Origin of the sequence: Paenibacillus ferrarius (genome assembly GCF_002027705.1) — a bacterium.
In the GTDB taxonomy this organism is placed as follows: Bacteria; Bacillota; Bacilli; order Paenibacillales; family NBRC-103111; genus Paenibacillus_E; species Paenibacillus_E ferrarius.
Genome location: NZ_MBTG01000072.1, coordinates 115,343 through 173,013, shown reverse-complemented (window position 1 = coordinate 173,013; position 57,671 = coordinate 115,343). Strand labels below are relative to the sequence as shown.

The following is a 57,671-nucleotide window of genomic DNA, read 5'->3' as shown; positions in this document are numbered from 1 at the left end:
GCCACGTTAGCGGCTCCTAAGGCTGTGGTTCCATCGACGCTTGTTCTGAACTGGTTCGCAGAACCTGAGCATGGTGGCAACTTTGCAGCTTTGGCCAAAGGATATTACAAGGATGCAGGATTTGATATGACGCTAATGCCTGGTGGCCCTTCGGTTTCTTCTACACAAATTGTCGCTTCAGGCAAAGCTCAATTCGGTATGGCCAATGGCGATGATATCTTGGTAGCCAGACAAGAAGGAATTCCAGTTGTTGCTATCGCAACTTCCATGCAGAAAAGTCCGCAAGCGTTGTTCTATCACAAAGATTCAGGGATCAAAGATTTCTCGGATTTAAATGGGCATAAGGTGTATGTGGCTTCAACGGCAAGCTTCTGGCAGTTTATGAAAAAGAAATATAAATTAGACAATGCTCAAGAAATGAAATATACAGGTCAATTAGTCAACTTTGTCAATGATAAAAATGCTTTAACACAAGGCTATGTGACAAGCGAGCCATTCACGTTGGAACAGCAAAAAGTTGAATTCGGAACCTTGCTCAATGCAGACTCGGGTTACAACATCTATGCGGGTGTGTATTTTACAACGGAGAAAATGATTGCTGAGCACCCTGACCAAGTGAAAGCGTTCGTTGAAGCTACCGTCAAAGGCTGGGATTACTACAAGGACCACTCCGAAGAGATCAATCCAAGCATTAAAGAGAAGAATCCGGATATGGGCTTGGATATGATGAAATTCAGTGCTGCCAAAGAAATGGATTTTGTTTTCGGTGGAGATGCAGCGACCAAAGGAACTGGCATTATGACCAAAGAACGCTGGGAAGAAGTGCAAAAGCAGCTCGTAGATGTGGGCATACTTAAATCCGCAGAAAGCATTGATAAAGTGTTCACCACACAATTTATGCCTAAGAAATAAGGAGAAACCTAGGAGGTGGCCGTATTGGCTTCTGTAACGAATCTGGATATCGTCAATGTTCGATTACCTATGGAGGATGAAGAGTGCTTTTATCGCCTAGCGATTCGAGATGGCAGCTGGACGCAGATTCAGAAGCAAGAAGCGGATACTGCCCAGCCTGGTGCAGTTTCACTGGAAAGGTGGGCATCTGCTCTAGGGGCAGGCGAGTCAGGCATACCGGTTATTGATTTGGAAGGTAAAATCCTGCTGCCTGGCTTTGTCGATGCCCACATGCATCTGGACAAATCATTTTCGTTAACCTCAGTGGACAATCTAAGCGGAACGTTGGAAGAGGCCGTGCGGAATTATTCGCTGGCATCCCCGTCCTTCAGCAAGGATGAGATCAAATCAAGAATCATGCGTTCCTCGTTGCAAGCTTTGTCCTTTGGCACAACGCACATTCGAACTCATCTGGATTTCAACTTAAGAGCCTCGCGCGAGGTAGCCTTACGTACAATAGAAGCGGCTTTGGAGGCGAAAGAAGCGCTGGCGCCTTACATCCGCTTGCAGCTATTCCCGATGTGTCCTTACAACTTCATGGCGCTGGATGTTGAAGCGATTGAGGAAGCTTTGCGAATGGGCGTAGATGGGATTGGCGGCGCACCGCATTTGTCATCAACGGCGAAGGAAGACATTGATTATATGTTCCAATTGGCGGAGAAATACGATGTGCCGATTGATCTTCATTGTGATGAAACCGATAATCCGAACATGCGGACGATTGAACATATTTCATGGAAAACGAAGTCTGAAGGCTATTCGGGAAGAGTGACGGTTGACCATCTATGCGCACTTGCTTCCATGACCGATCACGATGCCCATGGCATTATTGAGCGCATGGCAGAAGCTGGTTTGAAAGCCGTATCCTTGCCTGCTGTGAATCTGTATTTGCAAGGCAGACACGATAGCTTCCCTGTTCGTCGGGGAGTAACCAGATTGAAGCAAATCTGGGAAGCCGGCATTCCGATTGCTGTCGCTTCGGATAATATTCATGATCCTTTTCACCCGTTTGGCAGGGGGGATCTAATGCAAATCGCGCTTATTGGTTCCTATGCGGCCCATATGGGGCGGCCTGCTGATCTCCGCACACTGCTGCGTATGATTACAGATGTTCCCGCAGAGGTATTGGGACTTCAAGCGCATAGCATCAAGTCAGGGAATGAAGCGAATTTTGTTGTCGTTGACGCCAATACGCCGGAAGAGCTTTTCACCTTGCTGCCTGAACGGCGCTGGGTGTATAGCCAAGGAAGCTGGGTTCGAATGGCAGCTAGTAAAGCGGAGTGGCAGGAGCCAGCATTAGCGCAGTTTTGGAAGGAAGCAAGCGAACAAGTATCCTTTCATAAGCATGAATTCGCGAAAGGGTGAAGATTTCTCTATGGCGAACCTATTAGTCATTTATTACAGCGCATTCGGCCATGTCTTTCAAATGGCGCAGGCGGTTGCCGATGGTGCCAGTCAATTCGGAACTCATGACGTGCGAATCGTTCGAATTCCAGAAATGATTGCGCAGCAAAACCGGGTGATTCAGCAGGATAAAGAACGACCGCAAGCCGAAGATGAGAAGCTGGCAAGCGCCAAGGTGTTATCCCATCAATTCCGTCTGACAGATCGCTATAGTAAATATGAAGCAGCACAAACCTTGCAGCAGGCAATTCCGTTTGCAACGAATGATGATTTGCGCTGGGCAGATGGCATTCTATGGGGATTTCCAACCTACTACGGAACCATGCCTTCCCAAGTGAAGTTATTTCTTGAAATGGCGGGGGAGCTTTGCATCGAAGGCGCGTTAGAAGGAAAGCCGACAGGGATATTCAACAGCACGGCTTCGATTCACACGGGACATGAAGCAGCTATATTGACGTCGATGGTGCCGTTGTTTCATTTTGGCATGATTTTCGTGGGATTGCCCTATTCGGAAAATCCAGAATATTTGACAGCCGATGCCATTGGATGTTCACCTTATGGCGCTTCAACTTTGGCTGGACCCGACAGTTCGTTATCTCCAGATCCGCGGGAACTCTTGATGGCTGCCAGGTTGGGCGAAAGAGTTGCGGATGTGGCCGCTGCTTTGCAATTGTTTCAAGCACACAAGCAGGATCGCAATGAATGTAACTTTGAAAGCTTAAGATCCACTACTCACTTATGAGGCGGGATCTTTTTTCATACGAAGATGTGCACACCTAGCACACAGAAGGAGGTAGTCACCTTGGCATACAGTCGTTATACAGGGAAAGCATGGGATCGTCACTTTTTTCCTCGCCTAAGTAAACTGGAGGTTGCAGAGGTTCCAAAGGAAGATGCTCTGATTGTGCTGCCAGTAGGCGCTGTGGAACAGCACGGACCTCACATGCCTGTCTTTACAGATACTTTAATTTCCGAGGTGCTATTAACAGAAGCTTTCGAGCAGCTGCCGGACGAAGCGAATATTTGGCTGCTGCCTGCGATTCCTTATGGGAAAAGCACAGAGCACTTAGGACATCCAGGCACAATTACGTTGTCGGCGATGACGCTGATGGCTGTCGTGATGGACATTGCCAAAAGCCTCAGCAGAAGCGGTTTCCGCAAATTAGTACTCGTGAACACGCATGGGGGCAACACGGATTTATTGAATATGATGGGGCGGGAAATTCGCATCGAAACGGGCTTGGCTGTATTTCGCCTAGATCCTGGCGGGCTTGGAGGCGCAGATGAATGGCTTACCCCACTTGAGAAACAAGCTGGTATTCATGCCGGTGACATGGAAACCTCGTTGGTGATGTCCGCCTTGCCGCATTGGGTTCATATGGAAGTGGCTCCAACCGAATATCCGAATTATCCCGAATCACGTTATTTGGGACTCCGCAATCGCGCCTTTGCTTGGGTCATGGATGATTTGTCTGAATCCGGCATTTCGGGTGATGCCACGACAGCTACGATAGCCAAAGGTCAGGCCATGACCATAAGGTATGGAGCCATGATCGCAGAGGCGCTCCTTGAATTTCAAGCTTTTGATATGAAGACATTAAGATTGGACCGATAGAGGCGAGGGCTACAACCAAAAGCATGATAAGGAGATGAAGGCAATGTCCATGAGTTCTTCGCTGATCCATACATCTGGCAAAGATGCATCCAATGCCAAATTTGTAACGATGGAGAATCTGTCCAAGACGTACCCGAACGGGACGATTGCTTTGCGGGACGTTAACCTGACGATTAAAGAAGGCGAGTTTCTATGCTTTGTAGGCCCGTCCGGCTGTGGGAAATCAACCATTTTCAAAATGATTACAGGGCTGGCTAAGCCAAGCAAAGGCACCTTGGATGTGTTTGGCACAACGCCCAAAGAAGCACGTAAGCAAAGCGATATCGCTTTCGTTTTCCAAGACCATACGCTCCTGCCATGGTCAACGGTGGAAGCGAATGTGAAATTGCCGCTGGCCTTGCGAGGCATGGATAAAAAAACACAACACGAAGAAGCGCAGCGAGTTCTCGAGCTTGTGGGCTTGAAAGATTACATGAAAGTACTGCCCCGAGAGCTATCCGGCGGTATGAAGATGCGTGTATCGATCGCGCGAGCGCTCATTTCTCGACCCAAGCTGCTGCTTATGGATGAGCCGTTTGGCGCTTTGGATGAAATAACACGCCAAACGCTGCAAATGGAGCTGCTGAATATTTGGCAGCAGGATAAATCAATGACGGTGCTGTTCGTTACGCATAATGTATTTGAATCTGTCTTCCTATCGACAAGTGTCGTCGTCATGACGCCGCGTCCGGGTAAAATATCAGCAACGATCGACATTCCGGTCCCTTTTCCAAGAGATGAAAGCTACCGGACAACAGCACAGTTCAGCGATTTGGTAAGAGATGTGAATGCGGCTTTGGAACATGAATAGGAGAGGGTGACCATACGAATGGCGATGTATACAGGCTGGGAAAAAGCGCTGAAAGAGCAGTTCAGTGAAGAAATCGTTCATGTCGATGACGCGACAAGAGAGAAGCTATCCAAAGATTATTATTGGTACTCCCCGGTACTTAATCGCCAGTTGGAGCATATCCAAGCAGCCGATGCTGTACTCATTCCTCGAAATGCAGACGAGGTGGCACGGATACTGGCTTTTGGCTATCAGCATCACATTCCGGTAACGGTTCGTGGAGCTGGCACTGGCAATTACGGTCAAGCGGTTCCCCTGCAGGGCGGTATTGTCATGGACTTAAGCCGGATGGATGAAATTCTAGAAATCGGCCCTGGATTTGCTCGCCTGCAATGCGGAGTCAGGCTCAGTATCATTGACAAGAAAGCCCGTGAAGCAGGGCAAGAAATCCGCATTTATCCAAGCACCTATGTGAAAGCAACTGTCGGTGGATTCGTCAGCGGAGGCTCCGGCGGCATCGGGTCAATCACGCATGGGAACTTATGGGATGGCAATGTATTGGAAGCTGTCGTCTATACAATGGAAGAAACACCGCAGCGACTGGTTATCCGTGGGGATGAATTAGTTAACTATATTCACAATTATGGGACGACGGGCATTATGACGGAAGTGACGATTCCTTTGTCCCCGCGAACGGATTGGGCTCAAGCTATTGCGCATTTTGATACCTTTGAGAACTCCATGCTCTTCGGAGAAGCATTAGCAAGAGAAGACGCAATTCCCAAGCGACTCGTCGCTCCTATGGAATGGCCGATACCCTCATATTTCGTTCCGTTTGCGAAAGTGATTAAAGCTGAACTGGCAGCTGTTATGCTTGAATTTGCTGAAGACAGCCTGCCGCTTGTTGAAGCTCTTGCTGCTCGTTATGGCGGCTGCATTGGTCATTATATGGAAGCTAAACAATACCGCAAAACGATTGGCGTGTCGGATTTTACATGGAATCACACAACACTGTGGGCTATGAAGACGGATGCTTCGATGACCTATCTGCAAGCCGGCTTTAAGCTGGATAGCTATATTGAGCAAATCCGTGAACTTAAAGCCAAATTCGGCGATGAAGTGTATCTTCATTTCGAGTGGGTACGAAGCGGTGGCGCGATTACCCCAACCGCCCTTCCGGTTGTCCGTTTTCGGAGCGAAGAACGGTTGTATGAAATCATCGCCTTCTGCGAATCCATTGGCGTGAAGATCTTCGATCCGCATACATGGGTACTTGATCATGGCGGGCGTGGAGAAGTTGGCAGCATGGAACGCAAGAAACGGGAGAATGACCCTAGAGGGCTGCTCAACCCGGGGAAAATCATGGTTGAAACGTAAATAAGGGGGGGATGAACATGGCTGTAGATTCGAAATACCTGCAAATATTACCCGATGAAATATTTCCTGCCCGCGAGCGAGCAGCTTGGGCAAACCGCCTCGAAGACGGGGCGTCCCCCGGACTTCGGCTGCTGCTCCTTTTTAAACATTTACTGCCACCGTTGGTCGCCTTTGTTGTGTTTATTGGCGGCTGGGAGCTTATTGCCTATCTCATGAAAGCCCCGGTGTATCTCGTGCCTAAGCCTTCCGATATTGTGGCGGCAGCTATCGAAAACAAGTCATCCCTGTGGGTATCCGTCAGGACGACTACGCTGGAAGCGGTGCTTGGCTTTTTCCTCAGTATCATTTTGGGGGTAGCGGGTGCTATTCTTCTGGCAAGCTCCAAATGGATTGAAAAAAGCGTGTACCCGTATGCCATCATTTTGCAAACCATACCGATTGTTGCCGTTGCGCCTTTGATCGTTATTTGGTTTGATGCGGGTGTGAATGCGATCGTCATCATTACGTTTTTGATCGGGTTTTTCCCGATGTTGTCGAACACGCTAATTGGTTTGAATTCTACGGATCAAAATATGAGCAATTTATTTTATCTCTACAATGCCAATGCCTTTCAAACGATGTGGAAGCTTCGCATTCCCGCTGCACTGCCCTACATTGTAGCTGGTTTGAAAATATCTTGTACCTTGTCTGTTGTCGGCGCTATTGTCGGCGAATATATTGCCGGCATTGGCGGAGGGCAGGGCGGGCTTGGATATGCGATTACTTACGCAGCCGCCCGTTTGAAAACACCCTATCTGTTCGCTTGTGGGCTTTCAGCTTCTGCGTTAGGCATTTGCTTTTTCCTCCTTATTAATGCTTTTGCCAAATGGCTGCTAAGTTCATGGCATGAATCCGAAATGAAGAAGGACAATTAATCAGATATAAGATGAAGGAGGCGACTTCACTGTTGGATCTAGTCATTCGTCATATACGGCTGCTGGGTGACTCTGACAATCAGGGGCCGATAGATATCGGAATCAAAGATGGCTTGATTGCCATAATGGGAAGCTTTGATGGTCAGGCTGAACGAGAGATTGATGGCAGCGGGCATCTGGCGCTTCCTCCTTTTGTAGAGTCTCACATTCATCTAGACACTGTGCTGACAGCGGGGGAGCCCTCATGGAATGAGAGCGGCACACTATTTGAAGGCATTCGGCTATGGCAGAAGCGCAAAGAGACACTTACTTATGAGGATGTTAGAAGCCGAGCGGAAAAAGTGCTGAGGATGCAGCTTGCGGCAGGGAACCTCCATGTGCGGACGCAGGCGGACATCTCTGATCCTCATCTTACAGCGCTGCGGGCACTTCTCGAATTGCGCGAGCGCGTCAAGCCTTATATGAATTTGCAGGTCATCGCCTTCCCGCAAGACGGAATTCGCGCATGTCCGGATAATGCGCAGCGGCTTGAAGAGGCGCTTCAGCTTGGCGCGGATGGCATTGGAGCGATTCCGCATCTGGAGCCTACGCGTGAGGAAGGACTGGCTTCGCTTGATTTCGTCTTCCGCCTCGCGGAGAAGCACGGATGTTTCGTTCATGTTTTTTGTGACGAAACGGATGATGCGAACTCCACCTTCCTGGAGAGTACAGCACATCTGGCTATGCGTTCAGGGCTGCGCGAACGTGTGACTGCCGCCCATGCCAGTGCTTCAGCGTACTATAGTGAAGCCTATTTTCAGAAAGTGCTTGGCCTATTGGCTCGTTCAGGTGTGAACGTGGTGTGCTGTCCGCTTATTAACAGCGCCATGCAGGGGAGATTTGACGGATATCCCAAAGGGCGAGGCATTACTCGCATCAAGGACCTATGGTCAGCAGGCGTGAATGTCAGTCTTGCACACGATGATATTCAGACACCTTTCTATCCGATGGGCACGGGAAGTATGCTCCAAGCTGCTCACATGGCGGCGCATTTGGGACATATGATGGGACGTGAGGAGGTAGCCGAGCTCGTGCGGATGATTACTATTCGTGCGGCAGCTACGCTGAAGCTTGAGGATTATGGCATTGGAGAAGGAAAGCCCGCTAATTTGATTGTGCTGCCGGGCCAAGATGCGATGGATCTTGTTCGAAGGCAGCCGGACTGTCGATATGTGATAAGCCGTGGTCGGATCGTTGCTGAAACGCAGCCTGCGAATAGCCGTCTATTTATAGCAACTTAAACCGATTTCATAGAGAAGGGTTGTCCCAATGGTCACAGGACCTAGTGGACAGCCCTTCTCTGTTTTGCAAATAAGAGGCTCTATGAGCTTCTATTTGCACAGAAAGGGATGATTTTTCGTGGATAGAAGTCTCTGGAGGCTGTTATCGATGAAATTGATCGTTACATCCCGTTATACAACAACCACAGGTAACAATGGAGATTAAAAAAGATGACTCCTGTTCAAAACGTTCATAACAGGAATCATCTCTTCTTCTGCGGATATTCATTTGTGTCTACTTGCTAATTCAAGTGCTTTATCCACTTGAATTAGGCCACGACCATATTTGAAGGTATCGCCTAAACGGAGAGCAGATTTTTCGACATATTTTTCAATTTCTTTATCTTTCATTTCGGGGAACATGCTTCGCATCAAAGCAATACTGCCAGTTACATGTGCTGTAGCCATCGATGTACCACCCGAGGTAACATAATCATCAGCAAATATGCTGATGATGTCCTGACCAGGGGCAACTATATCTAGTTGTTTACCCACGTTCGAAAATGAAGCCAGTTGATGCTCCTGATCGGTTGCTCCGACGGCAAACGCCTTCTCATATGCAGCAGGGTAAGCTACATTTCCTTTTGAGTTGTAGCCGGAATTGCCGGAGGATGCTACTACCATGGTCCCATTCTTAATAGCATGATCTACTGCCTTTCGTAATGCTTTAGATTCTTCGGTACCTTCAAGGCTAATATTAATTACGTCCAAGTCCTGTTTTACTGCCCATTCGATTCCTTTGATAAGGCTGCTATAACTTCCGTTACCCAAAAAATTCACTACTTTGATGGCGTAAATGTCCGCATCGGGGGCTACACCAATGAGCCCATAATTATTGTTTAATGATGCTATGATTCCAGTCACAAATGTTCCGTGGCCATTGTCGTCCATGTAATCGGATTTCCCATCTACGAAGGAGATCCCTCCACTAATTCTTAAATCCTTATGCTTATAATCGATGCCACTATCTAAGATGCCGATTTTAACCCCTTTTCCTGTAATACCTTGCATATGTGCTTTATCTGCACCAATATCCGCGACTCCCCATGGAATCATTTGCTCAGCGGTTGTTTCCGCATCAGACAAAAGTGTATTACTGGATATAGATTGAAAGGGGATAATTGATATTGTTGCATCAATCTCAATAGTTTCGATTAACGTATTATTGGTAAGGGATTTAAGTGCCTCCGGAGTTAAGTTTGCGGAAACCACAGATATCTCGGAATAAGCATCGATATCAGATACACCTTGGGTCTCCTCCAAGAGTTTAAGATCCGGTGTCTGTTTGAAATTAATAAGGTATTTATCGGACTTATCATTTCTCTTTTCCTCAGCGGCTGTTAAAGATTCCGTTGCAATAAATAAAGTCAAAGAGAGTGAGGCTAGGCACAGTGCTTTAAAGATTTTACTCAATGAGCTGTTCTCCTTTAAATTAGACTTGAGACAGTAAATGATTGCACAAGGTAGGGCATAGTTCTTGACTTAGTGCACTCATTAGTAAATGTTTTGGATTTATATCCGATGGCAAGTATGCAGCTATGATCGATTGAAATTCCTTAAAGGTTGGAATGGACTCAGAAAAAAGCTCGATCTGGTTTTCATCTATCTGTAGTTTTGTAAGTCTGGATTGAATCATTTCTTTTTTAGCCTCGAAGAATTTTTTGCTAGTTGGATCATCTTTTTGTGAGAGTCTGTGATTCATAACAATGAGTATATCCATTATTAACCCGTGCTGATCTTGGGTAATGTTATGATCCAACATATACATATGAAATGGGTGACTGTCTCCACCAATTACCGTCTTTAACAGCTGAATCTGGTACTTTAGCAATTCAATTTCCTTCTCAATATTCATTTGATTAACATTTCCTTTCTAATATGTTGTTTGGTAGCCAGTGGACGTTTAAATTACTTAAACAATGAAGAAGATGATTGCTTCGGCAATTACACGTGCAGCCCCCTGAGGGATACCAAGTTCGAATATCATGAAATCAACAAGTTCACTTGTCAGAACATTTTCAGCATGTTCCAGCCAGTCAGCAATGGAGTATCGGTGCTCTCTAATGATGTCTGCGTATTCTTTTTTTCCAAGCCACTCGAGGAATTCCTCAAATAGGGCACCGCCCTTTTTTAATGCAAAAATAAAGATACTTTTCTTCCAACCAGAAATTACTACGGTGCCATCTGCGTAAGTTTGTTGTTGATTTTGCTGGTTGATAGTGACTGCGGTAGAGACCTTATTCTGTTCCGCAGGCTTAGCAGCAAGTGCAAAGGTAGGGGAGAATACCGAAAACGCGATAGCAAACGAAAGAATGAATGGTACAGTTTTTAATTTTTTTAACATTCTCATTAATACCTCCATATTTTATCATTAATTTCCACTGTCTACCATTTTACATTCTACAATAACTATATTAAATTTTAAATATTTGGATTTTTTTGTAATATATAGATTTTATTAATTATATAACCCAATTCAACGTGTTAGGGCTCTAAACATTGTCTTAATGCCAATAGCGTTTGGGATACAGTTTATTTAGCTCAAGTGACAGAATATAAGAAGAAAAGGACGCGATAAAGAAGCAACGATTGGCATTGGTCGTAAGGTCATGTTAGCTTGGAACGGCCCCTTTAGTAATGTTTTCCATTGTTTACATGGCTATAAAGCAGGAAAGCATCAAAACCCGTCGAATCTATGCTATTGTAAATTAATGTAAGATGTCCTCGGGGAGGTGCATGAATGAAGCTAATCTTTCAGATGGTTATGAAGTATTTACTGGTTGCAATGATCAGTTTTGGAATCGTGGCACCTCAAGTGTATGCGGAAACTCCTAAAGAGAAGTTAACAATTCCGGATTGGAGCATCATGTGGGGGGATCCGCAAGGAGGAATTCAAGAGGTAAGGACCGCTCCCTCCAAGGATTGGATTACCGTTAAAAATGGCAAAACGTCCCCAGAGAAACCGGCAGAAGTAAATTCGGCATGGATTAAATTTCAGCTTCCAGCTCAAATTCCAATAGATTTTGGCATTTATATTCAAGGCATTCATGCGCAGAACATCCGGATATACATGGACGATCGCTTGATTCAAGAAATCAGGTTTGATTTTGCATTCGATAAACAAAGAGTATTATTTCCTATTGGCAATGAGGACGTAGGGAAAGTCGTTTATATAAAGCTGGAGACATCCATAGGTCGCTTGGATTTACATTCAGCTATTATGTTAGATAACTTTACGGTTTTGACGCGAGCATTTTTACTTTATGATTTGTTGAATATTATTTTAGGCTGTGTCTTTCTGTTCATAGCTTTGATCATACCCATAGCTTCTTTCTGCCTGAGAAAAGGTCGAGATACAAGTTGGGTTTTAATTAGTGTACTGAATCTAACACTTGGCATTATTTTTATTACGTATTCTTCTTTCATATACATAAATTTCACGAACTTTGGTGGTTTATATAGTGTCTTGTTTGATCTATCGCTGGCTGTGTTTTTGCCGACACTCACGTATTATTTTGAAAAAACGTTCGCTGACGGCAAATATAAGCTGATATGCTGGTTTAGGAAATTTCAGGTTATGTATTCGGTTTTTTTAATTCTTATTATGCTGGTTAATCAGTTTAATGGTTCTCGATTCAGCGAAGTATATTTTTTTGCTTCGGTTACTGTTTTGGGATATATAATGATTAGTCAGTTCATCCTCATGATTGGCTTCTCCATTCTTTTTGTAAAAAGGGGGAATAAGGAAGCGATCATTTTCTCAGCCGGATTTGCCTCGTTAGCTTTTATGAGTGCGCTAGACCTGATATATTTCTATGCGAGTTCTCAAAGCTATCAATTTAGCCTATGGAGATGGGGAGTAGTCGGATTTATTATTGCTACTATTGTCGTCTTAGGCAGGCGCTTCGCCATCAATCAGGAACAAATAATTAACTACTCCAAAGAACTCGAATTTTACAATCATCAACTCCAGCTGTCTGAAAAAATGGAAATCATAAGTGCCCTGGCAGCTTCAGTCGCTCATGAGGTGAGAAATCCTTTGCAGGTAACACGAGGCTTCTTGCAGCTTGTTGCAGCTAGAACCGATGATAAGAACAAAGAATATATGGGAATTGCGATTGAGGAATTGGATCGAGCCTCGGTGATTATCACGGAATTTCTAACATTTGCCAAACCGCAGCTTGATGAGGTCGTGGATTTAAATGTGTTCAAAGAGATTAGCCAAATTGAAGGGATTATTGTGCCTTTGGCTACTTTGCACGGGGGACGAATTATCGTTGATGTACCCAATGACCTAAATATACGAGGAAACTCTTCGAAATTAAAACAAGTGCTGATCAATATTATCAAAAACAGCATTGAGGCTTTCCAAGTAGATGGTCAAATTCATATATGGGCGTATGCGAAACACGAGAAAGTGTATATTCATATCAAAGATAATGGGGAAGGAATTGAGCCTACGCAGTTGATCAAATTAGGGGAGCCTTACTATTCAACAAAAACAAAGGGGACAGGACTTGGGCTCATGATTACTTTTCGAATCGTTGAGGCGATGCAAGGACATCTTGAGTTTCAAAGTCAGAAATATATCGGGACGGAAGCGATCATTTGTTTTCCTTCCATTGCTGTAAAATAAAAAAGGTCTGAGCTAACAAAGCGCAGCACCTTTTTCGTTTGTTATATGTTCCTGAAACAGCTCACTCCGTAATCTCCATAATACGAAATGAGTTATTCCAGTTAATTAAACGGTTTTGAATAGATTTAAGGCCACACATACTCAACAGCATTCGTAGTAACTAAAACCTTGGCAGGATTCGTGGGGATCACGAGAACAAACTCTGTAGAAGTTTCTTCAATGGCTTTAACTTTAATGTCATCTGGAAGTGTGATGTTAAAGGCTTGCTTCAATGCTGCTTTGGGGTTAGCGATTAGTTGGTTCTTGAATGCTTCGTCTTCCCAGGCCTTTTGAATAATTTGAGATTTCAATTCATTGGATGTCATTAGGAAATCCCCTCCCATAATTAATTGGTTAATTTTACCTGCAAAAAAATTATAACACGAATATTCTGAATAAACTAGTAAAATTATCTAGATTCAGACAAAAAATAGTAGAATCCGCCTGAAGCTAACTTCTTTCGTTTTTCTTTGATCTCTTGATTGACGGTTTGAATGTTCTTTACTAGCAATTCGTGGAATCTCGTCATTTGGGACAAGGAGGTCTGTAAACCAAGTAGATGATCATGATGTGCTGTTGCAATTTGTCCATATGTATCTAAGAAATCCTTAACATATAGTTGATCTTTAATCATATCTACAGTAAGTGTGTTTTCTTCTGAAAGATGCATGTGCTTCCGCATGGAGGCTAACAAACAATTATAAGAGCCATCCTCCAGATTTTCCTCCCAATCAGCCCAATCATCCAGCATTTGCAATGTGACTAACACTTGTTCGACGGCAGCTGTCACAGCAGGAATTTGATCAGCTTGTTTCGTAAGCAGAAGCGCAGCGGTGCTGGCGTTTTTGATAGGACTTGCCTTTCTCGCGAGCTGCTTCCGATCGGTGTGGAAATAATCGGCATGCTGCTCGTTGGTGACGGCTTCCGACCATTCGTGGATATAGGTATCGTAATAGTGCCAAAAAGGGGAGTGCGAAGGAAACATACTTCTATAAATGGCTAAGAATTGTACGTGGAATAGATTCGCGAGCGGCAACTTCTCCCTATGCTCACTTTTGGCTGAATCCATAATATCGTCCTGAATGAAATAATAAAGCATGACAAATACGTTCGCCAAAGAGAGCTTCTTCGTGGTTTCTGGCGGCAGCTCCGCAATGTCTTTCATCCAGAAAGGAAGTAGGTAGCAGATGTAATTGTTGGCTCCTTCTTCTTTACGGGCATCGAATTTAGCCAAATAAGCAAGCCCAAGTTGATCTAGAGGTGCCGGAAACGTGCTGACAATCTGCTTCGTTTGTGCGAATACGTCATGAAGATCTTGTTTATGCGCATCGAGCCAATCCATAGGCATATTCCCCTTTATTGGTATATTCTTGAAACTAGACTAGCACGAATTCTCGCCGGATACAATTCCTATTTTACTTCGCAATCCGCGCTGTTCATCCATTCCTTGCAACCCAGTTCACGGAAGTACATATTGTTCATAGTTCTTTTCACCGATTAGTTCACTTACCTCAAGAGGCTTCACTATCCGGTTTCTGCAGGGCGATTTATGATCATCTCATGACATATCGCTTGAGGGGGATCGTATCAACGATGATGAAACGACGAGGTTTTATTTATGAAATCATGACCAACAAAATCATGTTTCTCATGCTGCTGCCCACACTGATCTTCTTCCTTATTAACTCGTATATGCCGATGGTCGGCATCTATTACGCGTTTACGAGATTTGATTTCAATGACGGGTTGTTTGGCAGTCCATTTGTGGGATTGGATAACTTTTCTTTCTTATGGAAGTCTGGGATTCTCATGAAATTGACGCTGAATACACTCGGCTACAACTTAGCTTTCATTGTATTTGGCAATGTATTCGCCATCCTCTGTGCTGTGCTTTTGAGTGAAATTCGCAGCGTGTGGTTTAAGAAGATCGCCCAGTCCGTCATGTTTCTGCCTTATTTCATTTCGTTCGTTATCTTAAGCGTCATCGTGTACAACTTATTTAATTATGAAAGCGGGTTCCTGAACACGACACTGAAGGAGTTTAGCTCGAGTCCGGTAGACGTGTACAATACGCCTTGGGCGTGGGTGTTTCTGATCATTTTGTTTTATCTATGGAAAAATCTCGGGTACAGCATGGTTATTTATTTGGCTGCAATTACGGGGATCAGTGAGGAATATTACGAAGCCGCCAAAATGGATGGAGCTAATATTTTCGAGCGTGTATGGCATATAACCATTCCGATGCTGAAGCCAACCTTTGTGATTCTTCTTCTGTTTGCGCTTGGCAGTATTATGAAGGGTCAATTTGATTTGTTTTACCAGTTAATTGGAAATAACGGAGTTCTCTTCAATGCGACAGACATTATTGATACGTATGTGTATCGTTCGCTGAAGGTTACGTTCGATGTTGGCATGGCAACGGCCGCTGGTCTTTATCAGTCGCTGTTTGGGTTTATTTTAATCATTAGTGTGAACTACATCATTCGCAAAATGAATGATGACTACGCCTTGTTTTAGGCGGGGAGGAGCTGTAGGCGTGAGAATTAAGGATGAGAAATATATGTTTCTGTTTCAAACGATGGCGTATGCCGTTATTGTGGTTTCTTTTGTGGTTTGTTTATTTCCTTTTTTGATGATTATATCGGCATCGCTGACGCAAAATGAGTCGATTATCCGCAGCGGCTATCATTTCATTCCGCAGGTCTTCTCAATTGAAGGCTATAGGACCGTGTTTCGATTTCCCGAGCAGGTTCTTAAGGCGTACGGGGTAACGCTGTTCGTAACGATTGTGGGAACCGTCACTGGGCTGTTCTTGATGACGATGGCAGGATATGTTCTCCAGCGCAAAGATTTCAAATACCGAAATCATTTTTCTTTCTATATTTACTTCACCACGCTGTTCGGCGGCGGATTGGTGCCTTGGTATATACTGCTTGCCAATTATTTGAAGCTGACGGATACGTATTTGGTCCTCATTTTGCCCGGACTGATGAGCCCTTTCCTGATCATTCTGATGCGTAGCTTCATTAAATCGGCAATCCCTGAAGAATTGATTGAATCTGCCAAAATTGACGGCGCAAATGATTTCAAAATCTATTACAGCGTCGTGCTGCCATTGTCGATGCCGGGCATTGCGACGGTCGGTTTGTTCCTGGCGCTTCATTATTGGAACGGCTGGCTGCTTTCTTCCTTATTTATTAATGACCCCAACAAATATGAACTGCAATACTACTTGTACAACGTCATCAACACGATGCGGTTTGTGGCCCAAATGGGCGCAGGCACAGGCGTAGTTATGACGGGAGAAATGCCGACGGAGTCGACCAAGATGGCGATGGCGATTGTCGTAACCGGTCCGATTCTCTTCTTGTATCCCTTCGTTCAACGTTATTTCGTGAAAGGATTGACAATCGGTGCTGTCAAAGGTTAGAACCGAAGAAGGATCACACAAGCCATCCTTCACGGCTGACATAGATGTTCTCAATAAAGGGAGGATTCCAATGACAATGATCGCTACACCTCGATTCTCAGCCCTGCTTGCCGGGGCGCTATTCATCACAGCTCTGAGCGGCTGCAGCAGCGCAGATCAGCCGAAGAAGGAGACTGCGGCACCTGCTTCGAGCGCAGCTGCAACAGCAGCTGCGGCGAAGGCGGAAGCTCCTAAGAGAGACAAGGTAGAGCTTCAATTCTACATGCTTGGCAACGCTCCCAAAGACCTGCAAATCATTCAAGATGAAGTGAATAAGCTGTCTTCCAAAGAGTTGAATACAACCGTAAAATTCAATTACACCACATGGACCGATTGGGATCAAAAGTATAAACTGCTGCTTTCTTCCGGTCAGCAAGTGGATTTGATCTTCACGGCTGATTGGACGCAGTACCAATCCTACGCCAAAAAAGGCGCGTTCTTGCCGCTCGATGACATACTGCCTAAAGCTGCGCCGGCCTTGACGAAATATGTCCCTAAGGATATGTGGGAAGCTGTGAAGGTAGACGGTAAAATCTACACCGTGCCGGCGACATTCAAGGAATATGTCACGAATGGTTTTGTTTGGCGCGAGGATTTGAGAGTTAAGTACAATTTGCCGAAGCCGAATTCGGTTGAAACGTTCGAAGCTTACATGGATGGCATTAAGAAAAATGAGCCAAACATGCTGCCTTTCGCAAGCGGTGCAGACGGCAACCTCATCGTGAACGGCCTTCGGGATATCGTGCATAACAGTGTAGGCTCACCGTTGTATGGCATAGGCATTAACTACAATAAGCCTAGCGAGGTTTACTCGTATTGGGGATCCGACGAACACCTTGGTGATATTAAGATTGCCAAACGCTGGATGGATAAAGGCTTTATCCCGAAAAACGTGCTGAATGTGAAAGACTCTACCTGGGATCAGTTGGTGAGCGGTAAAGCTGCGAGCGAATTTGGCGATAATCCGGCGCGGTTCAACGATTCATTGAATAAAATGAAATCCACGCATGCGGACTGGAATCTGGACTATTTCCCATTCCCGGTTGCCAAAGGGTACGCGCAGCCTGTACATCCTATTCATAATGGCTTTGCAATTCCGAAAAGCAGTAAGAATACTGAACGTGCTCTGGAGTTCTATGAGAAGATGGTAACGGACAAAACTTATAATTGGCTCACTTCCTATGGCATTCAAGGTAAAAACTTCGATGTTGATAATGGCTATTACAAAATGATAGGCGATAACAACTCGAACGGCTTCCCACGGGAGGCGATGAACAGCTGGGCATGGCGGAATCCCGATCTGATGTTGTTCGAGAAAAGCTTTGACGGTGTCAAAGCGATCTATAAAGAGCTGGACAAAATTCAAAAACCGGATATTTTCACAGGTTTTGCTGAGGATTACAGCGCATATCAGGCTGAGAAGGCTGCTCTGGAGCAAGTGGAGAAGCAGTACTTATGGCCGCTGCAAATGGGGCTTGTAGCTGATGTAGATGCAGGATTAAAGACGTTCATGGAGAAAGCGAAGCAAGCCGGACTTGATAAGGTGCAAGCGGAGTATAAGAAGCAATGGCTTCAATATTTGAACGAAAAAGGCATTAAATAAAACACAAACAGCCGCCTTGCATATTTTGCAGGGCGGCTGTTTGTTAGGTTAAGGCTTGATTCTCAGATTCGATGACATCCGTTTTTCGGTAGTCGGTGGGAGTTACGCCAAAGTTTTTCTTGAACATGCGATAGAAGTAGGAGCTGTTCGTATACCCAATACGTTCAGCGATGTCGGCAATGGAGAGATCGGATTGCTTAAGCAATCCCTTGGCTCGTTCCATGCGCATCGTATTGATGACATCCACAACGGCCTTCAGCGTATTTTGTTTATACACGCGACTGATGTAAATAGGTGACATATCGAGCTCATCTGCAATCCAATTCAAGCATAAGTTGGGATCCCCGCAATTCAGCTCAATCATCTCATTGATTCTACGAATCAGATCGTCTTGCTTCATGCTTCGTTTGTCATCGAGCCTTCTCTTCATTTCATCGAACGCTTCGAAAAAGACGGCCTCGATTTCTTCAATGGTTTCAAACTGCGCTAGCGTCTGCCTAGAGATCGGCAAAATTGGGGGCAGGTCGAGGGAATTGTTTTTGAAGATGGTGTATAGGACGCCGCTCAGGGTTATGGTTAATCGTGAGAGAGTAGCTTGGAATACACGGATTGGATAAGGGTGGGTTTCTTCCATAATGACGGCATACAGCTTCTTGGCTTCGCCAACCTTGCCGGCCATTAAGGCATCGACCAGCTTTTTCTCCTTTTCAACGGTGAACAGGTAGTCATCTGTTTCCGTGTAAGGATGTTCCTGTGAAGCAATTAAGCAGCCAGATCCCAAGAAGACGCGATGCTCGGATGCCTCGACGACTTGGCGGTACAGCGGTACGAGGTTCTGAGGCTGAGAGCTTTGCGGGCTGTATGTGATGGACAAGCTAATTTTGAGCAGATCGTTAACGGCCTTTTGAATTTGCTTCAGCAGGGTTTGCAGCATACTCTGATCCCCGTCGCTTGGCGCATTACGGTCATTAATGAGCAGCACCGTGCGATCATCGCCCATATCAACGGTTTCCACTTGGAAGGCTTGTGAAGCGATTTCTGAGCTTATATTCATAATGGCATATTTATAAACATGAAGATCATCTTGGTGATTTTGCCAAAAAGGTTGAAATCGATCAATACGAAGCAAGATAAGTCGATAATCGTCCTGAAAGTCAAACGAAATACCAAGCTCGCTGCGTTTATCCCGCATCATTTTGGTCGTAACAGGTTCATGCCCTTGGAGCAGCTTGCGCAGAACATCCTGTTTGAGAGTGAACAATGAATTGCGTTTATCGGACTCCAACGATTTCATTTTATTCACAATGCGGTTAATCGGAATGTAAAGCTTGCGAGATAACAACCAAGAAATGAACAAGCCTACAGCTAGAATCGAAATGCCAATATAGATCGTTGTCGTTCGAATCGCATTTAACTTTCTGGTAATGATCTCATAGGGCGTAAATCGGATATAGCGCCATTCCAGCGAGTCTGGAGCGGTATAGGAAATTAAGGATTTCGTGCCGCCCACGGTTCCAATAAAGTATCCGGCAAGCTTAGTACTCATGATCTGCTGTGTTATTGCGGATTCAGGGGCAAGCGTTATGGAAGGATTCAAGTTATCCCCAGCAAGCATATTTCCCTTATCGTCGAGTATAAAGGAGCTGCTGGCCTCATCTCCCCTTTGCTTGCCGATGTCTTTATTAATCCAATCCGTTGTAATGTTGACAATAATGGCTGAATTCAACGCATTATCGTTTCCAATCGCATCATAACAAAGATAAGTGTAGACATTGCTTTTTTGGGTCGCTGAAGCATTTTTCAAATAGGTTCGCGGGATAGGAACAAAAGGTTTAAATTCCTGAAAATGATCAAGAATAGTTAAGATATCCTGATCAACAAGCTCATCTTTCTTCATTAAACCATTTTGTCCTGTATTTGAAGAAACGTACACATAGGGAGCTTTTGGGTTGTAGACATAGATGGAGGCGATATAGGGCATTGAATTCAAGTAATTGTTCAGCTCTCTCATAGCGGCGGTCGTGTCATAAATATCGGGATTTTCATAAAACATTAACTTGGTAATATTGCCGTTCCGATACATTTGGAATGTAAGCGATTGCGCGCTTTCCGTCATCGAAATGACCTCTCGGCTAGTTTGCGTTAAATTCTCTAGGTCGGTTTGATACACTTGATTCAAATTGATGTTCCGATAATTGACGAAATAAATCGTGGAGGATACCAGCAAGGTAAGGACTGTACAAAGAATTGTGCTAAGCAGAAGCTTGACGTACAGGTTGCGATTGTCTCCCGAAGTCTTTATGTTCACCGGCATTCCTCCCCTTAAAAACCTACGGATACAATGATTCCAATTATTTCTACCATATCACTCAAATGGAAACAGACACAAGATGAAATGATTCAACATTTATGAACTAATCAAACTATTCGCATTGACAGTGCGGTTTTTTTTAGATACATTTGAAACAAAACGATTGTTCACAATATGAACGGAACGAAAGGAAATGAATGCGATGAGCAGCAGTGAATTTTTAAAATTGGAAAACCAACTGTGCTTTAGTCTATATGCAACCTCTAGAGCGGTTACACGAATGTACCGTCCATTTCTGGAGGAGCTGGGCATCACTTACCCGCAATATTTAGTATTGTTGGTCCTATGGGATCAGAAGGAAAGCACAGTGAAAGAGCTGAGTGAGAAGCTTGACCTGGATTCAGGCACGCTGACGCCAATGTTGAAGCGAATGGAAGCACAGAAGCTGGTTCAACGAAAACGATCCGTAGAAGATGAACGAGTTGTGAATATTCAAATCACAGAAGAAGGACTTGCCTTATACGAGAAGGCGTTATGCATACCACAAGCCCTGCTTGTCTCAAGCGGACTTTCTCCGGAAGAAATCTTCCAATTCAATGAACAGCTGAAACATATTATCAGCAGTGTAAATACGTTTAAATAAAGGGGCGATGAAGCATGCCTAGAATTACGATTAGGGGCTTATCCGTGGAACAAGTTTGCCAAATCAGCACCCGTGTAGTGGATCAACTAGCCGAGATATGTGAATGTGAACGGGATTATTTTACATTGGAGTGTGTCCAGCACGCGGCCATCTTCGATGGCCAGATCGTTCCCGCCTATCCCTTCATTGAGGTGGCATGGTTTGAAAGAGGCGAAGAAGTTCGCGAACAGGTTGCAAAGGCGCTAACGAACCATGTGCTTGGACTAGGTATTCCGGAAGTTGAGGTTGCTTTTACGACCTATGCCCAAGATGCTTACTTCAACAATGGCATTTCATTTAAGTGAGGATCAGCAATGAGTTACTTCTTTTACATCCTGGTTAACAACATCGTTCCTATCAGTATTATGATTGCCATTGGCGTGGCGATGTACCGCGCGTTCAAGATTGATATCAAGACGCTTTCGAAGCTTAACTTCTATGTGTTTTCACCTGCGTTAGTGTTTGTTAAGCTGTATGAATCCGAAATGAACTTGCATGTTTTGATGCAGGTTCTCTTGTTTTTTGTCCTTTTCTTCAGCCTGCTTTTTGCTGTCATCGAAATCTATATTCGGTTGAAGAAAATGCACCGCGGCATGCGGATTGCCATGCGCAACAGCGTTATTTTCTACAATAGCGCCAATTATGCGCTGCCGCTGAATCAAACTGTTTTTGGCGGAAATGCTTATACGTTATCCGTTCAAATCGTTATCATGATCATGCAAACCCTAATTCCAAACACCTACGGGATCTACACGTTAAATGCGCATAAATCAAGCTGGAAGGCCACGCTGAAAACCATTCTGTCCTTGCCGGTGATATACGCCATTCCGGTTGCGCTGTTGCTGCGCTATTTCCATTTGCCGGTTCCGTCACCGATTCATATCCCGCTCGATTATATATCCAATGCCTTTATGGCGACAGCGCTGCTGACACTTGGTGTCCAGCTGGGCGGCATGAAATGGGAGTTTCACTTCTCCAATGTGCTCGTTTCCAACATTTTAAGACTGGCTGTAGGGCCGCTGCTTGGGTTCTTGGTCGTCTGGATGCTTGGCATTGAAGGACTCACGGCTAAGGCGTTGGTTCTTTCTTGCGCTGTACCCACATCCCTCAGCAGTGTGCTGCTGGCTATAGAATATGAGAATGAGCCGGAGTTTTCCTCTCAAGCCGTGTTTGCTTCTACGCTATTTAGTATGTTTACGATCCCAGTCGTCATTTATTTTTTGGGTTTTATGTGAACATTGTGGGGAATCATGAAATAAGCAGGAGTTTCGACATTTTTCGGCGAACAGGTTACATACTTGTTTAACTACGAATAGAGGGGGCATTTAATATGCGTTATCAATTCTGCCAGTATGTAACGATCGTCGACATGAATGAAGAAATTTTATCCGAAGTTTTATTTGAACATGGGGAATTCGAATCGAATGCGCTGGCCATCGGCTCATCAGTTGTCATCTATGAGCTGGGTCTCAAACAATTCGAAGTCGTTTACGACAAAAGAGAAGGTAAAACTGCGCGCAACAAGGTTGTAGACATCGAGCTTGATCTTATTAAGCAGCCAACGGTAACACGTGTTTATTTGGAGCCTGTTCGTCTCATTGTCGGGCAGCATGATATTGGTGAAGTGGAATAAACGAGACCTCGTCATTGAAAGGAAAGAAGAAAACCTATGATGAAAATTTTCTTATTGCTGGGCAGCTTGAATGCGTTTCTTTCGGTTGCTTTAGGAGCTTTCGGAGCGCACGCTTTGAAGGCCAAGCTGACTCCTGACAAGCTGGATGTGTATCAAACAGGTGTGCATTACCATATGATTCACGCAATTGCGCTTATCCTGATTGCTGTGCTGTCAGATAAATTAACGAACAGCAGCGCTTTAGTCAATGCGTCCGGCTGGGCAATCTTTATCGGTATTATCCTGTTCTCGGGCAGCCTTTATGCTTTGAGCTTGACAGGGCTCAAAATTTTCGGTCCCATTACACCGCTTGGCGGCGTAAGCTTTCTGGTAGGCTGGATTCTGCTGGCAATTGCCGCTATGAAATAAGACAAGAAGAGTCGGGATAATCCGACTCTTTTTTCTTCGATTTGTGCCTTCTTGCAGGAAAAAGCACGTATCATGTAGAAAGTAGTCATTGACGGATACTCATTCTTCCTTAATTGAAAGGATGTGACGCATGGCTGATTTCAACAGCAACCAATCAGAAACGGATAAGCCACTCACTTCGGAATTCAAGCTGCTCACAAGCCATGAGTTGTTTCAACATTCATTTGATTGTGCTGTTATTGCTATGTCCATTGTCACATTGACTGGCAAACTACTCACCGTAAATTCATCATTGTGCCGATTATTAGGATATGCCAAAGAAGAACTGATAGGTTTACATTACCAGACATTTTTCTATGCCGATGATGTGGATGCCGTTGCCCAATTATGGAAGCAGATGCTTCAGGGAGAGTGTCAGTCTTTTCAGGTGGAGAAGCGATTTCTTCATAAAGACGGTTCGGTCATTTGGGTCAGCCTGTCGGTTTCCTTCGTACATCATGAGGACGCTAGTCCGATATGTCTATTGGCTCAAATTCAAGACATCTCGGAGCGAAAGGGTTACGAGCACAAACTAGAGGAAAGTAGAAGCAACTATCAATCCCTAGTCAAATACAATCCAGATATGATCTTTATGCTAGATGAGGCGGGAAAACTGGTGGATGCCAATCCTGCTGTAGAAGCCATCTCGGGTTATTCGAAGCAAGAGCTTTTTGGGAAGTCCATCCAATTTCTCATTGTACCCGAATATTTGCCTCTGTTAAAAGGCATGTTTGAACAAGCGAAGCTAGGGGTTACCGGAAGTGCAGAGGGGAAGATCCTGCATAAGCAAGGTCATCAGATCACGCTGGAGATTAATTTTATTCCCAAAATTAAACAAGATCATGTGGAGGGCAGTTACCTCATCGCGAAAGATGTTACCAAGCGTAAACAGAATGAAGCGATGATTGACCAGCTGCATACCAAAAATCAGCTTATTTTAAATGCTGTGACTGATGGTATCTTCGGGATTGATGAGCATTTGGGCACTATTTTCTGGAACCAGGCCGCTGAGCGTTTAACGGGCTATACGTATGAGGATATGTTTGGCAGCAATGCTTATCATATTTTGACACGTACGAGTGAATCCGACGCAGCTTTGCAGAGCGATATTCCCTCCGCGTTATATCGAACCATCCGAGATGGCGTCTACGATTGCAATGCAAATGAAATATTTTATAAAAAAAATGGGGATTCCTTTCCTGTTGAATACATGACATCTCCGATCTTTGATGAAAATCAAATCATTGGTGTCGTCATGACCTTCAAAAATATTGCCGAGCGTCAACACACGGAAGAGATGCTTCGCAAATCCGAGAAGCTGTCTGTTGTGGGTCAATTGGCAGCCGGTGTTGCCCATGAAATTCGGAATCCTTTGACCTCACTCAAAGGATTCATCCAATTTCTGCAGCAAGGCGCAGTAAACAAGCAAGAATATTATGACATCATGATGTCTGAATTAACCCGGATTGAGTTGATAATTACGGAAATGCTTGTGCTGGCTAAGCCTCAGCTCATACGCTACCAGCCCAAACGTATCGAAACGATTGTTCAAAGTGTCATCACCTTGCTGGAAACGCAGGCGCACATGAATAATATTCAATTCGTTGTCGTCATGGAGCAACAACTGCCGCTCGTTCACTGCGAGGAAAACCAGTTAAAGCAGTCTTTTATCAATTTGATCAAAAATGCAATGGAAGCGATGCCAGATGGCGGACAAATTGATATCCATATGCAGATGGCGGATGATACAACGGTGCGCGTCATCTTCAAAGACAGAGGCTCCGGCATTCCGGATCATGTCCTTGCCAGACTGGGTGAGCCGTTCTACTCCACGAAAGACAAAGGAGCGGGACTCGGCCTTATGACGACAAGCAAGATTATTGAAGATCATCATGGTCAGTTAATGTTGGAAAGCAAAGTGGGAGAAGGAACGGTTGTCAGTGTGACGCTTCCTATCACCTAGAGTGAGCAGTAAGAGGAGGCTAATTTGTGAAAAACCGGCTCTATATTGGCGGATATATGTTCATTGTCATATTCGTTAGCCTTTACGTAAAGCCGTATGCTGCGTGGATTTGTGTACTTGCTTCACTTTTGCTGCTTATTATGCTGTTTAAAAAAAGTGAAAGATCAGCTACATTGATTAATGGAATACCGCAGGATCATACTTACCTGAATGTGCTCGATTCCTTATTCGAACACAATCCGAATGCGATTGGCATCTTCGATCAAGAAGGAAAATTCATCAGAATCAACGTGGCGGCAGAAACCATCCTTGGCTATTCGGCATCAGAGCTGCTTCATCAGTCATTTATCAGCTTTGTGACTCAAGAGCAATATGAGCCCACATCCAGTCAACTGGAGCATGTAAAGGCCGGCACGCCTGTTACCTTCGAAACCGCTGTGTTCCATAAGAGCGGCTATCGGGTAGATTTGAACGTTACCGCTGTTCCTGTTGATTTGAAGCCCAATGCTAAAGGCAATATTCTGATATGCCAGGATATCACAGAGCGCAAGCGCGGCGATGAACAAGTGCGCTATATGGCCTATTATGACGATATGACGGGACTTCCGAACAGACGAGTGTTTAGAGATCATTTGAATGAACGGCTTCATCTGACGAAAGCTTCGGGTCAAAAGGTAGCCGTCTTCTATTTGGATATCGATCGTTTCAAACTTGTCAATGACAGCTTCGGTCATGATTATGGCAATATGCTGCTGCTGCAGTTAGCCGAGCGATTCACTCGCGCTGTGACAGAGAACGACTATCTGGCTCGGACGGAAGGCGACGAATTCGCCTTTTTCTTTACGAATGTGGCGAATGCCAATGATGCGATAGCGGTAATCGCTGAGATCAATCGAGTGCTCGAAAAGCCCTTTCTTCTTGAGCAATATGAGCTGCATATTACAGCGAGCATCGGAATCGCCATATCTTCAGAAGATACTGAAAATGTCGAAGATGCGGATATGCTTATGAAGTATGCGGATATTGCGCTGGCTAGAGCGAAGGAAAAGGGCCGCAACGATTTCCAAATCTTTAATACCGATATGAAATCCGTGTCCATTAACCGGCTTAAGCTGGAGAATGAGCTGCGAAGAGCGATCGCTGGGGATGAGTTTATGTTATTCTATCAACCCCAAGTCGATATTGAGACAGGCCGGATTGTTGGTGTCGAGGCTCTAATTCGCTGGAATCATCCTGAGAGGGGGATTGTATCCCCTAACCATTTCATTCCTTTTGCAGAGGAATCCGGGTTAATCGTGCCGATTGGCGAATGGGTGCTGCGAGCCGCTTGCAAACAGAATAAAGCATGGCAGAAACAAGGATATCCGTTGATGCCGATCTCCGTCAATTTGTCGATGCGGCAGTTCTTCCAGCATAATCTCAAAGGCAAAATCCGTCATGTGCTTGAGCAAACGGGACTTGAACCGCAATATTTGGAGCTGGAAATTACGGAGAGTATGACGATGGACGTGGATCACGCCATTCAGTCCTTGCTGGAGCTCAAAGAGCTTGGCGTTCATGTCAGCATCGATGATTTCGGGACAGGTTACAGCTCCCTGTACTATCTGAAGAAATTCCCAATTGATAAGCTGAAAATTGATCGTTCCTTCGTTCGCGATATTATGGTCGATCCCAATGACGCGGCGATCGTTGCCACCATTATTGCTATGACCCATCACTTGAACTTGAAGGTCATTGCGGAAGGTGTAGAAACTGAAGAACAGCTGCATTTCTTGCATCAGAATCGCTGTAATGAAGTGCAAGGCTATTGGTTTAGTCCGCCTGTGAGTGCGGATGATTTAGAGGGCATGCTGAGGAACGGCGTTACAACCGCATAAAAAAGAAGAGGGTGTTCCTTGAGTTCAAGGGCACCCTCTTCTTTTTTATGATGTAGCGACGTAATCGTCGATCTCGTTTAATTTGAACAAATACACTTTTTTCTCATCGACATGGTACACCGTTACATTCTGATTGCTGTCATCATAATTCAAAATCCGGCAAGGAAGATTCAGCTTAATGCCTTTACCTTTGATCACCGTCAACCGGATCAGTGTATTATTGGCCTTAAATTTCTCCAATTGCTGGACGATAGCTGCTGCTGCTTCACTGATGGCTGCTTTCGCTTCTGGTACTGTTGCAGCTAGCGGCGCCTCAACCGCCTTTTTACTTGTTTGCAAGGAGGGCGCGCTGTCTTTTTTCTTGTTTACTTCAATCAACTTGCCGAGGTCGATGCCTTTGAGAATTTGATAATCTTTCACAGTGTTGGTATTTAAAAGATGAAGGAGCTTTTCCATGGCAAGGCCATTGGTAGTCTCTTCAATTAGAATCTCTACAGTGAATAAATGTCCATTCGGACTGATGTTTCCTTTTCCCTGACTCATATGGCCTCCTAGCTGTCCAAAACTGCTCATGCTTTAACTATATCATGATCTTCTGCCCAAACATAGCTCGCTTTTTGCAGGAATAGGGGAAAGTGGACGAAGAATGGGATTGGAATAGGAACTCAAATTAGGGTGAAACCAGATTTTTAATGCTATTATAAAAGAAAATTAATTATGAGAAGGAAGCGAGAAATATGAGGACTCAAGATCAAATTAAACGTATGGTTAATCAGCTGGAACAGAAGTTGAAACAGCTTAACGAAGCAGAAAACATGGGCGAAATCAATGAAATTCGAGCGCAAATTGAGATCCTTGAATGGGTTTTGGATGCTCCCGTAGGGAAGTATCATGCTTAGTGAATGGGTTATATTAATCCTGATTTGGATATTTTTCAATTTAATAATTAGGTTGCTAATTCACTATAAGTTTAAACACATGTCCACTCGCGTTGAGAATACCTTAGTTGTAATCGGGATGCTGCTTATATTTTATTTTTATGTGTGTCAATTTTAATAAACGAAAAATATAAAAAAGCCCCCTCACTGCTTCGCCATGAGGAGACTTAATCTTGAGATTTTAAACGAATTAATTAATTAGAGTTATTTAACACCAAAATATAGTTTTGCAGCGGCAATATCAGCTTCGTATTGGGCATTTTGTGCGTCGAGCTCCCATTGATCATGAGCATTGCTTCCATCAATCCAATATTGCTGCGTCAGCGCTGTTAGATAGGAACTATAACTATTGTAATTTTGAATGTTTACAAGTGGGTGGGCATACACAGATGAGGCACTCAACATTGAAATAGCCACGACAGAAGATAATAAGATAGATTTAATAAGTTTCACTATAATCCCTCCGAATGGTATATTTTGTATACACAGGTATCATATAGCATGGAGAAGCAGCCTTCAAGCGATTTACATATATATAACAATTATGGGATATCCAAGCGTTGAAAACGGACGAACAACAAAACCTTTTTCACACCGTACTAGCCGCGCTCGCATATACTTCTGTAAGACTGCGAAGAGGAGCTGTGCAGAGCATGATGCGCGTTGAACCCATTCTCCTTGAAGGACATACAGCCATTGCCATCGAGGTAAAGCTGCCCAAAACCACACTGCTGGTTGTAACGACGGATAAAGGTTATATTATGTGTGGCGCACTTGACGTGGGGCTGCTCAATGAACGCTTGCGGGACCGAAATATTGTAGCAGCGAGAGCAACAGGGGTTCGAACGATTGAGGAGCTTCTGGATGCACCGCTTGAGTCGGTGACGTATACGGCTGAGGACCTGGGGATTGTAGCTGGCATGACCGGTAGGGAAGCAATTCTGAAAATGATGTAACCATGTAACGTCAGAAATAGGACGCTAAGATCGAGAGATCTTGGCGTTTTTTTATGTTTCCGACCGGAGACGAGCTGTGAATCACAACGAGCCACTATGTAGGATCGTTGCTGATGTCGTTTGCTGAAAGCCTGCAAAAGTACAGGCATTTTCCGCGAAATCGTGTGAAAAAGGGAAATGCCTGCGATTGTGCAGGAATTTTCATGCTTTTATTCCTATATTCAAGAAAAGGCCGGAAAAAGATGCATAATCGCAGGAATTTGCCAAATTGGACCATTCCAAGCGATAAAAAGATGCACAATTGCAGGTTTTCAAAGGTGTAGACGGACAAGTCGGTACTGTTGGCGTTTGTTGCCAGCCTTTCAGCCCTCAAACTGAGGCGTTCTAGTCTTTTCGGCTTGTTGAACACCCCTATTTGGCATCTGCCAAGCAGGGGTGGGCGAATTAAGGTGGCCACTCGGGCCGAATCAAAGATGGCACATAGGTGAAATCAAGATGGCACACAGGTGGAAACGGGATGCAATAGGGTGAAATCAAGATGGCACACAGGCGGAAACGGGATGCAATAGGGGTGAAATCAAGATGGCACACAGGTGGAAACGGGATGCAATAGGGGGAAAATCAAAATGGCGCACAGGCGGAATCGTGATGGCATATGGGCGTAATCAGGTTGGCGCACGAGCGAAATCAAGATGGAGCAAGCGCAGAATGGTCATTTTGAACAAAAAGCCCTCTCGCTTTTGTGCAAAAAAATAAAAATAATTGCGATGTGTCAATTTCCTGTATTTTCCTGCAAAATTACGCCATGAAGGCGTTGTTATTTTATTGACCAAGTGTTAAAATATGATTCGTCCAATATATAGTACGGGGGGAAACATGTTGAAAAAGCTAATGATGATAGTTTTGGCTGTGAGTTTAGCGGCAGCAATATCGGGTTGCGGCTCCAAAGATAGCGGTGGCACGAAGTACAAATTTGCGACAGATGCAGCTTACTCGCCAATGGAATTTATGGATAAAGATAAGATGACTGGCTTCGATATCGATTTTCTTGCAGAAGTAATGAAGGAAGCAGGTCTGCCCTATGAAGTAAATAACATAGGCTGGGATACGATGCTGACAAGCGTGAAGCAAGGGAAAGAATATCAAGGCGGAATTTCCAGTGTTTCTATTACAGATGAACGTAAACAAAGCTATGACTATTCCATTCCGTATTTTGAATCTAAGAATATGATTCTTGTCAAAGAAGGCAGTCCGGTCAAAAGTGCGGCAGACTTGAAAGACAAGAAAGTAGCTGTGCAAATTTCGACTACAGCAGATACGCTTATGACGAAAATCATGGGTGATACGAATAAATCGTTGAAACGTCTGGACAACAATACACTTGCTTTGATGGAGCTGGAAAATAACGGCGTTGACGCGGTTGTAGCCGATATTGCGATCGTTCGTGAATATGTGAAAAACAACCCCAATAAAAAATTAGTAATCATCGCGGATCCTACCAATTTTGAGTCTGAATACTATGGTATTCTTCTTCCAAAAGGCAGCGAATTGAAAGCCAAACTGGATCCAGCTATTAAAAAAATGATCGAGAACGGCGCCTACGCGAAAGTGTACAAAAAGTGGTTTGGCGAAGAGCCGGATACCAAAAAATTACTTGAACAAAAATAATAAGGTCAACAGCATGCGTGACTTCAACCTTACGCATGCTGTTGTTCTGTTACTGGCATAATAGTCAACGAAAGGAAGTGTGGAATGGATTTCCGTTTTGATATCATTGTTGAATATATCCCTTTATTACTCAAAGGGACTCTTTGGACGATAGGCATTTCCATTCTGTCCATCATGTTTGGCTCTGTCTTGGGCTTGGGCGTTGGCTTAAGCAAAATGTCGCCTCGAGGCTATCTGAGATGGCCGGCAAGCATTTATGTAAACTTTTTCCGCGGCACACCGCTGCTGGTCCAAATCTTGCTTGTCCACTTCGGAGTCGTTCCCTTATTCCTTGGCACAACGAACGCAATTATTGCTTCTATTGTTGCTTTATCTTTGAATTCAGCGGGTTATATGGCTGAGATTTTTAGAGCGGGTATTCAGTCTATTGATAAAGGGCAAACCGAAGCGGCGCACTCGCTGGGAATGACACATTTTCAGACGATGAAGTCGGTCATTTTGCCGCAAGCGATCAAGCGGATGATTCCTCCTTTCGGGAATGAGTTTATCGTACTGGTCAAAGATTCATCCTTGTTTGCAGTCATTGCTGCTCCGGAGTTAATGTACTGGTCCAATGCGATGCGCAGCCAGTATTTTAAAGTATGGGAGCCTTATTTGACAGCCGCGCTTATTTATTTCATTCTCACTTACTCTTTAAGCAAACTGCTTAACTATGTGGAAAGGAAAGTGTAGCGTGATGGGTGCAATGATTGAAGTTAGGAATCTAAAAAAATCGTTCGGGGATAACGTTGTGCTCCGAGATATTAGTGCGGATATTCAAAGCCAAGAGGTTCTTGTTGTGATTGGTCCTTCCGGATCAGGCAAATCGACGTTTCTGCGTTGTCTGAATCTGTTGGAACAGCCGGATGGCGGAAGTATCTTGATTCAAGGGAAGTCCATTATGGATCCGCTTAACAAAATCAATGAGATTCGCATGGAGCTCGGCATGGTTTTCCAACGGTTTCATTTGTTTCCACATAAGAAAGTTATTGATAATATCACACTAGCACCGATGCAAGTGAGAAAATGGCCGGAAGACAAAGCGCGCAAGAAAGCGCTGGAATTGCTTGAAAAGGTTGGGCTGGCGGACAAAGCGAATGCCCTTCCTGATTCGCTTTCAGGCGGCCAAGCACAGCGCGTAGCGATAGCCCGTGCGCTTGCGATGGAGCCGAAGATTATGCTCTTCGACGAGCCTACGTCAGCCCTTGACCCAGAAATGGTCGGCGAAGTACTGGCGGTTATGAAGCAGCTAGCCAAAGAAGGCATGACGATGGTTGTTGTTACCCATGAGATGGGCTTTGCCCGCGAAGTAGGCGACCGCGTCATGTTCATGGAGCAAGGGGTTATCGTTGAGGCGGGAAAACCTGAGCAAATTTTCGAGCATGCCCAGCAGGAGCGGACGAAATCATTTTTGTCCAAAGTACTCTAGCTAGCAGATAATAGAATTAAGAGAGAGGGTCGCAGGTCGATCCTCTCTTTTTATTTTGTATCTTTTTTCCAAAAGATAGTTTTATAATAAGGTTACTACCCACTTATGAATGCAAAGGTGATTTATGCCATCGCTATATTCAGATCTATTTAAGCGCTTCCAATTTCGCGTGTTTCTGTATTTGCTGCCGGTAACGGCGCTTCCGCTTGTCCTCGTCCTCTCAATATTTAGCCATCAGTTCGCTGCATACAGTGAGAAAACGCAAATGTCTCAAGTGGACCAAACGCATGACCAACTGTTGTTGAAAATGACACAGGAACTGCGTTATACAGCTGATACCACGCACCGCAGCGCAGTGGATTATGGCATAATCCGTTATGCGAAACTGACAGATTCTGCTGCAAATATGAAAGAAATCAAAGAATTGAATATCTACGCCAATACCCTGCTCTCTGAACAAATGCAGAAAAACCGCTACGTGGAACAGGTCTGCTTGACGTTACATGCAACGAACCGCACAATTTGCGCCCAAAGCTCGGAAGGGACGGAAGGTCTCGCTGCGCGCCTCAATGGCCCCTACAAAAGCTTTGAGCCTTTGGCAGCGGAAAACAGCAAATTTAAAGGTTATTTATTGACCTATACCGAGCCAATAACAGATAAGATTAGCATGCAAGAACTCGGCAAGGTAACAAGCTGGTTCAATATGAGTAAGTTGTGGAATGAGATGCTGGTGAAAACCTCCAATCAAGGCTATGCTCTGATCGATCCGCAGCAGCGAGTGGTGTATCGGGACGGTGTGTATCGCGGAGATGAATTTCAGGGGGAAAAGCCTGGCGATGATGTCCTGCAAACCGATCACAACGTTATTTATTCCATGAAGCATGTGGATGTAGGCGAAGGATTTTTGTGGAAGTCTTATTATGAAGCACCTCAATCGACAGCATCATTTTCCTATTATCGCACTGGGATCTTCTTGTCAGTAACATTGCTTATCCTTTTGTGCTTGGGCAGTTCTTTTCTTTTTGGGACCTATGTATCCAAGCCTTTGAATGTTTTGAAAACGCTGATGAGTCGAGCGGAGCTGGGTGATTTGAGAGCCTACTGGACAAGCAAAAGCTCCAAGGAATGGATGCAGCTGGGTGACAGCTACAATCAGATGTTGAACCGGTTGGAGGATTTGATTAAGCAGGTGAAAAGGGAAGAGTCTCTGAAGAAGGAAGCGGAGATGGAGGCTCTCCATTATCAATTGAATCCGCATTTTCTATACAATACGCTGAATACGATTAAATGGGTGGCGAAAATCCATAAAACGCCGCAGATTTCTGAGGTGGTCAGTGCGCTGGTTCGCTTGCTGCAAGCAAGCCTTGGCAAAAAGGGAGAGTTTATTCCTCTTCGGGAAGAACTAAGTCTCATCCATGATTACATGGCCATTCAGAAGTTTCGATATGGGGATCGAATTCAAGTGGAAACGGAAGCCGATGCGTTGACTCTGGGGTGTTTCGTTCCGCGAATGCTGCTTCAGCCGCTAGTCGAAAACGCGATTATTCATGGGATTGAACCAGCGAAACGAGAGGGCGTAATCAGGATTCGGACGTGGCTGGACCGTGATCTTTTGTTCTGCCAAGTGGAAGATAACGGGATCGGGATGCAGGTGAACGAGGGCAGCTCAGGCTGGAACGCGATCCATGACTTGAGTGAATCACAAGCTGGCAAGATGCGGAGAGAACGGATGAGCGGAATTGGCCTTTCTCATATTCGCGAGAAAATTAAATTGTATTATGGACCCCAATTCAAAATGCATATTGCAAGCAATCTGGGGGAAGGGACTACGATCCGCATGTCGCTCCCCATCCATCAAGAAGAGGAGTGAAGCTTAGATGAATGTGCTGGTGGTGGATGACGAACCGATTATTCGTCTAGGTTTACGTACGTTGGTGGACTGGGAGGCGAACGGATTTACGTATGCAGGAGATGCCGAGGATGGTTTGGAAGCTTGTGAGCTGCTGGATGCCTTGAATATTGATATCGTCATCACGGATCTGATCATGCCGCGAATGGACGGATTAGCTCTCATCCGAACATTAAAAGAGCGGAATCGGCCGATCAGTGCTGTTGTACTTAGCTGTATGGATGACTTTACTTATGTGAAGGAAGCGATGAAGCTGGGAGCCAAAGATTATATGCTCAAACCAACGATGGAGCCGGAGTCGCTGCTTGAAATCCTGCGTGTAGTTAAGCAGGATTTGGAACTGCTGCATAAGGAAAGAAAGGAGCTCCTGAGCAGGCAGCAGGAGCTGGAATCCTCAAAGCTCATGCAGCTGTCGGCGAAGCTGCAGGCTTATATACATACCGAACAAGGGGAGCCGGAGCTCCAGACGGCCTTGTTCGGTGCAGAAGAAGCCAGCAGCCTGGTCAGTCTGCTGCTGGATACAGGCTCCAGCGCGGCCGAGGCCGACTGGCGCTGGACCGGCTGCTTGGCTGCGCTGCCGCTGGCCACCGGCTGTGTGCTGCTGCTCGTTCCTGCAGCAGCGCAGCAACCAGGCGACGACGCAGACGCCGTCGTCTATGCCGCAGCCGCGGCGCTGGAGCGCGCCGCGAAGGTCCGGCTGCCGCAGGCGCCGGACTGGTTCATCGGAGCCGGCGTCATCGTCCGCCGGCTCGCGCAAGTGAAGCCAGCCGCGGCGCTGCACGCGCGGCAGCGGCAGGAGCGATTCTACAGCAATGGCTGGAATCGCCTGATCTTGCAAGCGCCGGATGCCGCGAGCCGGCCAGCTTCGCTGCCGTATGACATCCGCAGCGACTTGCTGCGCTGTATCGTTCACGATAACAGCGAGGGATATTTGCATCATGCGGAAGAGCTGTGCCGCAGATTGAAGGAGCAGCGCCCGGATAAGGAGAAAGTAGTCTCCTTTATCCAGGAGCTGCTTGCCCTTGCCGCTGGCTACGCGCGCGAGCGCGGCTGTGCGGAGATCGAACGTTATGAAGAAACGTTCGTTTACAGCAATGCGCTGAACGCTTGCAGCCGTTTTGAACAAGTGAAGGAACTGCTGCTCCAAGCGATGACAATGCTGATGGACAGCCGCTGGGCAGCAGGCAAAGAGCACCAGCATCGCTCCAACAATCCATTTATCCGCAAAGTGACGACCTATATGAGGGACAACTATGCCTCTCCGATCAGTACTTCCGATATGGCTGACCATGTCAGGCTGAGCCGCAGTTATCTTAGTGATTTATACAGCAAAGAGGTAGGGGAGTCGCTCAGTGAAACCTTGACCCGAATCCGCATGGAAGAAGCTAAGCAAAGATTGCGAACAGGTGAGATGAAAGTATATGAAGTAGCAGAGGCCGTTGGTTTCCCGGATGCCAAAACATTTGCCAAGACATTTAAGCGGGTGGTCGGCTGCTCGCCGAAAGAGTTTGAAAAGCCGATATAGGCACCTAACAAATAGACACCATATCCAACATGGACTGTCTATTTTTTTATCGCCTTTGGGTTTACATTTAGAAATAGGTTCATCAGAGCAGGAACAGTAGGCTGATAAAAGAGGTGCTGACATTGAAAGAGCATGAAGATCAAGTGCCGATGGTGCAGGCCATCGGGGTTACGCGTGTTTTTGGGAAAGGAGCTGGCGCCGTTCATGCGTTGAAGGGAGCAAATTTAAGCATTCCTAGAGGCAGACTTGTCGCGCTGCGCGGAAGATCAGGCTCCGGCAAAACTACGCTGCTGAATATATTAGGGGCACTCGACCATCCTTCGGAGGGTGCTGTTTATTTAGAAGGGCTTGAGATCAGCAGCTTGCCCGAATCTAAGCGCAATGAAGTCAGGCGCGAGCAGATTGGACTGATCTTTCAATCCTTTGCCCTTGTGCCTTATATGTCGGCTTATGAGAATGTGGAATTTGGCTTGCGCATATCCGGAATCCACCCCAATCAATACAAAAAGCTGGCGGAAGAAGCGCTTGATTTCGTGGGGCTGAAAGCCCGCATGAAGCATCGTCCTTATGAGCTTTCAGGGGGAGAGCAGCAACGAGTAGCCATTGCCAGAGCGATAGCGCACAAACCCAAATTGATTTTGGCAGACGAGCCTACAGCAGAATTAGACAGCCGAATGGGTCTGCAAGTGCTGAAATTATTCAAGGATTTGGTGCAAGCGGGAATGACGATTATGATGACAACGCATGATTTGGCGATTATGGAAATTGTAGATGAAGTGTATGCATTGGAGGATGGTACCATTGTCGATGAAGGTTAATAAATTTGCTTCAGCTCTTGCTCTGCTAATGGGGGTTGTGTGCATACTTGCCGGATGCTCACTGCTGCCTCGAGAGGAGGGGGCCCTGAAGCCGCCTTTAGTCAAACCCGTGAAAGAAAACTTTGAGCTGTATGAAGTGAAGAGAGGCAATTTGACCAAAAAAGCAAGCTTGGTAGGAACGTTCAGGTCGAGCCAAACAACTAACTACTATTTCAAAGAATCGGATCATCGATTGAAAGCGATGCACATTAAACTGGGGGATACGGTTAAGCCTGGTGATGTTCTAGTGGAATTAGAAGTGGGAGATCTGGAAACGCGAATCGCGCTGCAGAAATTAAATCTGGAAAAAGCGCAGATTGCAAGCCTGCAAACACAACAAACAAATCAAACCTATGAGGCCCGTCTCAAAAAGATTGATGTGGAGGCTGCGCAGCTGCAATTGTCCTCCCTTCAGGATCAATTGGGGAAGACTAGGCTTAAGGCTGACAGGGCGGGCATCGTTACCTATGTAACCGATATCCAGGAAGGAAGTGTTGTAGAAGCTTTCGGGACCCTAGTAACGCTTTCAGATCCGAATAAATTGCAATTATCCTATGAATCATCGGACAGCGGGGCACTCACCGGTATTGAGGTTGGCATGAATGTGGATGTGAAACTCGGAAATTCCGAGAAGATCGTTCAAGGTAAGGTTTTGCAAACGCCTTCAAGCGCTCCAGTGACGACGAATAAAGCACTCGCGGAAAGAAATGCGAAGACGATTATCGCGTCGGTTCCGGAGGGGATAGAAGGAGTGCAATTCGGCAGCTCCGGCGACATGACTATTATTATTGAGAAACATGACAATGTTCTGGTTATTCCGAGAACAGGTCTTCGCAGTTATTTAGGGAGAGATTATGTGCAGGTGCTGGAAGGTGAAAGCCGCAAGGAAATTGATGTTGAGAAGGGACTTGTCACACCGACAGAAGTGGAAATCCGCACGGGACTTAAGGAAGGTCAGAACGTTATTTTAAACAACTAACACTGTTTAGGAGGATTGCAATGGCTTTATTTCTGATGATTCTCCGTAAAATGGTCAAAAACCGCTGGTTGGAGCTCAGCCTTCTAGTCGGGCTCATTATTTCGGTTGCGCTCGCCAGCTCCATGCCGATCTATACCCATGCCATCTTGCAGCGCATGCTGATCAAAGATTTGGAAGTCGGGCAAACGGATACGAAGCAATATCCCGGACAAGTGTACACCTATACTTATTTCATGGAAGAAGCGGAAAAGGGGACTATTAATAACCGGCTTCTGGCGGAAACAGATGCTTATTTGGTCGAGCAAAGCAAAAAGTTCGGTGTGCCTGTGCTGCTTTCTGCGATTTCGCGCAATACGATGTCTTTCGAGCTTGTCCCAAGCGATCCCGCAAAAATAGATCCCAAAGTGAACCGGACTGCCGGACTGACGGCGATGTCGGATTTGGATAAGCATATCCGTATTATAGACGGTGTTGCCCCCGCTTCTGAACCGGTGAACGGCGTATATGAAGCATGGGTTTTCCCGGAATTGTTGACCCAATTCAAAATCGTACTCGGCAGCGAATTCACGATTGCCAGCAAGGACCTGAAGCAGCCTATTCGCATTAAGCCGGTTGCTGTCATTGATCGTTCCGATTACGCGGATTTGTATTGGACGAATAATATGAACGACCTGCGGTCGAAACTATTTATTCCATATCCGCTGTTTGAGAAGGATTTCATAGCGAACAATACGTTCAAAAACTTATTTTCCTACATGACCATTGTCCTTGATTATCATCAACTGAAATTAGAAGGGATAGGGACGTATACCCAGGCGAATGAGCGGTTGGATACCTTTTTAAGCAACAATTTCAATACGTATACGCTCAAAAACCCTGCCATCGCAACGCTGAAATTGTATGGAGAGAAAGAAAAGAAGCTCAGGACTATGCTCTGGTCACTTAATGTGCCGGTTAGTATCTTGCTTGCTTTCTACTTATTCATGGTGGCTAATCTGATTACGGATCGGCAGAAGACAGAAATCGCTGTGCTGCGTAGTCGAGGAGCCAGTCGCTTGCAAATTGTGTTTGGCTATGTCGTTGAAGGTGTCTTGTTAGGCAGTGTGGCTTTGCTTATCGGCCCTTTTCTGGGCCTGGAGCTAACCAAAATATTGGGCGCTTCCAATGGTTTTCTTGAATTCGTCCAGCGTGCCTCCATGGAAGTTAAGCTGAACCAAGAGGCCTATCAGTACGCTATCTTTGCGGTTATTGCCTCCGTGTGCATGACGCTGATACCCGCTATTCTGGCTACGCGTGCTACCATTGTTGGGCACAAGCAAACGATGGCGAGGAAGAACAAGCATTCTTTTGTTCATAAAACGTTTCTTGATGTGATCCTATTAGCCGTCTCCATCTATTTGTTGCAAAGCTTTGATCGACGCATGAGTGATCTGGTCTCACTGGGCTTGGATTCCATGGATATGAAAGTAGATCCTCTGCTCTTCCTTGTGCCTGCCTTATTCATATTCGCTATGGGCTTATTCCTGCTGCGTATTTATCCTTGGGTCATTCAATTGATCTATTTGATTGGTCGAAAATGGTGGCCGCCCTATCTGTATTCCACCCTGCTGCAGGTCGGCAGATCCACGACACAATATCAATTCATTATGCTTTTTATCATTATGACCTTGGCTACAGGTTTGTTTAGCGCAAGTGCGGCTCGCACGATGAACAAGAACATCGAAGAGAAGATTCGTTATAAGAATGGGGCGGATATCGTTCTGCAGACCAAATGGGAGAATGATGCGCCTCCGCCGCAATCAGGGCCGGCCAGCGGTTTTGGAGAAACAGAGAAAACCCAGCAGCCGATAGTCAAAAAGCGCGTGCAATATACGGAACCTCCGTTCCTTCCTTTCACGCAGCTGACGGGAGTGGCATCAGCGGCTCGGGTGTTTCAGAAAAAGGATGCTGCTATCACCTTGGGCAAAGAATCCCGTCGAACCCGGCTAATGGGCATTGATACGGATGAATTTGGTCAAACGGCTTGGCTTCGCGATCATCTATTGGATCATCATTTCAATGACTACTTGAACCTGCTTGCCTCCAATTCGAAGGCTGTGCTTATTTCTAAATCTGTTGCTGATGAAATGGGAGCATCGGTGGGAGATGTCGTTCGATTGGGGTGGGATGGGGTGGAAGGAGCCACATTTATTGTTTATGGGATCATTGATTACTGGCCAAGCTGGAACCCCAATCCAATCTTAACCGCAGCCTCCGTTTCGGGAAGCAGTTCTTCAAGCTCTGGCAAGCAAGTGAGGGCGGACGCGCCGAAGATCGTTATCGGACATCTTTCCTACATTCAAAACAACCTGGCCGTGGAGCCCTATGATGTCTGGTTAAAGCTGAAGCCTGACACAACAAGCCAAGCTTTGTATGATGAACTGGTGATTAAACATATGTCTATCGAAAATATGACCGATACGAAACAAATGCTGATTCGCACCAAAAACGATCCGTTTCAGCTGGCCGTGAACGGTGTGATGACGCTTGGTTTTTTGATTGCCATCGGCATCAGCTTTATCGGGTTTCTTCTGTACTGGGTGTTGTCATTGTCTGGTCGGATTTTGCAATTCGGGGTATTCCGGGCGATGGGGATTTCGTTCGGCCAGCTAATCGGCATGCTTATCGCCGAACAGTTGTTAACTTCTGGAGCTGCCGTGCTCATTGGCATGATGACAGGCACTACGGCCAGCCGATTATATGTGCCTTTGTTCCAATTAACATTCGACTCATCGAGCCAGGTGCCGCCTTTCCAAGTCAGCTTTGATCCGAATGATCAATGGCATCTGTACGTCATTGTTGTGGTAATGATCGGCACAGGTCTTCTGCTTCTCGGTACGATGATGTCCAGAATCAAGATTCATCAAGCCGTTAAGCTTGGGGAGGATTAAGTTATGATTCATTGTGAGAATCTAGTTAAAATTTATAAAGCTGCTGACATTGAAGTCGTTGCCCTGCAAGGGCTGGACCTCCAGATTGCGGAGGGAGAGCTGATGGCGATTATCGGGAACAGCGGCAGCGGGAAATCGACGTTGCTGAACATGCTGGGAGGATTGGACCGACCTTCGGCTGGCAATTTGCATGTGGACGGGAAAGATTTACTGAAGTTTAAGGAAGCCGATCTGGTCAAGTATAAAAGAGAGACGGTTGGCTTCGTCTGGCAAAATAATGCGCGCAACCTGATTCCTTACCTGACAGCCTTGGAAAATGTGGAGCTGCCGATTCTCCTGCAGGGCCGGCGCAAGCGACTGCGTGCTTTGGAACTGCTGGAAGCTGTGGGCTTGAGCCACCGCAGAAACAACAAGCTGAGTCAGCTTTCAGGCGGTGAACAGCAGCGGGTGGCGATTGCGATTGCCCTTGCGAATCAGCCGAGGCTGCTGCTGGCGGACGAACCGACGGGCTCCGTGGATACGAAGATGGCGAATCAGATTCTCGATCTGTTTCGTGAACTGAACCGCACCTTTGGTTTAACCGTTGTGATCGTCACGCATGATCCCTTGCTGGCCAAGAAAGTAGATCGTGTCGTTGCTATTCGTGACGGCAAGACCTCCTCGGAAATATTAAGACGTAAATCTTATCAGGAGGAGCTGCTGGAAATGGAACAAGGCCTTATTGCTGAGGGAGAATCACATGTGGAATATGCGGTTGTCGATAAAGCAGGCCGATTGCAGATTCCGGCAAATTTCCTGGAATCCATCGGCGCTTCCAGTACGAACAAAGTTCGTGTTGCCATGGAGGATGGACGCATCGTTCTTCTTCCTCCGGAGAAATCGTAACGGGCCGTGCCAACAAGCTGAGCCTGCGGTAAAGGCAGGCTCAAGCGCCGTGCCTAACCATTACCAACCGCGCGTATAAGGAATCGGCGCTTCTAATTCAGCGTGCAATCTGATCGCTGCTGTCCGTGGCCAATAGGGATCTCGCAGCAAAGCTCTGCCGATGAAGATAAGATCGGCTCGTTCGTTCCGGAGAATTTCTTCCGCCTGTTCAGGCTCCGTGATGAAGCCTACCGCACCCACGGCAATGTTAGCCTTGGCGCGGATTTCTTCGGCGAAAGGCACTTGATAGCCTGGATAGGTTTGCGGAATAACAGGGAATGTCCCTCCGGAGCTGACGTCGATGAGATCGACGCCCAATTCTTTCAGCTTTGCGGCGAAAAAAGCATGATCCTGCGGGGTAAGCCCGCCTTCTAAGTACTCATGTGCAGAGATGCGCACAAAAAGAGGACCGTCCCACCGCTTTTTGACAGCGGCAATGACGTCGTTTAAGAATCGGAAACGTCCCTCGAGGTCGCCGCCATACGCATCCTTCCGCAGATTGATAAGCGGGGATAGAAACTGGTTGATGAGATAGCCATGTGCAGCATGAATTTCAATGACGTCAAATCCAGCTTGTTTGGCACGGTGCGCAGCATCGCCGAACGCTGCAATTGTCTCTTGGATTTGTTCAAGCGTAGCTTCATCGGGTGTTTTGAAGGTATCGGAGAAAGGAATGGCCGAAGGAGCGATAATGGGCGTATCCAATACAGCTTTACGACCAGCATGTGCAAGTTGAATACCAATATTCGAGCCTTGAGCGTGAACGGAATCAACAACACGCTTCAAGCCTGCTATCTGGGTGTCATCCCATATGCCCAGATCTCGGGGGGATATTCGCCCTTGGGCTGTAACGGCGCTAGCTTCCACGATAATGAGACCAACCTGACCAACGGCACGTGTCGCATAGTGAACATAGTGCCAATCTTTGACTTCGCCGGAGTCGTCCGAGGCATACATGCACATTGGTGACATAACGATCCGATTTTTGAGGGTAACCTCTTTAATGGTGTAGGGCTGAAATAGCATGCAAACACGTCCGATCTAAAATGGTTTAGAAAAATATGCCAATGTGATATATTGACTAGGACTGGATGTTTCCTTTAAAATAATTGTATACTATTCCAGTAGGAATTATCAAGTATAAAGAGGCGCCAGCGAAATCATGATACTTTTATCCTAGGAGGCATGTTTAAATGTCAGGTTCAGAACGCCAGTACTTACCGGAAACACTCGCAATTCATGCAGGTCAAGTCGTTGATCCAACAACGAATTCAAGGGCTGTCCCGATTTATCAAACGACATCCTATGTATTTAATGACACGGATCATGCGGCGAATTTGTTTGCACTGAAAGAGTTTGGCAATATTTATACGCGTATTATGAACCCAACGACGGATGTTTTCGAGAAAAGGATTGCCGCACTGGAAGGCGCTCCGGCAGCACTTGCTGTTGCTTCCGGGCAAGCAGCTATCACGTTCTCGATCTTGAACATTGCTGAAGCAGGCGATGAGATTGTTGCGGCGTCTTCTTTGTATGGCGGAACTTATAATTTATTTGCAAATACGCTGCCTAAGTTGGGGGTTAACGTCAAATTCGTTGATCCGAGCAATCCAGACAATTTCCGAGCTGCCATTACCGACAAGACCAAAGCACTCTATGCAGAGTCGATCGGCAACCCTAAGGGCGACATTCTGGATATTGCAGCTGTAGCAGCGATCGCCCATGAGAATGGCATCCCATTAATTATTGACAATACGTTCCCAAGTCCCTATCTGCTGAGACCAATTGAACATGGAGCTGATATTGTTGTTCATTCTGCAACGAAGTTCATTGGCGGTCACGGAACGACGATTGGCGGCGTCATTGTGGATGGCGGGAAGTTCGATTGGGCTGCAAGCGGCAAATTCCCAGGTCTAACGAAACCAGACCCAAGTTACAACGGGGTTGTATATACAGACGCTGTTGGCCCAATTGCATACATCATCAAAGCACGCGTTCAATTGCTTCGCGATCTAGGGGCATCGCTTTCTCCGCAAAGCGCATTCTTATTGCTTCAAGGACTGGAAACGCTGCATTTGCGCATGGAACGACACAGCTCGAACGCGCTTAAAGTCGCTCAGTATTTAGAGGCGCACGAGAACGTCGAGTGGGTGAGCTATGCCGGTTTAGAAAGCCATCCATCCTACAAGCTTGCACAGAAATATTTGCCAAAAGGTCAAGGCGCTATTCTTAGCTTCGGAATCAAAGGCGGCGTAGAAGCGGGCAAGAAGCTGATCCACTCTGTGGAGCTATTCTCCCATCTGGCCAATGTCGGCGATTCCAAATCATTAATTATTCATCCTGCGAGCACGACACATTCCCAATTGAATGAGCAGGAACAAGCATCGGCTGGTGTTACTCCGGGACTTATTCGCCTGTCCGTTGGGACAGAAGCGATTGAAGATATCATTTACGATTTAGAGCAAGCGATTGCGGCTAGTCAAGCTTAAACGGCTGAGGTCAATTCGAACCACGTCAAAACTTGAATCCTCACACCATTACGCATAAAATATGAGAAGGCTGCGATCTAGGCGCAAAACCTATTTGGCAGTCTTTTTTATTTATAAATCTGCGATTTGTTCCTTGCAACTTTTGCCGCAGGTTTAAAGTCTATTTCATGTGTAAGTTTTACAACGTTGAGGAGGCAGACTGTAAATCATGAATCAAACAATGAAATATTCGCTGGCCATACTTTTGGCGCTAACCATAGTAGCGGGGTGCAGCAACAAGGCGGAAGTCACGCCAACTACCAGTCCAACAGAGAAAGAGAGCTCTAAGCCAGCCACAGGGACAGCGACACCTTCACCTGCAACGAGTCCTGCTGCATCGGCCAAAACAACACCCAAACCGACATCGGCGGCTACGGCTGCACCAACGAGCTCGCAAGCACCGCCGAAGAGTGGCGCCGTCCAGGTTATCGCCAAACCGGAAAGTGTCACGGTGCTGGTGAATAAGCAGAATTCGCTGCCCTCCAGCTATGAGCCGACGGATTTGGTTTATCCCGACATTCCTTTTGTATTCGCAGAAAAAATAGAAAAACGGAAAATGCGCAGCACGGCTGCAGGTGCGATTGAAAAGCTTTTTGCTGGTGCGGAGAAGGACAATATCCACCTATCCGGCGTTTCGGCCTACCGCTCTTTCGCGACGCAGAAATCCGTCTTCCAGCGCTATGTCCTGAAAGATGGCGAAGAGAAAGCGAAGACGTACAGCGCTGTTCCTGGTACGAGTGAGCATGAAACGGGACTGGCGATTGATGTCACAGGCAGTGACGGCAAATGTGCAGCCGAAGATTGCTTTGGCGGGACGAAGGAAGCGAATTGGCTTGAGAAGCATGCGGCGGAATATGGATTTATTATCCGTTATCCGAAAGGAAAAGCGGATATTACCGGTTATCAGTACGAGCCATGGCACATTCGGTATGTGGGAGTAGATGTTGCCAAAGAGATTGCCGCCAAGAAGGTAACCATGGAAGAATATTATAACGCAGTCCCGGTTGCTAAGTAGAAGTTGATGTCGCTATATTGCACCTTGATGTGTCGCTAATTCGAAATTTATCAACCTGCCTTGTCATGATACAATGATTCCAAGTCACTTATTTGGAGGATACTATGATAAAAGTAGCGATGTTAAGCTTTTGGCATGTACATGCAGGGGATTATGCGAAACAAGTAACGGAACATGCAAATACGGAGATTGTTGCCGTATGGGATGAGCTTCCGGCAAGAGGACAACAAGAAGCGGAGAAGCGCGGTGTTGCCTTCTATGAGAATTTGGCTGAACTGCTTGCCAATCCAGAGATTGACGCGGTTGTCATCGATACACCGACGAACTTGCATCGCGAGGTTATGGTTGCTGCTGCGAAGGCAGGTAAACATATTTTTACCGAGAAAGTTATTGCTCCGACTTTGAAGGAAGTGAATGAGATTCTGGATGCCGTGAATGAAGCAGGCGTGACGTTAACGGTTTCACTGCCTCGTTTGAATTCAGCTTCTACACTGGCAATTCAAGAAATTGTGGAGAAGGAGCTGCTGGGCACGCTCACACTGGTGCGCACGCGCTTATCTCATAATGGCGGGATTTCCACCGAGTCTAATCCGAATGGCTGGTTGCCGGAGCATTTCTACAATGCTGAGCAATGCGGCGGCGGAGCGCTAATTGATTTGGGCTGTCATCCGATGTATTTAACACGTCTACTGCTTGGACTTCCAGAAGCTGTAAGCGCTTCTTACGGGTATGTAACGGGGAGAGAAGTCGAGGATAATGCCGTTGCGACGCTTCAATATGCGAACGGGGCAATTGGGGTTGTGGAAGCGGGATTTGTTAACGCTTTTTCACCATTCGTCATTGAAGTTCACGGAACAGATGGCAGTGTACTCTATTCAGAGCATGATGGAAGAGTCTTGATCCGTTCCAATAAGCTTGCTGAAACAAATGACCAATGGACCGCCTATGAGAATTGGCCTGCGGAAAGAATCTCGGCGTTTGATCAATGGGTCAGCCATATCCAAAATGGTACAAAAGCCGAAACCAATATTCAGCTTGCTGTAGATTTAACGAAATTGATGGAAGCTGCCAACCAATCCGTTGCTAAGAAACAACAGATTCGTGTTGATTCTTTAACGCAATAATTGTTTCGCTACGACAGGGAGGATGTTCATCTAATGAGTCAGCCATTCTATTATGAACCCATGCTCGAAAATCCGACGGCTTTAGATCGCTTAGATTTGAGCTTCCGATGGGGCTCCTATGGTCTTCGGGTGTTGCGCTGCCATCTGACATCCTTCCCTGCAGGAACAATTATCGATTTTCACCAACATTCTGAATTTGAAATTCATTACATCCCCTATGGAAAAGGCAGCGTGAACTTGGATGGCGTCACGCATGCCCTGCAGGAGGGGATGCTTTACGTTACAGCGCCTGGAGTGAGCCATCGTCAGGAAGCCGATAAGGGCGAGGAAATGGGCGAGCTCTGCTTGCATGTGGATATTGTCAAGTTGACGGAAGAAGATCAAAGTGAGCTGACGAATGCGTGGGGTGAAGCTTGGGAAATTGCTGAAGCGGATGCCTGTATTCGCCAACTAAGCGAGCTTCCTCATGTTCCAGCTTTAGACCGTCAGGAAGCAATGAAATGTTTTCTTGTCGCGTACGAAGCATGGCGCAGCAACCAACTTGGGCAGTACACCATTATCAAGCAGTCCATTGTACAGATGCTGCTGCGGACAGTTGGAGCTTATAAAGCCGATCCGCACGGTTTAAACCTGCCTGCCCGCGATATGAAGAGCTACCGTTATCAGCTGGCGATCCAGTTTATTGAAGACAACTACCGGCGTCCATTAACGCTGGAAGGAGTGGCTGAACGAGTTCAAATCAGCTCGAGGCAGCTGCAGCGTATTTTCAAGGAACAGGCAAATCTCTCGTTTAGCGAATATTTAGAGCAGGTTCGTTTAAAACATGTTTGCAATGAGCTGCTTCAAACCTCGCTAACGTTAGAGAAAATCGCCGAAAGCAACGGTTTCGCCTCCAGCAATTATCTGCATTATGTTTTCAAAAAAGCGCATGGCGTTACGCCTAACCGTTATCGGGATAATGGTTTGCTTCAGGGGTGAAACGTCATTAGGGATAGAACAAAGAACCTTCCGCCACGTACAGTGGTTTGGAAGGTTCTTTGGCTTACTGCGGGAGCTGCGCGAGCTCTATTCAAAAAGCTTGCGCAGGTTCTCGGTGTAAGGAGCTTGTACGATTCCTTTTTCAGTAATAATAGCTGTTACATATTCGTTAGGCGTAACGTCGAAGGCCGGGTTAAATACTTTCACGCCTTTGGGTGCTGTGCGTTTGCCGAACCCCTGCGTGATCTCGTCTTCGTGACGTTCTTCAATCGGAATGTCTCCGCCAGTTGGTGTGTTTAAATCAATCGTGGAAAGCGGGCTCGCCACGTAGAAAGGGATTCCGTGGGCTTTGGCCAGCACGGCTACGCTGTATGTGCCGATTTTGTTGGCTACGTCTCCATTAGCCGCGACACGGTCGGTGCCTACGATGACGGCTTGAATCCAGCCCTTGGACATGACCGCACCGGCCATGTTGTCGCAGATCAGCGTCACGTCGACGCCGGCTTGCTGGAGTTCGAAGGCTGTCAGCCGTGCGCCTTGCAGCACGGGCCGGGTCTCGTCGGCGAACACTTTGATGTTCAAGCCTTGTTCTTTGGCCAAGTAGAACGGCGCTAACGCTGTGCCGTACTTGGCTGTCGCCAAACCGCCGGCGTTGCAGTGCGTCAGCACGCCGAAGCCATCTTCGAACAGCGTTAACGCATGTTCGCCGATACGGCGGTTCGTCTCCTCGTCCTCCGCTTGAATCTTCTGCGCTTCGTCCAGGAGCGCTTCCTTGAAGGCAGCCGGGCTAACGCCCTCGGCTGCCAATCTTCCCGCATGCGCTCTGATGCGATCGAGCGCCCAGAACAAGTTCACCGCTGTCGGACGGGACGTCGCCAGATAGTCGGCTTGCTTCTGGACTTCCGCCAGAAGCCCGTTGGCCGCAGCATCCACTTCACGGATGCCCAGATATACCCCATACGCGGCGGCGATGCCGATGGCTGGCGCGCCGCGGACCTTTAAGTGCTGGATCGCTTCCCATACCTGTGGAGCAGTTTCCAGCGGCAAATAAACGATTTCTTCCGGGAGCAGCCGTTGATCCAACAGATCAAGCTGCTGGCCGTTCCAGCGCAAGGACTGCAAAGCTCCTTGGATTTCCTGATTTTCAGCTCCAGTGTTGGGCAATTCGATGTTGTTGTTTGTGTTTGTCATAGTGCAAATCCTCTTTCTACAGCTGTTTCTTTGGTCACGATGGCAATAAGCTCATCGATAGAAGTGACTTGGCGATTGATGCGAATGAGCGCTTTGCCCAGATCTAATGCCAAACGCTGTGCTCGCTCTCTAGCCGCAGCATCTTCGATTTTATCAATATCGGCGACATGCGCCAGTCCGACAATACGGCGGACCATTTTGGCACCTGTGAAACCGACGGTGTCTTGAAGCAGATTAGTTAAGAAATAATCTTGATACCCGGCCGTTTGGAAAACACGATCCACGCCATGCTCGTTCCACAAGGAGCGGAAGTTCGCTTCGAAATGTGTCCATACGTCTTTCACCGTTTGCAACAAATAGCTGCGATACGCAGCGCGGCTCTCATCATCCTTGCTCCAGCCTTCTTGCGCAGCGAAATTGAGGATGAGGTTAGCCAGCACAGCGCCAATATCGAATCCCATAGGTCCATAATAAGCGAATTCTGGATCGATGACTTTGGTTGAATCTGCCTTGATGAAGATACTGCCTGTATGCAGATCGCCATGAAGAAGGGCTTGCGCGCTGGTCAAAAATTTCTGGCGAAGAATCGCCACTTCAAGATGAAGCGCATGGTCAGTCCAAAGCTGTTCAGCAGCATCCCGAATCTGAGCTTCGATATTGTTCGTTTCCGCATCACGGTAAGGATCGTCGAAGATCAGGTCCTCTGTGATTTTGCAAAGCTCCGGATTGATGAACCGACCTTGCTGAATTTTTTTATCCTGCTGGTTTTTGCCCAGATCAGAGGTGAAGAATAAAGTAGTAGCTAGGAAACGACCGATATGCTCGGCAAAAAGCGGGTATTGGTTCCCTTCAATTAACCCTTTGCGCATAATAACATGGTCACTCAAATCTTCCATGACCGTTAGCGCAAGATCAGCATCATAGGCATATACATGAGGCACGAGATCCGGGTTCAGTGCTTCTTCAATCAGCAGCGCTTCACTTTCAATACGTGCACGATCCAGCGTTAACGGCCACGATTCGCCGACAACTTTGGCATAAGGAAGAGCTTGCTTCAAAATGATACTTTTCCCAGTGGCCGTTTCGGATATGCGAAAAACGAGATTTAGGTTGCCGTCGCCAATTTCTTGGCTTGCAAGGTCAGAGCCCTCTTGAAATAAATTAGGAATTTGACGCGAGTAAGCAATGGCTTGAACTTCCGTTAAAGGATGATAAGTGGACATATCGAAAGCCTCCTATGAGTCATTGGAATTAATTCCAACTAATTTACTGTGTATTAGTCATCTTTTCCTAGTATAAGGCAAAATGTTGCTGCATGAAATACAAACTTCGGAAATGTTGCATAATCTACATAAAATAATTGTTTCTAACGTAAATTAGCGTGTACAAGCATATTCGTCAGCAGTTCACCAAGACAACTTAAGGAGGCTTTCATCATGAATACGACGTTAACACAATCCATCCCGGCTGTTCTCAATAAGCAAATCGCAAATTGGGGCTTGCTGTTTGTGAAGCTGCACAATTTTCATTGGTATGTCAAAGGCAATCAATTTTTCACGCTGCATGTTAAATTTGAAGAACTCTATAATGAAGCAGCTCTTCACGTGGACGAGCTTGCCGAACGGTTGTTGTCCATGGGTGGGCAGCCAGCCGCTACGATGAAGGCGTACCTCGAGTTGTCATCGCTCAAAGAAGCATCGGGAAGCGAGACAGCGACGAAAATGGTCGAAGCGGTCATTGAAGACTTCACGATTCTTACTCAGGAATTGAAAGCAGGCATGCAAGCCTGTGAAGAAGTGCAGGATGAGACGACGTCGGACATGCTTTTGGCTATCCAAACCTCTTTGGAAAAGCATCGCTGGATGCTGCAATCGTTCCTGGGCTAGTCCTTATTTACAAAATCTTCAATCTGAGCAAACATGTATCTGATAAAACAAGGCTATAATAAAAGCAAAACAGTTCCGGAGGCTATTGTCATGATGAAAATCCTGAATGTCCTGCTTGTTATGGCCGCGTGCGCTTTTCTCCTTCTGATGGCTTTCGGCGCTGATACTCCATCTGAAACAGCGGATCCGAATCCGATGAAACAGAACCAAGATCAGTTTGCCCGAATCCAACATTCGTATTACGCAGAAACATCAAAATAAAATAAATAGAAAGGATGGCCTTCTAGGGTCATCCTTTTCTTTTGTTTATGCTGACGCAGGCACTCGGTTTGTTTTGCTCCACAAAATTCCTTATAATAAAAGGATTAATGTGGGGAACGAGGAGTTGGCATCATGGGGAAACCAAAGGCCTTGAAAGAATGGGCATCGGCTGTTGAAGCTCTGGAAACGGGAAAACAAATTTTTATTATGCGCAAAGGAGGTATTGCGGAGGAGACAAGAGATTTCCAAGTGGAATCAAATGATTTTTTTCTTTATCCGACGTATGAGCACCAGAGAAAGGAATTGCTGAAAGAAGCATACCGAGGCGTTATCGACGAGACTTTGGTAGGTTGGAGTGCGGAAGATACTCACATCAGGCTGACCGCTTTTGCTCGGATGATTGAAGATATCGAAGTGAGCGATCAAGAGCAATTGAATAAATTGTTGCCTTTTCACATCTGGACGGAGAACTTCACGGACGAAAGATTAAAGTGGAAACGCAAAAATCCCCTGCATATTATGCTGTTAAGAGTGTACCAATTGGAGCAGCCTTTGCTGATTCCAATCGAACAAGCTTATATTGGCTGCAAGTCATGGATTGAGCTGCAGGCTGACTTTCCAAGTGATGCTTCTATGGTTCCTGTTATAGGTGACGAGGAATTTGCCCGGCAGGCAGCCGAAATCAAGCAAGCTTTGGCGTAATTTAAAGCAGCATTTTCAGAAAATGCTTGGATTTTTAGCCTAAGTGCCCTTTCTTGATTTGTCATAGTAAGTTATAATAGAATTATTCTAATGAGAATCAATGATAATCATTCATTTTGATTGTCGTGTATCTAGTACATCTAAACATTATGGAGGCTTAAGAAATGGCGAATTCATCAACATTTACAATAGACGGTCTGAAAGCGAACGTCGAAGGAAAGGAAATTTTGAAAGGCCTTAGCTTGGAAATTAAAGGCGGAGAAATTCATGCCATCATGGGACCAAACGGTACAGGTAAAAGTACATTGGCATCCGCGTTGATGGGTCACCCGAAATATGAAGTTACAGAGGGTTCTGTTACTTTAGACGGTGAAGACGTTCTGGAAATGGCTGTTGACGAGAGAGCACGCGCTGGATTGTTCTTAGCTATGCAGTATCCAAGTGAAATCACTGGCGTAACGAATGCTGACTTCCTGCGCAGCGCAATGAACGTTCGTCGTGGTGAAGGCAACGAAATTTCTTTGATCAAGTTTATCCGTCAAATGGAAGCAAAGATGAAACAACTTGAAATGAACCCAGAGTTCATGCACCGTTATTTGAACGAAGGCTTCTCCGGCGGTGAGAAGAAACGTAACGAAATTCTGCAAATGCTGCTGCTTGAGCCGAAATTCGTGATTTTGGATGAAATCGACTCCGGTCTTGATATCGATGCTTTGCGTATCGTAGCTGAAGGTGTGAATGCTATGCGCAGTGAAGACCGCGGTTTCTTGATCATTACGCATTACCAACGTTTGCTCAACTACGTTAAACCTGATTTTGTACATGTTATGATGCAAGGTCGTATCGTAAAATCCGGTGGTCCTGAGCTTGCTGAGCGTCTGGAAGCGGAAGGCTACGACTGGATCAAAGAAGAACTCGGCATCGTGGATGAAACCGTTGGTCAAGACGCGGAAGAATTCAAAGTTCCAATGAACACGACTGCGCCGAAGTACTAATCAGGAGGAATACCATGAGCACTCAAACAACACTTTCCATAGATTCTAACGCTGTCATCGAGCTCTCCCGCAGCAAGCAAGAGCCGGAGTGGATGACTGCCCTTCGTACAGAAGGGTTAACGTTAGCGAATTCTTTGGAATTACCTGTACTAGAGAAAACAAGAATTGATCGTTGGAGCATTTCCTCCTACGGTTCCTATAAAACGCAAGCTCCTTTAACTTCTATAGATGATTTGCCTGAAGTTGCCAAAGGTTTGGCTAACTCGGATAACTTGATTGTTCAACGCAACTCCGGGATCGTATACAGCCAAGTTGCTGAAGAATTGAAAAAGCAAGGCGTCATCTTCACCGACCTGGAAACAGCGATTCGCGATCACGCGGATCTGGTGAAGCCTTACTTCATGAAAGCGATCGAAGCGAACGAAAATCAGCTTATGGCGCTGCACGCGGCTCTTTGGAACGGCGGTATTTTCATCTATGTTCCCAAAGAAGTTCGTGTCGATATTCCGCTACAAGCTTTGTTTGTTACGGACGATGCAGAAGCTACTTTTGCTCCTCACGTATTGATCGTTGCCGAGCAGTTCAGCTCCGTAACGTATGTAGATAACTATGTTTCTGCGCTGTCTGGAGCTCCATTGGTGCAAAACGGCGTCGTGGAAATATTCCTGAAACCGGGCGCGCGCGTAAATTATGCGTCCATTCATAATTTGGAAGAATCCGTAACGGATCTGACTTACCGCCGGGCTGTCATTGATAATGATGCCAGCGTGCAATGGGTAGTCGGAGAAATGAACTACGGCAATACCCTTTCAGATACAACTTCGATTCTTAAAGGCAAAGGCTCTGATTCCGATGCCAAAGTGATCTGTGTTGGTACGCAAGAACAAAAGCTGAACCTGACAACACGCGCTGTTCATTGGGGGAAAGCTTCAACAAGCGATATGATTACTCGTGCCGTTATGAGAGATGGCGCAACCGCGATCATCAACGGAATTACCAAGATCGAAAAAGGCGCAACTGGCTGCAACGGTCAACAAACTGAGAAAGTATTGATGCTCAGTCCCAAAGCACGCGGCGACGCTAACCCGATCCTGTTGATTGACGAAGATGATGTTAAAGCGGGCCATGCAGCAAGCGTTGGTCAAGTAAATGCGGAGCAAGTTCATTACTTGATGTCCCGTGGTATTACGAAGGAAGAAGCTCAACGTCTAATCATTTACGGATTCCTGGCACCAGTTGTGTCCGTTATTCCAATTAAAAGCGTTGAAGAACAGCTGCAAAGCTTAGTGGAGAGGAAGCTGGGACAATGAGACCTGCTGAGATACGTGAACTTTTTCCCATCCTAAAGCAAGAAGTGAACGGTCATCCTCTGGTGTACTTGGACAGCGCTGCAACTTCCCAGAAGCCTATTCAGGTGATTGAAGCACTTAAGCATTACTATGAATGGGACAATGCGAACGTTCACCGCGGGGTTCATACACTAGGTTCTCGTGCCACGGATGCTTATGAAGGAGCAAGAGCTAAGGTTGCCAAATTCATAGGCGCTTCCAGTGAGCAGGAAATTATTTTCACTAGAGGCACAACGACAGCTATTAACATTGTGGCAAGCAGTTATGCGAGATCGATTCTGCGTGAAGGCGATGAAATCGTCCTCACGCCGATGGAGCATCACAGCAACCTGATCCCTTGGCAGCAAGCTGCCAAAGCGACAGGAGCCGTTCTCAAATATATTCCGTTACAGCCAGATGGCACGATTCTGCTTTCTGATGTTGAAAATGTGATTACGGATCGCACCAAAATCGTCTCGATCGTGTATGTCTCTAATGTGCTTGGCGTCATTAATCCCGTTAAGGAAATCGCCAAGATCGCTCACAAGCATGGCGCGAAGATTATGGTCGACGGTGCACAGAGTACTCCTCATATGAAAGTGGATGTGCAGGATCTGGATTGTGATTTCTATGGACTTTCCGGTCACAAAATGTGTGGCCCTACCGGAATCGGGGCATTGTATGGGAAGAAGGCCTTGCTTGAAAGCATGGAGCCCGTTGAGTTTGGCGGCGAGATGATTGACCATGTAGATTTGTATGAATCGACATGGAAGGAACTGCCTTGGAAGTTCGAGGGCGGAACACCTATCATCGCAGGAGCTGTTGGTCTTGGGGCTGCCATTGATTTTCTGCAGGAAGTCGGCATGGACACTATTTTCAAACATGATATAGAGTTGACGAATTATGCGATGGAACGTATGACGCAGATCGAAGATCTGGTTGTTTATGGGCCAACTCACAATCGTGCGGGGCTCGTAACATTCAATCTGGGCGATGTGCATCCACACGATGTAGCAACCGTTCTGGACGCGGAGGGAGTTGCTATACGTGCCGGCCACCACTGCGCTCAGCCATTGATGAGATGGCTAGAAGTAAGCAGTACGGCGCGCGCAAGCTTCTATCTCTATAATTCCGAAGAGGATATTGACCGTCTTGTGATGGCCTTACAAAAAACAAAGGAGTACTTCGGCCATGCAATTGGATGATTTATACCGTAGAGTGATTATGGATCACTATAAAACACCGCGCAACCGTGGGAAATTTGAGTCTGGCGAAGCCGTTACCGTTGATTTGAACAATCCTACCTGCGGCGATAAAATTTCACTGCAAATGCAGGTGGAAGATGGTATCGTGAAGTTGGCAAAATTCACAGGCGAAGGCTGCTCGATCAGCTTATCCTCGGCATCCATGATGACGGATGCGGTCAAGGGCAAGACGATCGAAGAAGCGCTGAAGATGGCTGAAAATTTTTCTGGCCTAATGAAGGGCGAATCTGTAGAATTTGAATATGAAGATATAGAAGCATTATCGGGCGTGAATAAATTCCCTGCACGGATCAAATGTGCAACGCTGGCATGGAATGCACTGCGCAAAGGCATTGAACAATCCCAGAAGACCGATAACTAACGCGCAAGCGACGCATAAAGCAGCAGTTCAAGCAATACCAAAGCACTAAGGAGGAATCAATCATGGCTAAACAAATGCCGGATCTCGAGGATTATAAATATGGTTTTAGAGACGAGCACAAATCGATTTTCCAATCGGGTAAAGGCTTAACTCGTGAAATCGTTGAAGAAATCTCCCGAATTAAAGGCGAACCGGAATGGATGTTGGAGTTCCGTCTGAAATCATTGGAGCAATTCTTCAAAATGCCAATGCCACGTTGGGGCGGCAACATGGATGATCTTGATTTTGACGATATCCAGTACTACGTAAGACCTTCTGAGAAGCAAGGTAAAACGTGGGAGGAAGTTCCAACAGAAATCAAAGAAACGTTCGACAAGCTGGGGATTCCAGAAGCGGAACAAAAGTTCCTTGCTGGTGTATCCGCACAATACGAGTCTGAAGTTGTTTATCACAGCATGCAAAAGGAACTCGAAGACCAAGGCGTTATCTTCACAGATACGGATACGGCGCTTCGTGAATATCCAGAGCTGTTCAGACAATATTTCGGAACGATTATTCCGCCAAGCGACAACAAATTCGCTGCGTTGAATAGTGCGGTATGGTCCGGTGGTTCTTTCATTTACGTACCAAAAGGCGTGAAATGTGAAGTTCCTCTTCAAGCTTACTTCCGTATCAACTCCGAGAACATGGGTCAATTCGAGCGTACATTGATCATTACCGACGAAGAAAGCTTCGTGCATTACGTAGAGGGCTGTACAGCTCCTATTTACAGCACAAACTCCCTTCACAGTGCGGTAGTTGAGATTGTATGTCTCAAAAACTCCCGTGCTCGTTACACAACCATTCAAAACTGGGCACCTAACATCTACAACCTCGTTACCAAACGTGCGGTTGCCGAAGAAGGCGCTACTATGGAATGGGTTGATGGCAACATTGGATCCAAGCTGACAATGAAATATCCGGCAGTTGTGCTTAAAGGCCGCGGCGCTAAAGGGATGGTTCTTTCCATCGCAGTAGCAGGCAAAGGCCAGCACCAAGATGCAGGCGCCAAAATGACGCATCTGGCTCCGGATACAACATCAACGATCGTGTCCAAATCGATCTCCAAGCACGGCGGTAAAGTAACGTACCGTGGTCTCGCTTCCTTCGGACGCAACTCCCAAGGTTCCAAAGCGAACATCAAGTGCGATACGCTGATTCTGGATAACGAGTCCACGTCGGATACAATTCCTTACAATGAGATCATGAACGACAACATCACGTTGGAGCATGAAGCAACAGTATCCAAGGTTTCTGAGGATCAATTGTTCTACCTCATGAGCCGTGGTTTGACTGAGGCTGAAGCAACGCAAATGATCGTAATGGGCTTCATTGAGCCATTTACGAAAGAACTTCCAATGGAATATGCTGTTGAGATGAACCGTCTTATCAAATTTGAGATGGAAGGCTCCATCGGCTAATCAATTTGTCCATACCAAAACCTTCAATCCCATGCTTGCGCGTGGTGTTGAAGGTTTTTTGTTGGTTTAGATATTGTTGTTGGTTTAGATATTTAGATTTGCTCAACTTGCTGCTGATCTGTAGGCGACAAAGCCTGATAGGAGATCTGTTCGCTATACCGCGGCTAGGTGGTAACCGTTGGCAGCAGCAGTTGAGAAGCCTGCGATTATGCAGGCTTCTTCAGTAAAATCGGTAAAAAGGAAGGAATGCCTGCAATTGTGCAGGTATTTCTTCCTTTTTTGAGCTGAAACTGAAAATGAGCCGCAAATTGATGCATATTTGCAGGAATTTACCAATATAGCGTATGAATAGAGCTAAAAAGATGCACAATTGCATCTTTTTGCTTACTCCAAGCCAAGTGAAGGAAGTCATTCAATGACTTATGAATTAATGCGCTTGCGGTTCTGGCTGGCTAGCGAAAGAATAGCTACATAAAAAGGCTGGAGGTTGAACTTTTTACCAAATTCGAATTTGTAAGCTGCCGTTTTGGCATCATTGGCTTTATAGTACGGTGAAGTGATGTAATGAATGGTTAATTCGCTGTCGTCATAGCCGGTGCCGGCAGTTTCCATGGTTACTTCGTAAATGGAGTCGAGTTCAATTGAAGCTACGCGCGTTTTTTTACCTGTCACGCCTTGATGATCAACGAGAATAATTCTTTCATCTGTAACGATAAAGCTATCCCGTACCAGCTTAAATCCGGTCGTTATTCTCTCATTGGGCATGAGATAGATGCCATATTGTCTAGTGAGTTCATCGACGGAAACTTCTGAGAAATTACCTAAAAGTCCATTTAAAAAACCTGCCATAGTTATCCCTCCTCGTTTCATATTATTCCCAGCATTCGGCCAAAAGAAGTGAAATCCTTATAACCGCTCTCCGTCTTGAGACGGACGGTTAAGCCTACCAGAGACGGTTATACGAACGCAAGGATGTTGCTATACTTAGAACAATGAATGCCTGGAGGTCCAGGCAGAGAAGTGAGGGAAGCACGATATGAGCGGAATGAACTGGTTTAATGGCATGTGGGAAAGCAAAGGTTGGAATCAACGTGAGATCGATTACCAATGGCCCTCACCGTCTTTACCTATTATTAACATTCAAACAGGTGGATTAGGCAAAGGCAGAAAAAGGGTAGCCATCGGCGTTATTGCTGTAGGGGATATTGCGATTGGCATATTCTCAGTTGGGGCTGTCAGTGTGGGGGTTTTCTCTTTTGGCGCTGTAGCGATCTCTTGGCTGTTGTCATTAGGAGCTGTTGCGATGTCGAGTTATTTGGCAGGCGGAGCTGTTGCTATTTCGAATTGGTTCTCT

Annotated in this window: 55 protein-coding genes (2 of these 55 running past the window's edge); 43 read left to right on the top strand and 12 right to left on the bottom strand. The window is 46.0% G+C overall.

Annotated features, from left to right (window positions below; translation table 11 throughout):
• The 8 genes in view from BC351_RS39820 to codA are tightly spaced (at most 60 nt apart) and all read left to right on the top strand, a layout consistent with a single transcriptional unit that may run on beyond the window.
• Positions 1-912, top strand: partial view of an ABC transporter substrate-binding protein gene (locus BC351_RS39820; protein ID WP_079421217.1) — the 3' portion only. Its footprint begins 168 nt before the window's first position; only the last 912 of its 1,080 coding nucleotides appear in the window; its start codon lies beyond the left edge, outside the window; its stop codon occupies positions 910-912.
• A 24-nt stretch (positions 913-936) separates the two neighbouring features.
• On the top strand, positions 937-2,316 hold the full coding sequence (locus BC351_RS39815) for an amidohydrolase family protein (RefSeq protein WP_244209340.1): 1,380 nt from the start codon (positions 937-939) through the stop codon (positions 2,314-2,316).
• A gap of 10 nt (positions 2,317-2,326) precedes the next feature.
• Entirely contained in the window at positions 2,327-3,097 is a 771-nt protein-coding gene (locus BC351_RS39810) for an NAD(P)H-dependent oxidoreductase (protein WP_079421307.1), read from the top strand.
• Positions 3,098-3,157: 60 nt separating this feature from the next.
• Positions 3,158-3,970, top strand: coding sequence for a creatininase family protein (locus BC351_RS39805; RefSeq protein ID WP_244209339.1), 813 nt, complete (start codon positions 3,158-3,160; stop codon positions 3,968-3,970).
• Positions 3,971-4,019: 49 nt separating this feature from the next.
• Positions 4,020-4,820 carry an ABC transporter ATP-binding protein gene (locus tag BC351_RS39800; RefSeq protein ID WP_425270968.1) on the top strand — a complete coding sequence of 267 codons (801 nt, stop codon included), beginning with the start codon at positions 4,020-4,022 and terminating at the stop codon, positions 4,818-4,820.
• A gap of 18 nt (positions 4,821-4,838) precedes the next feature.
• Positions 4,839-6,176 carry an FAD-binding oxidoreductase gene (locus BC351_RS39795; protein ID WP_244209338.1) on the top strand — a complete coding sequence of 446 codons (1,338 nt, stop codon included), beginning with the start codon at positions 4,839-4,841 and terminating at the stop codon, positions 6,174-6,176.
• A 17-nt stretch (positions 6,177-6,193) separates the two neighbouring features.
• A complete protein-coding gene (locus tag BC351_RS39790) occupies positions 6,194-7,090 on the top strand; it encodes an ABC transporter permease (protein ID WP_173219965.1) in 897 nt (298 codons plus the stop codon).
• Between the two features lie 32 nt (positions 7,091-7,122).
• Positions 7,123-8,370 (top strand): cytosine deaminase, encoded by a 1,248-nt coding sequence (gene codA, locus BC351_RS39785; RefSeq protein WP_244209337.1) that lies wholly within the window; start codon positions 7,123-7,125, stop codon positions 8,368-8,370.
• Between the two features lie 264 nt (positions 8,371-8,634).
• Here codA and BC351_RS39780 read toward each other — a convergent pair whose 3' ends face one another.
• The 3 genes from BC351_RS39780 to BC351_RS39770 are packed head-to-tail and all read right to left on the bottom strand — an operon-like array spanning position 8,635 to position 10,753.
• On the bottom strand, positions 8,635-9,822 hold the full coding sequence (locus BC351_RS39780) for a S8 family peptidase (protein ID WP_079421212.1): 1,188 nt from the start codon (positions 9,820-9,822) through the stop codon (positions 8,635-8,637).
• A 19-nt stretch (positions 9,823-9,841) separates the two neighbouring features.
• Entirely contained in the window at positions 9,842-10,264 is a 423-nt protein-coding gene (locus BC351_RS39775; RefSeq protein WP_079421211.1) for a hypothetical protein, read from the bottom strand.
• 57 nt (positions 10,265-10,321) lie between these two features.
• Complete coding sequence (locus BC351_RS39770) at positions 10,322-10,753, bottom strand: hypothetical protein (protein ID WP_079421210.1); 432 nt, start codon at positions 10,751-10,753, stop codon at positions 10,322-10,324.
• A 396-nt stretch (positions 10,754-11,149) separates the two neighbouring features.
• Here BC351_RS39770 and BC351_RS39765 point away from each other — a divergent pair, with 396 nt between their 5' ends.
• Positions 11,150-13,045: a sensor histidine kinase gene (locus tag BC351_RS39765; RefSeq protein WP_079421209.1), complete on the top strand. Its 1,896-nt coding sequence runs from the start codon at positions 11,150-11,152 to the stop codon at positions 13,043-13,045.
• A gap of 125 nt (positions 13,046-13,170) precedes the next feature.
• Here the strand turns inward: BC351_RS39765 and BC351_RS39760 are convergent, their stop codons facing one another.
• Together BC351_RS39760 and BC351_RS39755 are read right to left on the bottom strand one after the other, a co-directional pair.
• The gene (locus BC351_RS39760) at positions 13,171-13,410 is read right to left on the bottom strand and encodes an NHLP leader peptide family RiPP precursor (RefSeq protein WP_079421208.1); all 240 of its coding nucleotides are present in this window, start codon (positions 13,408-13,410) and stop codon (positions 13,171-13,173) included.
• 83 nt (positions 13,411-13,493) lie between these two features.
• A complete protein-coding gene (locus tag BC351_RS39755) occupies positions 13,494-14,426 on the bottom strand; it encodes a hypothetical protein (protein WP_079421207.1) in 933 nt (310 codons plus the stop codon).
• A gap of 251 nt (positions 14,427-14,677) precedes the next feature.
• Between BC351_RS39755 and BC351_RS39750 the strand changes: the two genes are divergently transcribed.
• From BC351_RS39750 to BC351_RS39740, 3 genes are all read left to right on the top strand, one after another.
• Positions 14,678-15,601 carry an ABC transporter permease gene (locus BC351_RS39750; protein WP_208629918.1) on the top strand — a complete coding sequence of 308 codons (924 nt, stop codon included), beginning with the start codon at positions 14,678-14,680 and terminating at the stop codon, positions 15,599-15,601.
• Positions 15,602-15,620: 19 nt separating this feature from the next.
• A complete protein-coding gene (locus BC351_RS39745; RefSeq protein ID WP_079421205.1) occupies positions 15,621-16,514 on the top strand; it encodes a carbohydrate ABC transporter permease in 894 nt (297 codons plus the stop codon).
• Positions 16,515-16,578: 64 nt separating this feature from the next.
• Positions 16,579-18,156 carry an extracellular solute-binding protein gene (locus tag BC351_RS39740; protein ID WP_425270967.1) on the top strand — a complete coding sequence of 526 codons (1,578 nt, stop codon included), beginning with the start codon at positions 16,579-16,581 and terminating at the stop codon, positions 18,154-18,156.
• A 43-nt stretch (positions 18,157-18,199) separates the two neighbouring features.
• Here BC351_RS39740 and BC351_RS39735 read toward each other — a convergent pair whose 3' ends face one another.
• Positions 18,200-20,464, bottom strand: coding sequence for an AraC family transcriptional regulator (locus BC351_RS39735; RefSeq protein ID WP_244209336.1), 2,265 nt, complete (start codon positions 20,462-20,464; stop codon positions 18,200-18,202).
• A gap of 205 nt (positions 20,465-20,669) precedes the next feature.
• On the opposite strand from BC351_RS39735, the gene BC351_RS39730 reads away from it, so the two are divergent.
• From BC351_RS39730 to BC351_RS39700, 7 genes are all read left to right on the top strand, one after another.
• On the top strand, positions 20,670-21,110 hold the full coding sequence (locus BC351_RS39730) for a MarR family winged helix-turn-helix transcriptional regulator (protein WP_079421202.1): 441 nt from the start codon (positions 20,670-20,672) through the stop codon (positions 21,108-21,110).
• Positions 21,111-21,124: 14 nt separating this feature from the next.
• Positions 21,125-21,454, top strand: coding sequence for a DUF1904 family protein (locus BC351_RS39725; protein WP_079421201.1), 330 nt, complete (start codon positions 21,125-21,127; stop codon positions 21,452-21,454).
• Positions 21,455-21,463: 9 nt separating this feature from the next.
• Positions 21,464-22,384: an AEC family transporter gene (locus BC351_RS39720; protein WP_079421200.1), complete on the top strand. Its 921-nt coding sequence runs from the start codon at positions 21,464-21,466 to the stop codon at positions 22,382-22,384.
• Positions 22,385-22,479: 95 nt separating this feature from the next.
• Positions 22,480-22,782: a hypothetical protein gene (locus BC351_RS39715; protein WP_079421199.1), complete on the top strand. Its 303-nt coding sequence runs from the start codon at positions 22,480-22,482 to the stop codon at positions 22,780-22,782.
• Positions 22,783-22,821: 39 nt separating this feature from the next.
• The gene (locus BC351_RS39710; RefSeq protein ID WP_167388060.1) at positions 22,822-23,190 is read left to right on the top strand and encodes a DUF423 domain-containing protein; all 369 of its coding nucleotides are present in this window, start codon (positions 22,822-22,824) and stop codon (positions 23,188-23,190) included.
• Positions 23,191-23,320: 130 nt separating this feature from the next.
• Complete coding sequence (locus BC351_RS39705; RefSeq protein WP_079421197.1) at positions 23,321-25,192, top strand: PAS domain S-box protein; 1,872 nt, start codon at positions 23,321-23,323, stop codon at positions 25,190-25,192.
• A gap of 26 nt (positions 25,193-25,218) precedes the next feature.
• Complete coding sequence (locus BC351_RS39700; protein WP_244209335.1) at positions 25,219-27,069, top strand: sensor domain-containing protein; 1,851 nt, start codon at positions 25,219-25,221, stop codon at positions 27,067-27,069.
• Between the two features lie 45 nt (positions 27,070-27,114).
• Here BC351_RS39700 and BC351_RS39695 read toward each other — a convergent pair whose 3' ends face one another.
• Positions 27,115-27,612, bottom strand: coding sequence for a hypothetical protein (locus BC351_RS39695; protein ID WP_079421196.1), 498 nt, complete (start codon positions 27,610-27,612; stop codon positions 27,115-27,117).
• A 194-nt stretch (positions 27,613-27,806) separates the two neighbouring features.
• On the opposite strand from BC351_RS39695, the gene BC351_RS42850 reads away from it, so the two are divergent.
• On the top strand, positions 27,807-27,968 hold the full coding sequence (locus BC351_RS42850; protein WP_167388058.1) for a hypothetical protein: 162 nt from the start codon (positions 27,807-27,809) through the stop codon (positions 27,966-27,968).
• Positions 27,969-28,211: 243 nt separating this feature from the next.
• Here BC351_RS42850 and BC351_RS39690 read toward each other — a convergent pair whose 3' ends face one another.
• On the bottom strand, positions 28,212-28,460 hold the full coding sequence (locus tag BC351_RS39690) for a hypothetical protein (protein ID WP_079421195.1): 249 nt from the start codon (positions 28,458-28,460) through the stop codon (positions 28,212-28,214).
• 200 nt (positions 28,461-28,660) lie between these two features.
• Between BC351_RS39690 and BC351_RS39685 the strand changes: the two genes are divergently transcribed.
• From BC351_RS39685 to BC351_RS39640, 10 genes are all read left to right on the top strand, one after another.
• Entirely contained in the window at positions 28,661-28,963 is a 303-nt protein-coding gene (locus tag BC351_RS39685; protein WP_079421194.1) for a YunC family protein, read from the top strand.
• Positions 28,964-29,839: 876 nt separating this feature from the next.
• The gene (locus BC351_RS39680) at positions 29,840-30,631 is read left to right on the top strand and encodes a basic amino acid ABC transporter substrate-binding protein (RefSeq protein ID WP_079421193.1); all 792 of its coding nucleotides are present in this window, start codon (positions 29,840-29,842) and stop codon (positions 30,629-30,631) included.
• Positions 30,632-30,715: 84 nt separating this feature from the next.
• Positions 30,716-31,363 carry an amino acid ABC transporter permease gene (locus BC351_RS39675; protein ID WP_079421192.1) on the top strand — a complete coding sequence of 216 codons (648 nt, stop codon included), beginning with the start codon at positions 30,716-30,718 and terminating at the stop codon, positions 31,361-31,363.
• A 13-nt stretch (positions 31,364-31,376) separates the two neighbouring features.
• Entirely contained in the window at positions 31,377-32,099 is a 723-nt protein-coding gene (locus tag BC351_RS39670) for an amino acid ABC transporter ATP-binding protein (RefSeq protein WP_079421304.1), read from the top strand.
• A 124-nt stretch (positions 32,100-32,223) separates the two neighbouring features.
• Positions 32,224-33,969, top strand: coding sequence for a sensor histidine kinase (locus BC351_RS39665; RefSeq protein ID WP_079421191.1), 1,746 nt, complete (start codon positions 32,224-32,226; stop codon positions 33,967-33,969).
• Positions 33,970-33,976: 7 nt separating this feature from the next.
• A complete protein-coding gene (locus tag BC351_RS39660; protein WP_079421190.1) occupies positions 33,977-35,533 on the top strand; it encodes a response regulator in 1,557 nt (518 codons plus the stop codon).
• A gap of 149 nt (positions 35,534-35,682) precedes the next feature.
• Positions 35,683-36,351 (top strand): ABC transporter ATP-binding protein, encoded by a 669-nt coding sequence (locus tag BC351_RS39655; RefSeq protein WP_079421303.1) that lies wholly within the window; start codon positions 35,683-35,685, stop codon positions 36,349-36,351.
• Positions 36,341-37,369: an efflux RND transporter periplasmic adaptor subunit gene (locus BC351_RS39650; protein WP_079421302.1), complete on the top strand. Its 1,029-nt coding sequence runs from the start codon at positions 36,341-36,343 to the stop codon at positions 37,367-37,369. Before BC351_RS39655 ends, BC351_RS39650 begins: the two co-directional genes overlap by 11 nt.
• 20 nt (positions 37,370-37,389) lie before the next feature.
• Positions 37,390-40,299, top strand: a complete 2,910-nt coding sequence (locus BC351_RS39645) for an ABC transporter permease (protein WP_079421189.1) — start codon at positions 37,390-37,392, stop codon at positions 40,297-40,299.
• A gap of 3 nt (positions 40,300-40,302) precedes the next feature.
• Positions 40,303-41,184, top strand: coding sequence for an ABC transporter ATP-binding protein (locus BC351_RS39640; protein ID WP_079421188.1), 882 nt, complete (start codon positions 40,303-40,305; stop codon positions 41,182-41,184).
• 60 nt (positions 41,185-41,244) lie between these two features.
• On the opposite strand, the gene namA is transcribed toward BC351_RS39640, so the two are convergent.
• The gene (gene namA, locus BC351_RS39635; protein ID WP_079421187.1) at positions 41,245-42,249 is read right to left on the bottom strand and encodes an NADPH dehydrogenase NamA; all 1,005 of its coding nucleotides are present in this window, start codon (positions 42,247-42,249) and stop codon (positions 41,245-41,247) included.
• A 167-nt stretch (positions 42,250-42,416) separates the two neighbouring features.
• Here namA and BC351_RS39630 point away from each other — a divergent pair, with 167 nt between their 5' ends.
• From BC351_RS39630 to BC351_RS39615, 4 genes are all read left to right on the top strand, one after another.
• Entirely contained in the window at positions 42,417-43,712 is a 1,296-nt protein-coding gene (locus tag BC351_RS39630) for a homocysteine synthase (protein ID WP_079421186.1), read from the top strand.
• 208 nt (positions 43,713-43,920) lie between these two features.
• A complete protein-coding gene (locus BC351_RS39625) occupies positions 43,921-44,766 on the top strand; it encodes a M15 family metallopeptidase (protein ID WP_079421185.1) in 846 nt (281 codons plus the stop codon).
• Between the two features lie 104 nt (positions 44,767-44,870).
• Positions 44,871-45,890 carry a Gfo/Idh/MocA family protein gene (locus BC351_RS39620; protein ID WP_079421184.1) on the top strand — a complete coding sequence of 340 codons (1,020 nt, stop codon included), beginning with the start codon at positions 44,871-44,873 and terminating at the stop codon, positions 45,888-45,890.
• A gap of 33 nt (positions 45,891-45,923) precedes the next feature.
• Positions 45,924-46,868: a helix-turn-helix domain-containing protein gene (locus BC351_RS39615; protein ID WP_079421183.1), complete on the top strand. Its 945-nt coding sequence runs from the start codon at positions 45,924-45,926 to the stop codon at positions 46,866-46,868.
• Between the two features lie 87 nt (positions 46,869-46,955).
• Here BC351_RS39615 and mtnA read toward each other — a convergent pair whose 3' ends face one another.
• Both mtnA and mtnK read right to left on the bottom strand, forming a co-directional pair.
• On the bottom strand, positions 46,956-48,059 hold the full coding sequence (gene mtnA / locus BC351_RS39610) for an S-methyl-5-thioribose-1-phosphate isomerase (RefSeq protein ID WP_079421182.1): 1,104 nt from the start codon (positions 48,057-48,059) through the stop codon (positions 46,956-46,958).
• Entirely contained in the window at positions 48,056-49,282 is a 1,227-nt protein-coding gene (gene mtnK / locus BC351_RS39605) for an S-methyl-5-thioribose kinase (protein WP_079421181.1), read from the bottom strand. The genes mtnA and mtnK overlap by 4 nt, the downstream gene beginning before the upstream one ends.
• Before the next feature lie 213 nt (positions 49,283-49,495).
• Between mtnK and BC351_RS39600 the strand changes: the two genes are divergently transcribed.
• From BC351_RS39600 to sufB, 8 genes are all read left to right on the top strand, one after another.
• Entirely contained in the window at positions 49,496-49,945 is a 450-nt protein-coding gene (locus tag BC351_RS39600; protein ID WP_079421180.1) for a Dps family protein, read from the top strand.
• A 90-nt stretch (positions 49,946-50,035) separates the two neighbouring features.
• On the top strand, positions 50,036-50,206 hold the full coding sequence (locus BC351_RS42645; RefSeq protein WP_158082389.1) for a hypothetical protein: 171 nt from the start codon (positions 50,036-50,038) through the stop codon (positions 50,204-50,206).
• Between the two features lie 132 nt (positions 50,207-50,338).
• Positions 50,339-50,908 carry a DUF1802 family protein gene (locus tag BC351_RS39595; RefSeq protein WP_079421179.1) on the top strand — a complete coding sequence of 190 codons (570 nt, stop codon included), beginning with the start codon at positions 50,339-50,341 and terminating at the stop codon, positions 50,906-50,908.
• A 164-nt stretch (positions 50,909-51,072) separates the two neighbouring features.
• Positions 51,073-51,903, top strand: a complete 831-nt coding sequence (gene sufC, locus BC351_RS39590) for a Fe-S cluster assembly ATPase SufC (RefSeq protein ID WP_079421178.1) — start codon at positions 51,073-51,075, stop codon at positions 51,901-51,903.
• Between the two features lie 14 nt (positions 51,904-51,917).
• Positions 51,918-53,213 carry a Fe-S cluster assembly protein SufD gene (gene sufD / locus BC351_RS39585; RefSeq protein ID WP_079421177.1) on the top strand — a complete coding sequence of 432 codons (1,296 nt, stop codon included), beginning with the start codon at positions 51,918-51,920 and terminating at the stop codon, positions 53,211-53,213.
• Positions 53,210-54,436, top strand: a complete 1,227-nt coding sequence (locus BC351_RS39580; RefSeq protein ID WP_079421176.1) for a cysteine desulfurase — start codon at positions 53,210-53,212, stop codon at positions 54,434-54,436. The genes sufD and BC351_RS39580 overlap by 4 nt, the downstream gene beginning before the upstream one ends.
• On the top strand, positions 54,423-54,857 hold the full coding sequence (gene sufU, locus BC351_RS39575; RefSeq protein WP_079421175.1) for a Fe-S cluster assembly sulfur transfer protein SufU: 435 nt from the start codon (positions 54,423-54,425) through the stop codon (positions 54,855-54,857). Before BC351_RS39580 ends, sufU begins: the two co-directional genes overlap by 14 nt.
• A gap of 62 nt (positions 54,858-54,919) precedes the next feature.
• Entirely contained in the window at positions 54,920-56,317 is a 1,398-nt protein-coding gene (sufB, locus tag BC351_RS39570; protein ID WP_056834494.1) for a Fe-S cluster assembly protein SufB, read from the top strand.
• Between the two features lie 420 nt (positions 56,318-56,737).
• Here sufB and BC351_RS39565 read toward each other — a convergent pair whose 3' ends face one another.
• Positions 56,738-57,166, bottom strand: a complete 429-nt coding sequence (locus tag BC351_RS39565) for a PH domain-containing protein (protein ID WP_079421174.1) — start codon at positions 57,164-57,166, stop codon at positions 56,738-56,740.
• A 187-nt stretch (positions 57,167-57,353) separates the two neighbouring features.
• Here BC351_RS39565 and BC351_RS39560 point away from each other — a divergent pair, with 187 nt between their 5' ends.
• Positions 57,354-57,671, top strand: partial view of a hypothetical protein gene (locus BC351_RS39560; protein ID WP_144028685.1) — the 5' portion only. Its footprint extends 186 nt past the window's final position; the window shows 318 of its 504 coding nt (coding positions 1-318); the start codon lies at positions 57,354-57,356; its stop codon lies beyond the right edge, outside the window.

Coding starts and splice junctions, on each gene's coding strand:
- BC351_RS39665 (WP_079421191.1), top strand. CDS start 32,224: ATGCCATCGCTATATTCAGATCTATTTAAGCGCTTCCAATTTCGCGTG.
- mtnK (WP_079421181.1), bottom strand. CDS start 49,282: ATGTCCACTTATCATCCTTTAACGGAAGTTCAAGCCATTGCTTACTCG.
- BC351_RS39810 (WP_079421307.1), top strand. CDS start 2,327: ATGGCGAACCTATTAGTCATTTATTACAGCGCATTCGGCCATGTCTTT.
- sufD (WP_079421177.1), top strand. CDS start 51,918: ATGAGCACTCAAACAACACTTTCCATAGATTCTAACGCTGTCATCGAG.
- BC351_RS39750 (WP_208629918.1), top strand. CDS start 14,678: ATGATGAAACGACGAGGTTTTATTTATGAAATCATGACCAACAAAATC.
- BC351_RS39650 (WP_079421302.1), top strand. CDS start 36,341: ATGAAGGTTAATAAATTTGCTTCAGCTCTTGCTCTGCTAATGGGGGTT.
- namA (WP_079421187.1), bottom strand. CDS start 42,249: ATGCTATTTCAGCCCTACACCATTAAAGAGGTTACCCTCAAAAATCGG.
- BC351_RS39600 (WP_079421180.1), top strand. CDS start 49,496: ATGAATACGACGTTAACACAATCCATCCCGGCTGTTCTCAATAAGCAA.
- BC351_RS39770 (WP_079421210.1), bottom strand. CDS start 10,753: ATGTTAAAAAAATTAAAAACTGTACCATTCATTCTTTCGTTTGCTATC.
- sufC (WP_079421178.1), top strand. CDS start 51,073: ATGGCGAATTCATCAACATTTACAATAGACGGTCTGAAAGCGAACGTC.
- sufU (WP_079421175.1), top strand. CDS start 54,423: ATGCAATTGGATGATTTATACCGTAGAGTGATTATGGATCACTATAAA.
- BC351_RS39595 (WP_079421179.1), top strand. CDS start 50,339: ATGGGGAAACCAAAGGCCTTGAAAGAATGGGCATCGGCTGTTGAAGCT.
- BC351_RS39705 (WP_079421197.1), top strand. CDS start 23,321: ATGGCTGATTTCAACAGCAACCAATCAGAAACGGATAAGCCACTCACT.
- BC351_RS39680 (WP_079421193.1), top strand. CDS start 29,840: ATGTTGAAAAAGCTAATGATGATAGTTTTGGCTGTGAGTTTAGCGGCA.
- BC351_RS39715 (WP_079421199.1), top strand. CDS start 22,480: ATGCGTTATCAATTCTGCCAGTATGTAACGATCGTCGACATGAATGAA.
- BC351_RS39755 (WP_079421207.1), bottom strand. CDS start 14,426: ATGGATTGGCTCGATGCGCATAAACAAGATCTTCATGACGTATTCGCA.
- mtnA (WP_079421182.1), bottom strand. CDS start 48,059: ATGACAAACACAAACAACAACATCGAATTGCCCAACACTGGAGCTGAA.
- BC351_RS39580 (WP_079421176.1), top strand. CDS start 53,210: ATGAGACCTGCTGAGATACGTGAACTTTTTCCCATCCTAAAGCAAGAA.
- BC351_RS39625 (WP_079421185.1), top strand. CDS start 43,921: ATGAATCAAACAATGAAATATTCGCTGGCCATACTTTTGGCGCTAACC.
- BC351_RS39670 (WP_079421304.1), top strand. CDS start 31,377: ATGATTGAAGTTAGGAATCTAAAAAAATCGTTCGGGGATAACGTTGTG.
- BC351_RS39725 (WP_079421201.1), top strand. CDS start 21,125: ATGCCTAGAATTACGATTAGGGGCTTATCCGTGGAACAAGTTTGCCAA.
- BC351_RS39645 (WP_079421189.1), top strand. CDS start 37,390: ATGGCTTTATTTCTGATGATTCTCCGTAAAATGGTCAAAAACCGCTGG.
- BC351_RS39685 (WP_079421194.1), top strand. CDS start 28,661: ATGATGCGCGTTGAACCCATTCTCCTTGAAGGACATACAGCCATTGCC.
- BC351_RS39615 (WP_079421183.1), top strand. CDS start 45,924: ATGAGTCAGCCATTCTATTATGAACCCATGCTCGAAAATCCGACGGCT.
- BC351_RS39710 (WP_167388060.1), top strand. CDS start 22,822: ATGAAAATTTTCTTATTGCTGGGCAGCTTGAATGCGTTTCTTTCGGTT.
- BC351_RS39795 (WP_244209338.1), top strand. CDS start 4,839: ATGGCGATGTATACAGGCTGGGAAAAAGCGCTGAAAGAGCAGTTCAGT.
- BC351_RS39720 (WP_079421200.1), top strand. CDS start 21,464: ATGAGTTACTTCTTTTACATCCTGGTTAACAACATCGTTCCTATCAGT.
- BC351_RS39775 (WP_079421211.1), bottom strand. CDS start 10,264: ATGAATATTGAGAAGGAAATTGAATTGCTAAAGTACCAGATTCAGCTG.
- BC351_RS39790 (WP_173219965.1), top strand. CDS start 6,194: ATGGCTGTAGATTCGAAATACCTGCAAATATTACCCGATGAAATATTT.
- BC351_RS39765 (WP_079421209.1), top strand. CDS start 11,150: ATGAAGCTAATCTTTCAGATGGTTATGAAGTATTTACTGGTTGCAATG.
- BC351_RS42850 (WP_167388058.1), top strand. CDS start 27,807: ATGAGGACTCAAGATCAAATTAAACGTATGGTTAATCAGCTGGAACAG.
- BC351_RS39655 (WP_079421303.1), top strand. CDS start 35,683: ATGGTGCAGGCCATCGGGGTTACGCGTGTTTTTGGGAAAGGAGCTGGC.
- BC351_RS39620 (WP_079421184.1), top strand. CDS start 44,871: ATGATAAAAGTAGCGATGTTAAGCTTTTGGCATGTACATGCAGGGGAT.
- BC351_RS39760 (WP_079421208.1), bottom strand. CDS start 13,410: ATGACATCCAATGAATTGAAATCTCAAATTATTCAAAAGGCCTGGGAA.
- BC351_RS39630 (WP_079421186.1), top strand. CDS start 42,417: ATGTCAGGTTCAGAACGCCAGTACTTACCGGAAACACTCGCAATTCAT.
- BC351_RS39730 (WP_079421202.1), top strand. CDS start 20,670: ATGAGCAGCAGTGAATTTTTAAAATTGGAAAACCAACTGTGCTTTAGT.
- BC351_RS39640 (WP_079421188.1), top strand. CDS start 40,303: ATGATTCATTGTGAGAATCTAGTTAAAATTTATAAAGCTGCTGACATT.
- BC351_RS39660 (WP_079421190.1), top strand. CDS start 33,977: ATGAATGTGCTGGTGGTGGATGACGAACCGATTATTCGTCTAGGTTTA.
- BC351_RS39565 (WP_079421174.1), bottom strand. CDS start 57,166: ATGGCAGGTTTTTTAAATGGACTTTTAGGTAATTTCTCAGAAGTTTCC.
- BC351_RS42645 (WP_158082389.1), top strand. CDS start 50,036: ATGATGAAAATCCTGAATGTCCTGCTTGTTATGGCCGCGTGCGCTTTT.
- BC351_RS39675 (WP_079421192.1), top strand. CDS start 30,716: ATGGATTTCCGTTTTGATATCATTGTTGAATATATCCCTTTATTACTC.
- BC351_RS39800 (WP_425270968.1), top strand. CDS start 4,020: ATGAGTTCTTCGCTGATCCATACATCTGGCAAAGATGCATCCAATGCC.
- BC351_RS39695 (WP_079421196.1), bottom strand. CDS start 27,612: ATGAGTCAGGGAAAAGGAAACATCAGTCCGAATGGACATTTATTCACT.
- sufB (WP_056834494.1), top strand. CDS start 54,920: ATGGCTAAACAAATGCCGGATCTCGAGGATTATAAATATGGTTTTAGA.